The organism is Actinoplanes campanulatus, from assembly GCF_014647795.1.
Taxonomy (GTDB): domain Bacteria; phylum Actinomycetota; class Actinomycetes; order Mycobacteriales; family Micromonosporaceae; genus Actinoplanes; species Actinoplanes campanulatus.
The window spans coordinates 226,561-282,842 of the sequence record NZ_BMPW01000008.1 but is presented as its reverse complement, the minus strand read 5'-3'; the positions used below and the strand labels follow the sequence as shown (position 1 = coordinate 282,842).

The 56,282-nt window shown below is 71.6% G+C and carries 51 protein-coding genes and 1 pseudogene (3 of these 52 cut by a window edge); 28 read left to right on the top strand and 24 right to left on the bottom strand.

The genetic code is table 11. From position 1 onward, the window contains the following. Together IEZ13_RS17750 and IEZ13_RS17745 are read right to left on the bottom strand one after the other, a co-directional pair. Nucleotides 1–398 carry the 5' portion of an SDR family oxidoreductase gene (locus tag IEZ13_RS17750; RefSeq protein WP_183218782.1) on the bottom strand. Its footprint begins 346 nt before the window's first position, so the window shows 398 of its 744 coding nt (coding positions 1–398); its start codon is at nt 396–398; the stop codon falls past the left edge of the window. A 607-nt stretch (nt 399–1,005) separates the two neighbouring features. After that, entirely contained in the window at nt 1,006–2,040 is a 1,035-nt protein-coding gene (locus tag IEZ13_RS17745) for a hypothetical protein (RefSeq protein WP_183218781.1), read from the bottom strand. Nucleotides 2,041–2,098: 58 nt separating this feature from the next. On the opposite strand from IEZ13_RS17745, the gene IEZ13_RS17740 reads away from it, so the two are divergent. After that, nucleotides 2,099–5,173, top strand: a complete 3,075-nt coding sequence (locus IEZ13_RS17740; protein WP_183218780.1) for an NACHT domain-containing protein — start codon at nt 2,099–2,101, stop codon at nt 5,171–5,173. Here the strand turns inward: IEZ13_RS17740 and IEZ13_RS17735 are convergent. Continuing rightward, nucleotides 5,164–6,135: a helix-turn-helix transcriptional regulator gene (locus IEZ13_RS17735; protein ID WP_183218779.1), complete on the bottom strand. Its 972-nt coding sequence runs from the start codon at nt 6,133–6,135 to the stop codon at nt 5,164–5,166. The two genes, IEZ13_RS17740 and IEZ13_RS17735, sit on opposite strands and share 10 nt — an antisense overlap. Before the next feature lie 81 nt (nt 6,136–6,216). On the opposite strand from IEZ13_RS17735, the gene IEZ13_RS17730 reads away from it, so the two are divergent. Further along, entirely contained in the window at nt 6,217–6,579 is a 363-nt protein-coding gene (locus IEZ13_RS17730) for a VOC family protein (protein ID WP_183218778.1), read from the top strand. 43 nt (nt 6,580–6,622) lie between these two features. Here the strand turns inward: IEZ13_RS17730 and IEZ13_RS17725 are convergent, their stop codons facing one another. Beyond that, nucleotides 6,623–9,781 carry a penicillin acylase family protein gene (locus tag IEZ13_RS17725; protein WP_183218777.1) on the bottom strand — a complete coding sequence of 1,053 codons (3,159 nt, stop codon included), beginning with the start codon at nt 9,779–9,781 and terminating at the stop codon, nt 6,623–6,625. Between the two features lie 117 nt (nt 9,782–9,898). On the opposite strand from IEZ13_RS17725, the gene IEZ13_RS47745 reads away from it, so the two are divergent. Together IEZ13_RS47745 and IEZ13_RS17715 are read left to right on the top strand one after the other, a co-directional pair. After that, nucleotides 9,899–10,600, top strand: a complete 702-nt coding sequence (locus IEZ13_RS47745) for an arsenate reductase/protein-tyrosine-phosphatase family protein (RefSeq protein ID WP_183218776.1) — start codon at nt 9,899–9,901, stop codon at nt 10,598–10,600. Then, entirely contained in the window at nt 10,597–10,974 is a 378-nt protein-coding gene (locus tag IEZ13_RS17715) for a VOC family protein (protein ID WP_183218775.1), read from the top strand. The genes IEZ13_RS47745 and IEZ13_RS17715 overlap by 4 nt, the downstream gene beginning before the upstream one ends. Nucleotides 10,975–11,017: 43 nt before the next feature. Here the strand turns inward: IEZ13_RS17715 and IEZ13_RS17710 are convergent, their stop codons facing one another. The 3 genes from IEZ13_RS17710 to IEZ13_RS17700 form a co-directional block, all read right to left on the bottom strand. Then, the gene (locus IEZ13_RS17710) at nt 11,018–11,491 is read right to left on the bottom strand and encodes a carboxymuconolactone decarboxylase family protein (RefSeq protein ID WP_183218774.1); all 474 of its coding nucleotides are present in this window, start codon (nt 11,489–11,491) and stop codon (nt 11,018–11,020) included. 70 nt (nt 11,492–11,561) lie between these two features. Next, the gene (locus IEZ13_RS17705) at nt 11,562–12,308 is read right to left on the bottom strand and encodes a hypothetical protein (RefSeq protein ID WP_183218773.1); all 747 of its coding nucleotides are present in this window, start codon (nt 12,306–12,308) and stop codon (nt 11,562–11,564) included. Next, nucleotides 12,305–12,658, bottom strand: a complete 354-nt coding sequence (locus IEZ13_RS17700) for an RNA polymerase sigma factor (RefSeq protein WP_203833692.1) — start codon at nt 12,656–12,658, stop codon at nt 12,305–12,307. The genes IEZ13_RS17705 and IEZ13_RS17700 overlap by 4 nt, the downstream gene beginning before the upstream one ends. Before the next feature lie 145 nt (nt 12,659–12,803). On the opposite strand from IEZ13_RS17700, the gene IEZ13_RS17695 reads away from it, so the two are divergent. Next, on the top strand, nt 12,804–13,337 hold the full coding sequence (locus IEZ13_RS17695) for a DUF6817 domain-containing protein (protein WP_183218771.1): 534 nt from the start codon (nt 12,804–12,806) through the stop codon (nt 13,335–13,337). Between the two features lie 1,212 nt (nt 13,338–14,549). Here the strand turns inward: IEZ13_RS17695 and IEZ13_RS17690 are convergent. After that, nucleotides 14,550–15,797, bottom strand: a complete 1,248-nt coding sequence (locus IEZ13_RS17690) for a polyamine ABC transporter substrate-binding protein (RefSeq protein ID WP_183218770.1) — start codon at nt 15,795–15,797, stop codon at nt 14,550–14,552. Between the two features lie 193 nt (nt 15,798–15,990). Here IEZ13_RS17690 and IEZ13_RS17685 point away from each other — a divergent pair, with 193 nt between their 5' ends. From IEZ13_RS17685 to IEZ13_RS17670, 4 genes are all read left to right on the top strand, one after another. After that, complete coding sequence (locus IEZ13_RS17685) at nt 15,991–16,488, top strand: DUF6069 family protein (RefSeq protein ID WP_183218769.1); 498 nt, start codon at nt 15,991–15,993, stop codon at nt 16,486–16,488. Nucleotides 16,489–16,522: 34 nt separating this feature from the next. Then, nucleotides 16,523–19,222 (top strand): cation-translocating P-type ATPase, encoded by a 2,700-nt coding sequence (locus IEZ13_RS17680; protein ID WP_229794763.1) that lies wholly within the window; start codon nt 16,523–16,525, stop codon nt 19,220–19,222. 150 nt (nt 19,223–19,372) lie between these two features. Continuing rightward, complete coding sequence (locus IEZ13_RS17675) at nt 19,373–19,810, top strand: hypothetical protein (protein ID WP_183218768.1); 438 nt, start codon at nt 19,373–19,375, stop codon at nt 19,808–19,810. Next, nucleotides 19,807–20,241 (top strand): RDD family protein, encoded by a 435-nt coding sequence (locus IEZ13_RS17670; protein ID WP_183218767.1) that lies wholly within the window; start codon nt 19,807–19,809, stop codon nt 20,239–20,241. The genes IEZ13_RS17675 and IEZ13_RS17670 overlap by 4 nt, the downstream gene beginning before the upstream one ends. A 71-nt stretch (nt 20,242–20,312) precedes the next feature. On the opposite strand, the gene IEZ13_RS17665 is transcribed toward IEZ13_RS17670, so the two are convergent. Then, nucleotides 20,313–20,591, bottom strand: coding sequence for an SHOCT domain-containing protein (locus IEZ13_RS17665; RefSeq protein ID WP_183218766.1), 279 nt, complete (start codon nt 20,589–20,591; stop codon nt 20,313–20,315). Between the two features lie 5 nt (nt 20,592–20,596). Then, complete coding sequence (locus IEZ13_RS17660; protein WP_203833693.1) at nt 20,597–21,055, bottom strand: DUF6325 family protein; 459 nt, start codon at nt 21,053–21,055, stop codon at nt 20,597–20,599. 249 nt (nt 21,056–21,304) lie between these two features. Between IEZ13_RS17660 and IEZ13_RS17655 the strand changes: the two genes are divergently transcribed. Further along, nucleotides 21,305–22,753: a hypothetical protein gene (locus tag IEZ13_RS17655; protein ID WP_229794762.1), complete on the top strand. Its 1,449-nt coding sequence runs from the start codon at nt 21,305–21,307 to the stop codon at nt 22,751–22,753. A 32-nt stretch (nt 22,754–22,785) separates the two neighbouring features. On the opposite strand, the gene IEZ13_RS17650 is transcribed toward IEZ13_RS17655, so the two are convergent. From IEZ13_RS17650 to IEZ13_RS17630, 5 genes are read right to left on the bottom strand one after another with little or no spacing between them, the layout of a single operon-like run. Continuing rightward, nucleotides 22,786–24,189 (bottom strand): DUF2252 domain-containing protein, encoded by a 1,404-nt coding sequence (locus IEZ13_RS17650; protein ID WP_183218765.1) that lies wholly within the window; start codon nt 24,187–24,189, stop codon nt 22,786–22,788. Beyond that, nucleotides 24,173–24,667, bottom strand: coding sequence for a DUF1269 domain-containing protein (locus IEZ13_RS17645; protein ID WP_183218764.1), 495 nt, complete (start codon nt 24,665–24,667; stop codon nt 24,173–24,175). The genes IEZ13_RS17650 and IEZ13_RS17645 overlap by 17 nt, the downstream gene beginning before the upstream one ends. Before the next feature lie 20 nt (nt 24,668–24,687). Continuing rightward, complete coding sequence (locus IEZ13_RS17640) at nt 24,688–25,830, bottom strand: AI-2E family transporter (protein WP_183218763.1); 1,143 nt, start codon at nt 25,828–25,830, stop codon at nt 24,688–24,690. Between the two features lie 51 nt (nt 25,831–25,881). Further along, nucleotides 25,882–26,319, bottom strand: coding sequence for a DUF7144 family membrane protein (locus IEZ13_RS17635; protein WP_183218762.1), 438 nt, complete (start codon nt 26,317–26,319; stop codon nt 25,882–25,884). A gap of 43 nt (nt 26,320–26,362) precedes the next feature. Further along, entirely contained in the window at nt 26,363–26,608 is a 246-nt protein-coding gene (locus tag IEZ13_RS17630; RefSeq protein ID WP_229794761.1) for a hypothetical protein, read from the bottom strand. A 181-nt stretch (nt 26,609–26,789) separates the two neighbouring features. On the opposite strand from IEZ13_RS17630, the gene IEZ13_RS17625 reads away from it, so the two are divergent. The 5 genes from IEZ13_RS17625 to IEZ13_RS17605 all read left to right on the top strand — a co-directional run bounded on the left by IEZ13_RS17625 (nt 26,790) and on the right by IEZ13_RS17605 (nt 35,974). Further along, entirely contained in the window at nt 26,790–27,284 is a 495-nt protein-coding gene (locus IEZ13_RS17625) for a DUF1269 domain-containing protein (protein WP_183218761.1), read from the top strand. 76 nt (nt 27,285–27,360) lie between these two features. After that, nucleotides 27,361–29,049, top strand: coding sequence for a SulP family inorganic anion transporter (locus IEZ13_RS17620; protein WP_183218760.1), 1,689 nt, complete (start codon nt 27,361–27,363; stop codon nt 29,047–29,049). A gap of 30 nt (nt 29,050–29,079) precedes the next feature. After that, complete coding sequence (locus IEZ13_RS17615) at nt 29,080–31,752, top strand: MGH1-like glycoside hydrolase domain-containing protein (RefSeq protein WP_183218759.1); 2,673 nt, start codon at nt 29,080–29,082, stop codon at nt 31,750–31,752. Then, nucleotides 31,749–33,215, top strand: coding sequence for an alpha-amylase family glycosyl hydrolase (locus IEZ13_RS17610; RefSeq protein ID WP_183218758.1), 1,467 nt, complete (start codon nt 31,749–31,751; stop codon nt 33,213–33,215). The genes IEZ13_RS17615 and IEZ13_RS17610 overlap by 4 nt, the downstream gene beginning before the upstream one ends. A 110-nt stretch (nt 33,216–33,325) precedes the next feature. After that, the gene (locus tag IEZ13_RS17605; protein WP_229794760.1) at nt 33,326–35,974 is read left to right on the top strand and encodes a winged helix-turn-helix domain-containing protein; all 2,649 of its coding nucleotides are present in this window, start codon (nt 33,326–33,328) and stop codon (nt 35,972–35,974) included. Between the two features lie 6 nt (nt 35,975–35,980). Here the strand turns inward: IEZ13_RS17605 and IEZ13_RS17600 are convergent, their stop codons facing one another. Next, the gene (locus IEZ13_RS17600; protein ID WP_183218757.1) at nt 35,981–36,442 is read right to left on the bottom strand and encodes a DUF7144 family membrane protein; all 462 of its coding nucleotides are present in this window, start codon (nt 36,440–36,442) and stop codon (nt 35,981–35,983) included. Nucleotides 36,443–36,822: 380 nt separating this feature from the next. Here IEZ13_RS17600 and IEZ13_RS17595 point away from each other — a divergent pair, with 380 nt between their 5' ends. Beyond that, nucleotides 36,823–39,387, top strand: coding sequence for a winged helix-turn-helix domain-containing protein (locus IEZ13_RS17595; RefSeq protein ID WP_229794759.1), 2,565 nt, complete (start codon nt 36,823–36,825; stop codon nt 39,385–39,387). A 57-nt stretch (nt 39,388–39,444) separates the two neighbouring features. After that, nucleotides 39,445–40,014 (top strand): HdeD family acid-resistance protein, encoded by a 570-nt coding sequence (locus IEZ13_RS47910; RefSeq protein WP_183218756.1) that lies wholly within the window; start codon nt 39,445–39,447, stop codon nt 40,012–40,014. Nucleotides 40,015–40,095: 81 nt separating this feature from the next. On the opposite strand, the pseudogene IEZ13_RS17585 reads toward IEZ13_RS47910, so the two are convergent. Continuing rightward, nucleotides 40,096–40,929, bottom strand: a pseudogene (locus IEZ13_RS17585) (YhjD/YihY/BrkB family envelope integrity protein); the annotation flags it as partial. Nucleotides 40,930–40,977: 48 nt separating this feature from the next. Here IEZ13_RS17585 and IEZ13_RS17580 point away from each other — a divergent pair. From IEZ13_RS17580 to IEZ13_RS17565, 4 genes are all read left to right on the top strand, one after another. Further along, on the top strand, nt 40,978–42,921 hold the full coding sequence (locus IEZ13_RS17580; RefSeq protein ID WP_183218755.1) for a phage holin family protein: 1,944 nt from the start codon (nt 40,978–40,980) through the stop codon (nt 42,919–42,921). A 58-nt stretch (nt 42,922–42,979) separates the two neighbouring features. Then, nucleotides 42,980–43,816 carry a class II glutamine amidotransferase gene (locus IEZ13_RS17575; protein WP_183218754.1) on the top strand — a complete coding sequence of 279 codons (837 nt, stop codon included), beginning with the start codon at nt 42,980–42,982 and terminating at the stop codon, nt 43,814–43,816. A gap of 110 nt (nt 43,817–43,926) precedes the next feature. Further along, nucleotides 43,927–45,147 (top strand): arginine deiminase, encoded by a 1,221-nt coding sequence (locus IEZ13_RS17570; RefSeq protein ID WP_183218753.1) that lies wholly within the window; start codon nt 43,927–43,929, stop codon nt 45,145–45,147. A gap of 8 nt (nt 45,148–45,155) precedes the next feature. Further along, a complete protein-coding gene (locus tag IEZ13_RS17565; RefSeq protein WP_229794757.1) occupies nt 45,156–45,914 on the top strand; it encodes a metallophosphoesterase family protein in 759 nt (252 codons plus the stop codon). Here IEZ13_RS17565 and IEZ13_RS17560 read toward each other — a convergent pair. Next, on the bottom strand, nt 45,889–46,386 hold the full coding sequence (locus tag IEZ13_RS17560; RefSeq protein WP_183218751.1) for a hypothetical protein: 498 nt from the start codon (nt 46,384–46,386) through the stop codon (nt 45,889–45,891). The two genes, IEZ13_RS17565 and IEZ13_RS17560, sit on opposite strands and share 26 nt — an antisense overlap. A gap of 110 nt (nt 46,387–46,496) precedes the next feature. Between IEZ13_RS17560 and IEZ13_RS17555 the strand changes: the two genes are divergently transcribed. Continuing rightward, entirely contained in the window at nt 46,497–47,066 is a 570-nt protein-coding gene (locus IEZ13_RS17555; RefSeq protein WP_183218750.1) for an Rv1733c family protein, read from the top strand. 57 nt (nt 47,067–47,123) lie between these two features. Continuing rightward, entirely contained in the window at nt 47,124–48,527 is a 1,404-nt protein-coding gene (locus tag IEZ13_RS17550) for an MFS transporter (RefSeq protein WP_203833694.1), read from the top strand. Here the strand turns inward: IEZ13_RS17550 and IEZ13_RS17545 are convergent. The 3 genes from IEZ13_RS17545 to IEZ13_RS17535 are packed head-to-tail and all read right to left on the bottom strand — an operon-like array spanning nt 48,512 to nt 50,346. Continuing rightward, nucleotides 48,512–49,420, bottom strand: coding sequence for a YihY/virulence factor BrkB family protein (locus IEZ13_RS17545; protein ID WP_183218748.1), 909 nt, complete (start codon nt 49,418–49,420; stop codon nt 48,512–48,514). The two genes, IEZ13_RS17550 and IEZ13_RS17545, sit on opposite strands and share 16 nt — an antisense overlap. A gap of 1 nt (nt 49,421) precedes the next feature. Further along, nucleotides 49,422–49,847 (bottom strand): hypothetical protein, encoded by a 426-nt coding sequence (locus IEZ13_RS17540; RefSeq protein WP_183218747.1) that lies wholly within the window; start codon nt 49,845–49,847, stop codon nt 49,422–49,424. Nucleotide 49,848: 1 nt separating this feature from the next. Continuing rightward, on the bottom strand, nt 49,849–50,346 hold the full coding sequence (locus tag IEZ13_RS17535) for a DUF1269 domain-containing protein (protein ID WP_183218746.1): 498 nt from the start codon (nt 50,344–50,346) through the stop codon (nt 49,849–49,851). Between the two features lie 164 nt (nt 50,347–50,510). Here IEZ13_RS17535 and IEZ13_RS17530 point away from each other — a divergent pair, with 164 nt between their 5' ends. Next, the gene (locus tag IEZ13_RS17530; protein ID WP_183218745.1) at nt 50,511–51,056 is read left to right on the top strand and encodes a hypothetical protein; all 546 of its coding nucleotides are present in this window, start codon (nt 50,511–50,513) and stop codon (nt 51,054–51,056) included. 10 nt (nt 51,057–51,066) lie between these two features. Here the strand turns inward: IEZ13_RS17530 and IEZ13_RS17525 are convergent, their stop codons facing one another. Further along, nucleotides 51,067–52,359, bottom strand: coding sequence for a diacylglycerol/lipid kinase family protein (locus IEZ13_RS17525; protein WP_183218744.1), 1,293 nt, complete (start codon nt 52,357–52,359; stop codon nt 51,067–51,069). A 155-nt stretch (nt 52,360–52,514) separates the two neighbouring features. Here IEZ13_RS17525 and IEZ13_RS17520 point away from each other — a divergent pair, with 155 nt between their 5' ends. From IEZ13_RS17520 to IEZ13_RS17505, 4 genes are all read left to right on the top strand, one after another. Beyond that, nucleotides 52,515–53,378 carry a M48 family metallopeptidase gene (locus IEZ13_RS17520; protein ID WP_229794756.1) on the top strand — a complete coding sequence of 288 codons (864 nt, stop codon included), beginning with the start codon at nt 52,515–52,517 and terminating at the stop codon, nt 53,376–53,378. Nucleotides 53,379–53,539: 161 nt separating this feature from the next. Continuing rightward, a complete protein-coding gene (locus IEZ13_RS17515; protein WP_229794755.1) occupies nt 53,540–53,692 on the top strand; it encodes a hypothetical protein in 153 nt (50 codons plus the stop codon). After that, on the top strand, nt 53,689–54,363 hold the full coding sequence (locus IEZ13_RS17510; protein WP_183218741.1) for a potassium channel family protein: 675 nt from the start codon (nt 53,689–53,691) through the stop codon (nt 54,361–54,363). The genes IEZ13_RS17515 and IEZ13_RS17510 overlap by 4 nt, the downstream gene beginning before the upstream one ends. 11 nt (nt 54,364–54,374) lie before the next feature. Further along, on the top strand, nt 54,375–54,899 hold the full coding sequence (locus tag IEZ13_RS17505) for a DUF308 domain-containing protein (protein WP_183218740.1): 525 nt from the start codon (nt 54,375–54,377) through the stop codon (nt 54,897–54,899). Nucleotides 54,900–54,951: 52 nt separating this feature from the next. On the opposite strand, the gene IEZ13_RS17500 is transcribed toward IEZ13_RS17505, so the two are convergent. Beyond that, nucleotides 54,952–56,282, bottom strand: the 3' portion of a protein-coding gene (locus tag IEZ13_RS17500) for a dipeptidase (protein ID WP_229794754.1). It continues 1 nt past the right edge of the window; the window shows 1,331 of its 1,332 coding nt (coding positions 2–1,332); only part of the start codon is in view: it crosses the right edge, with 2 bases visible at nt 56,281–56,282; the stop codon is at nt 54,952–54,954. Then, nucleotides 56,280–56,282, bottom strand: partial view of a hypothetical protein gene (locus tag IEZ13_RS17495; RefSeq protein WP_183218739.1) — the final stretch only. 417 nt of this gene lie beyond the right edge of the window; 3 of the gene's 420 nt are visible here — the last part of the coding sequence; its start codon lies beyond the right edge, outside the window — the gene reads right to left on this strand; its stop codon occupies nt 56,280–56,282. The genes IEZ13_RS17500 and IEZ13_RS17495 overlap by 4 nt, the downstream gene beginning before the upstream one ends.

Sequence of the window (56,282 nt, the reverse complement as noted above, 5' to 3'; positions counted from 1 at the left end):
TCGTGGAACTGGGTGGCCCGCAGGATCGTCCCGCCGTACCCCTCGACCAGGCCCTCGGCGGCCAGCTTGACCCGGTAGTACGGGTAGGGGATCACATCGACGCCCACGATCGACACGAACACCACATGCGGCCGCCCGGCGCGCCCGGCCGCCGCCAGCAGGTTCCGCAGGCCCTGAAGATCGCCGCGCCCCAGCCGCCGGGTGTCACTGGCACAGTGCACCACCGTGTCGACACCGCTCAGCGCCGCGCCCAGCCCGGAACCATCGGCCAGATCCCCCTGAAAATCCTGCCCGGGCCGCCGGCTCAGCCCTCGAACCTCCGCGCCGAACGACCGCAGCATGCCGGCCACCTGCCGCCCCAGAGTGCCGGTGATCCCGGTGACGAGAATCCGTTTCATGCCATCACGACGACCCGCCCCGTCCCGATGTGACAGACACGCCACCCGGCACGTTCCCCAGCATGTCGAACCCGGTGCTGGACAAGGCTGGCCGTTCGGTCACGCTGGGCGGATGGTCGCGCTCGTGCCGGCCAGGCACTCGGGTTGCCCACTCTCAGTCGTAACGCCGGTCACCGGGGCGGGTGGGCGCGCACGATGGCGGTGTCGTGGTCGTCGGTATGGCATACAGCCGTGGTGGGCGCGCACGTGACGTCTCCCGTGTGTGGCTACCACGGCTTCGACCGCCCGAATGTGTGCGCCCGCCCACGGTGAAACCCGGCCGTGTGCGTCCGCCCGGCGGTTGCGCCCGCCCGGCCGTGTGCGTCCGCCTGGCCGTGTGCGTCCGCCCGGGAGGTTGGCCGGATGTGGGCGCCGGTCCTGGTGGACGGTGGATGACGACTGCCGTGACCGCTGCGGCAACCGGTCGCCGCCCGGTGGGCGCGGCACAGGCCGCGAAGTGGGCAGTAGGCGCGCGCCGACCGGACGGGACGGTCCAGAGGAGACGCCGCGAGGGCACGCGTACCGGAAAGGAGCCGGAAGCGAAACGCGGACCTCGGCCACAAGGTCGCTAGTTCCACCCCGTGGCGGTGGAGGCGACCTTGTGGCAGTCCTCGCAGAGGTAGAGGCTGCGGAAACCGTCGCCGTGTTCGCGGATGTAGGTCTCCACGGTGAGGGCGTGGAACATCAAGCGCTTGCAGGACGGGCAGGACGGGTTCGGGTACAGGCCGATGGGTGGGCCGCCCGCGGTGCCGACCACGCCGGGTGAGGAGTGGACGTTGCCGTTGCTGTAGATCAGGTCGGGGCCGTAGGGGCGCAGCACCACCCGGCCGACACCGAAGCCGGGGGCATCGTCCGCGTAGTCCTCGTCCGGGTCGTCGTCGCCGGACTCGAACCGCACCTCCTCGCCGAGGTAGCGGCCGTCGGCGCCGATGTCGGCGAACACCGTCCAGAGGCACGCCGACGCGGGCGCGACTAGGTGGGCCCGCTCGGCCGGGAAGGGTGGCAGCCCGGGGATCTGGCCGAGCCGGAACGACGCGTAGTGCCAGACCACCGGGGTGGTGGCCGGGTCGCGCACGATCCGCTCGACCGGCAGGCCGACCGGATTGTCGGCGCCGGGGAAGTCACCCGGCTCCAGCACCACGGCGCGGCGCTGAGACGTGAACCTGTACTCAGCGGGGCCGGTGGGTGGCACCCAGATCCCGGAATCCTCGAGATCCTGCCGGTCCCCGCCCGCGCGCACCAGGTCGGCGATCACGACCCGGGCCGCGTCGGTGCCGATCGCGGCGAGCGCCCACATGTCGTAGTGGGACCAGCGGTCACGCAGCCGCCCGGCGAGCGTCTCCACACAACGGTCGGAGGCGCCGGCGAGCAGCACGCACGCGTCGTTGTAGACCACCTCCCAGAACGGCAGATGGTTGCCGGCGATCACCGTCTCCTGGAACGGGCGGAACCAGTCCGGCCTCGTGCCGGCCAGGTAGGAGAAGTGGTCGCCGAGCCAGGCCGGCTCCCGATCCCGCCGCTCCAGATGCCCGACGAGAGTGGCCACGTCGTCAGGACTCTCCAGGGGCATCGGGTCCCCACCGTGCACGGGCTTGATCGGCATGTGCGGGACGTTATCAACGGGGTACGACGAAACCGGCCCGTGCATCGATACTCATCTGGTGAGACCGTCGCCGATCGCCGCCCTGCTGGCCGGGGTCGCGCTCGCGCTCGCCGGGAACATGGCCACCAACACGGTGAACCCGCCCGGCGACTGGTGGTGGTGGCCGTGGGCGGTGTGGTCGGCCGTCGCGGCGCTGGCCGCGGCCGTCGTGTGGATCGAGCGGGCCCGCCACCGCGCCGGACCCGGCCCGGACCTGGACCGGGTGGTCGCCGACCTGCTCGCCCCGATCGAGAACGCGTGGGCCGCCGAGGCGGTCCGCCGGGAGGTGACCCGACCGGCCCCGGTGCTGGTCCGCTGGTCGTCGACGGGCCGCCCGGCGGCGGGACGGCAGGCGGTCCTCGGCACGGCCGCGGCCGGTGACTGGCGTGAGTTTCCGCTGACCGGCCGCACCGACGAGCTGAACACCGAGATCGTCGCCGCGTTCCGGGCCCTGCCCCGCCGCCAGCTGGTGGTGCTCGGCGAGCCGGGCGCCGGCAAGAGCGTCTTCGCCCTGCTGCTCACCCTGGGCCTGCTCCGCACCCGCACCGACGGCGAGCCGATCCCGCTGCTGGTGCCGATCAGCGACTGGGATCCGGCCGGACCGCTCGACGGTCTCCTCGCCCGCCGGCTCGCCGAGGATCATCGACCGGTGCTGAGCCGGTACGGCGACCCGCTCACGGTGGCCTGCCGCCTGGTCGAGCAGAACCGGGTCCTGCCGCTGCTGGACGGCCTGGACGAGTTGCCCGGCCCGGCGATCGGCCCGGCTCTGCGGGCACTCGACGACCACGCGTCGGCGGGCCGCCCCCTGGTCCTGACCTCCCGCATCGGCGAGTACGAGCGGGCCGGCCACGTCCTGACCACCGCGGCGGTGGTCGAACTCGAAGCCGTCGATGTGGACGCCGCGGTGGCCTACCTCTCATACCCGGAGTCCGGCCGGTCCCGGTGGGAGCCGGTTCTCTCCCACCTGCGCACCGCCGGCAAGGGGAATCCGCTGGTGCGGACGCTGTCCACACCGCTGATGGTGTCGATGGCCCGAACCGCCTACCAGGAGCCGGGCGGTGACCCGGCCGAGCTGCTGACCCTCGGCAGCCGGCCGGAGATCGCCGGGCGACTGATGGACGCGTTCCTGGCCACCGCCTACCCGGGTGCACGGCAACGGCGCTGGCTGGGCTGCATGGCCTATCACCTGTACGCCGCGGGCACCCGGGACGTGCGCTGGCGGCAGCTTGATCCGGGGTTGCTCACGGTCCGGCCCGAGCGTGTGCGGACGGAGACGACGATCGCGGTGGCCGCGACCGTCGGGACGGTCGGCGGCGTGCTCGCCGCGGCCGCCGGATTCTCCGTTACGGCCGCCGTGGCCGGGGCGGTCCTGGCCTTCCTTTGTGGTGCGTTCGGATGGCTGCGGGTGATCTTTCCGGGCCGGCACGAGGGTGTGGCCCGGCTTCGTAAGCCGCTCGGGGTTTCGCTCGTCTACGGCCTCGGCGGTGGCTATCTCATCGGGCTCATCACGGCATACACCGCCGCCGCCCTGCTGGCCGGTCTCGTGGCCACGATGCTCGCATTCGTCTGGATCACCGTGCGGGGGCCGGCGACGCTGCGCGAGGACGGGCCGGCGGTGGCGGCGGTCGGGCATGCCCTGGCGACCGGCTCGGTGTTCGCCGCCGCGGCAGCGGTGACGGGCACACCGCCGGTGCCGGTCGGGGTGACGGCGGCGTTGCTCTACGGCTCGACCGCTGCGTTTGCCGCCGGTGGTTGGGCCTGGGCGCGCTGGCGGCTGGCCCACGTCCGCCTCGCGGTGCAGGGCTGGTTGCCGTGGCGCCTGGAGCGCTTCCTGACCGAGGCCTATCGGCACGGTGTCCTCCGGCGGTCCGGTTCGATCCACCAGTTCCGGCACGTCCTGGTTCAGGAGCACCTGTTCGGCCCGGTGCACCTGGGCGTCCTCCGGGCGCGGGCCGGCACCGGCGACGTGGCGGCGACCCGGACGCTGGCCGAATTGCTGGTCGACCGCGGCGATCTGGACGGGGCGATCGGCGTCCTGCACGGGATCGCCGACCGGGACGCCTCCGCTGCTGACCGCCTGGTCGACCTGCTGGTGCTGGGCGAGCGCGCCGGCGAACTGCGCGCCCGGGCGGAGGCGGGTGACGCGAACGCCGACCACTGGCTGCTCGTCGTGCTGCTCCGGCAGGGCGGTGTGGACGAGGTACGGGCGCGTGCCGATGCCGGGGACCGGGATGCCGCCGTGGCGCTCGCCCTGTTCCTGGTGGAGCAGGGCGATCTCGGCGCGTTGCGGGCCCGCTCGGACGGCGGCGACCCGATTGCCGGCCGGCACCTGGCCCATGCCCTGGCTCGTGCCGGCGAGGTGGACGAGGCCATCCGCATCCTGTGGGACCTCGCCCCGAACGACCGGCATTCCGCCAGGCTGGCGGCCACCCTGCTGACCGGCGCGGGTGCGGACGACGAGGCGCTGGAGTTGTTGCGGCCCCTGGTCGCCGGCGGCGACGATGTGCTCGCTTCCATGCAGTTGGCGCCCCTGCTCGCGAAGCGGCAGCACACCGACGAGTTACGGGCGCTGGTGGCGGCCGGTGATCTGTTCGCCGGGCCGTGGCTGGCCCAGGTGCTCTGCGAGCAGGGACGCCTGGGCGAATTGCGTGAGCGGGCCGACGCGGACGAGGTGGGAGCGGCCAGATGGCTGGCCGAACTGCTGGCCCGGCAGGGCAGGGAGGACGAGCTGCGGGCGCGGTCGGCGCTTGGCGATGTGCAGGCCACTCTCAGGCTCGCGGGTCTGCTGGCGAAGCGGGGCCGGGCCGGGGAGGCGATCGACCTGCTACGGCCCTGGGCATCCGGGCACGACGCGGAGCCCGCTGGACGGCTGGCCGACCTGCTGGCCGAGCAAGGCGACGTCGAGGAGGCGATCGGTCTGCTCCGCCCACGAGCGGACCGCGGCGATCGCAGCGTCTCCCGGCGGCTCGCCGGTCTGTTGGCCCGGCGCGGCGATGTGGATCAGGCGGTCCGATACCTGCGCCCGCTGGCGGACGTGGGTGACGAGGAGGCGGCCGCGAGCCTCGCCGAGTTGTGGCGGGGCGATCAGCCGTAGAGGTGGGTCATGGCGGTGGCGCTGGCACGCATCATGTCCCGCAGCTCCGTTGGTTCGAGGACCTCGACGTCGGCGCCCAGGCGAAGGAACTCGGCGTGGGCGTGCCGGACCGACTCGATGGGCAGGGTGATCGTGGTCCAGCCGTCCGGGTCGGGCGAGCCCACGCCCGAGGACACGTCGCGGGCCATGGCACGGGTCATCAGATACGGGATGCGCTCCAGGCCGGCGGGGGAGAAGCGGACCGTGGCGACGCCGCGGTGCAGGCGGCGCTCGAAGTCGATCGCCCACTCCGCCCACGTCGACGCGAGGTCGAAGCCCTCCGGCCGCTCGAACGTCTCATCCAGGACGGTCAGGTCGAGGATCGTCGCCACCCGGTACGTGCGCGCCGACCCGTCCACCCGGGCCACGAAATACCAGACCCCGGCCTTGAGCACGATGCCGAGCGGGTCGATCAGCCGGTCCACCTCGTGCGGGGCACGATGGCGGCGGTATCGCATCCGGGCCCGCCGCCGGTTCCACACCGCCCCGGCCAGCGCCGTCAGGTGCGGGTGGGTCTCGGTCTCCCGGAACCAGCCGGCCGCGTCGAGGTGGAACCGGTCGCGGATCTCGTCGACGTGCCGGGCGAGCCGGGCCGGCAGGGACGCCCGCAGTTTCAGTTCGGCGGTGGTGAGGACCGCGCCCAGGCCGAGCTCGGCGGCCGCCTCCGGCACCCCGGCCAGCAGGATGGCGCCGGCCTCCTGCGGGGTGAGCCCGGTGAGCCGGGTCCGGTAGCCGTCGACCAGCTGGTAGCCGCCGCCCGCGCCCAGCTCGGCGTAGACCGGCACCCCGGCCGCGCCGAGCGCCTCGATGTCGCGGTAGACGGTCCGCACCGACACGTCCAGCTCCGCGGCGAGTTGGTGTGCGGTGAGCCGCCCGCGGTCCTGGAGCAGCAGGACGAGGGACAGCAACCGGCTGGCGCGCATGCCGGAAAGCCTGCCACAGAAGACTGACACAGGATGTCAGTCATGGGTGGCAGGGTCGGAACCGACGAAAGGAGCACCATCATGGCCCTCGCCAAGTACGTCGGTTTCTCCCTGGACTGCGACGACCCGGCCGCCCTGGCCGGCTTCTACAGCACGTTGCTCGGCATGGAGGTCGCCTTCTCCTCCGACGAGTTCGTCTATCTGGGCGAGCCCGGCAACGGCCTCGGCTTCGTCAAGGTCGACAAGTACGTGCCACCGACCTGGCCGCACGGGGACGTGCCGAAGCAGTCCCACCTGGAGCTGGGTGTCGACGACCTGGAGTCCGGCGAGGCGGCGATCCTCGAACTGGGCGCCACCAAGCCGGACTTCCAGCCGCAGCCGGACCGCTGGCGGGTCCTGCTCGACCCGGCCGGCCACCCGTTCTGCATCTCGGCGTCAATGTGAAGCGTCAACGTAAGGCGTCAATGTGCAGCGTCAATATGTAGCGTCAATGTGAGTACACCTCCAGCTCGTAGATCGACAGGCCGTACTGGGTCGCCCGCGTGATCCCGGTAAGGCGGACGTAGCGGGCGGTGGCCGGGGTCAGCGCGACGTTGTCGACGCCGCCGTTGCCTCCGGCCACGGCACCGGTCTGGGTCCAGGCGCTGCCATCGTTCGATGTCTCCATGCGGTACGCGGACGCGTACGCCGACTCCCAGAAGATCTGCACGCGCCCCACCGGAAGCGACGCACCCAGATCGACCCGGATCCACTGGTTGTCGGACCAGGAACTGGCCCAGCGGGTCGACGGGTTTCCGTCGACCGCGTTGGCCGCCGCGTTGCCGGACTGGACGCTCGACGCGGTGACCGCCTTCCCGGCCGCCCGGTTGGTGATGACGTCACCGCGTTTGGCCGGGAACGAGACGACCTGCTGGTAGGTGGGCCGGTTCTGCCAGGCGATCAGGTTGTGCGTGATGCCGCCGAGCGGGGACTGCACGATCGCGTCCGCGCACCACTGGTTGCCGGCCGCGCAGTGCTCGTCGGCCGGGTAGGTGGTGGCGGCCGGTTCGGCGATCGCCGCGGAGAGGCTGGTCAGCAGGGCGGTGCGGCAGGCGCTGACGGTGCCGCCGCCGCAGTACCTCGTGGACCAGTTCGGCACGCTGTCGCCGAGGACCGCGCGCAGATCCTTGTCGACCCAGCCCCACCAGCCGTACTGGAAGGAACTGCCCTTGTGGCCCTGGGCCGCGTTGGCCGAATGCGGCAGGTCGGAGACCGGCCCGGTCTGCTTCCCGGACGGCGACTCGTTGATCTGGAGCGTGTCGACCAGCGCGTCGAACAGCCCGGTGCCCAGACCGCTGGAGAACTGCGCCTGGACCAGCTTCGGCCACCAGGCGTCGAAGATCCGGATGGCGTCCGCGTCGGTGTAGGCCTTGCTGCCCGAGGCGGTCTCCTTCCGCAGCGCGCCGTTCGTCAGCCAGCCGCGCAGTTTGGCGATCGCGGCCGCCTGGGTGCTGTCGGTGACGGCGGCGGAGTCGATCACCCGCAGCAGGTTCGGCAGCACTTCCTTTCCGCGCAGGTCGGTGAGGCCGGCCTGGTGGACCACCTTGAGCAGTGACGCCCGGTCGTACTTCGTCCCGGCCGCGACGCCGGCCTTGAGCGGCGCGTCGAGCAGGTCGCCGCGGTGCACCGCGCCGAAGCTGAAGTTGCCGTCGGCCGCCGAGTAGCCGGCCGCCTGCTTGTTGTTCCAGCTCACGAAGTAGTCCTGGTTGACCGCCTGGGCGTGGGCGCTCGCCGGCCGGAAACCGGTCCACTCGTTCGCGGCGTCACCCCAGGTGGGCAGGTTCGGGTCGGCCGTGGCGGGGCGGACCGGCTCGGTGCCGGAGGTGAACATCGCGGTGTCCGACGAGTTCACGTAGAACCAGTTGAACGCGAAGGCGATGGTCGACGCCGCGTTCGTGAACGCGGCCGGCGTACCCATCTGGGCCGGCTCGTTGAACATCTGGAAGCCGATCGCCGAGTCCGCCTCGTGCCCGTAGGTGGACCGCAGACTGGTGAACGCCACCGGTGTCCCGCCGACCGTGCCGCGCCAGGTGACCAGGCCGTACCTGGTGCGCAGCATGGTCAGCCGGTACGACCCGGCCGGGGTGGAGTCGGCGGTCGTCGGCGCCCACGAGTTCGTCCGGCTCAGCGTCTCCATGGCGGTGCAGGCGCCGTGGTAGAGGTAGTGCGACGACGCCGTCGTGGGCGCGCTGCCGTCCGGGTTGCACAGCCGGATCGCGTACGTGTCGGTGATGTCCTGCACCGACGAGGTGGCCGACCAGGCGTAGTCCGGGCCGCGGCCCAGCAGTGTGTAGAGGTTGAGGCCGCTGAACGCGACACCCCGGCTGCTGATCCCCGGCCCCTTCAGCTCCTGCAGCATGAGCAGCTGCGGGGCGAAGTAGCCGGTCTGCGGGCCGAAGACGGCGACCGGGTGCCCGGTGGCCGAGTGCGCGGCGCTGACCACGGCGGCGTTCGACATGCCCCGGTGGGCGCTGTCGACGGTGAGCGTGCCCAGTGATCCGGCGATCGCGCTCTCCCCGGTCACGCCGGTGGCGGCGGATCCGGTGCGGTCGTAGATCAGCGGCTCCGGGGTCGCGCCGGCGTCCGGCATGGCCACCCCGGCCGCGTTCGGGTTGCCCGGCGTGTACGGGAACGACTGCCCCGCGTGCAGGGTGAGCACCGCCTCCGGGTCGTTCTGCGACCGGAACTGCTGCCACACCTGGTCGCCGACGGTGTTGCCGTACTTCGCCCGGGCCGCTACCCGGACCAGCGCGGACTGCATCTCGGTGCCGCCGCCCCCGCCGAACAGCCCACCGATCACCCCGGCGACCGCGATCAGGTCGGTCATCACGAAGTCCTCGGGACCGCCGACGTTGGTGATCGCGTCGAGGTGGCCGGTGAGCACGTACTCGCCGGGGCAGTCCCGGGCCGCCATGCAGTCGTCGATGTACTTGTTGACGCCGGCCAGGTACTGCCCGACGTCGTCGTACAGCTGGGCTCCGCGCGTGCCGGAGTTGCGCAGCGCGGTGAGCTGCGCCTGGAGGTCGGCCTCGGTGTAGGGGGAGTTGCGCCAGACGCTCTGCTCCAGATCGCGGTTCCCGGCGGCGCCACCGGCGAATCCGGTCAGGCTGCCCCGGGCCACGTGGCGCATCAGGTCCATCAGGAACAGGCGGTCCTGTGCGCCCGCGTACCCGGCGCCGAACATGGTCCCGGCCCTGGTGGTGCCGGTGACGTGCGGGATGCCGAGGGCCTTGTCGCGGACGATCGTGACGTCCGTGCGCGGCGTGGTCGTGCTGGCCACCTGGGCGGCCGGGACGCCGTAGGAGGCGTCGTTGAAGAACGTGCCGATCTGCTGCGGGGTCAGGCCGGTGTAGCCGTAGGTGAGGTTGGCGTAGGGGGCGAGCTGGTTCGAGGCGTTCGCCGGCATGGTGCCGAAGGCCTGGTGGGCCAGGATCGTGGCGAGGTCGGCGTCCCCGTTCTGCCCGGGCGGCAGGATGTCGGAGCACTCACCGAGGCAGTAGTCGTCGGTGGCGAAAGCGGCCGCGGCCGGCTGTGGGCCGGTCACGACGGCCACCGCCGCGGAGGAGATCAGGAGAGCGGCGAGGACGGGGGAAAGGCGTCGGCGCATGGGGGTTCCCTTCGGGTACGCCGTGGACGCGAAACTTTCTCGGGATATTAAGACATAGACGAATGTGAACGCCATGTTTGATAGTTGGATCAAATTGTCTTGATGTAACGTGCGGTCATGGATGTACCCCCGTTCCCGCGCCTCGCCGGGCACCCGCTGCGCTGGCGGCTGCTCACCGAGCTGGCCGGCGGCGACCTGCGGGTCCGTGAGCTGGTCGCCCGGGTCGGCCAGCCGCAGAACCTGGTCTCCTACCACCTGCGGCTGCTGCGCGACGGCGGCCTGGTCGCCGCCACCCGCAGCGCCCACGACGCCCGGGACACCTACTACCACCTGGACCTGTCCCGCTGCGCCGCCGAGCTCACCGCCACGGCGTCCGCCCTGCACCCGGCGCTGACCACGGCCGGCCCTCCACCGGTCGCCGGGCCCGGCTCGGTGCTCTTCGTGTGCACCGGCAACAGCGCCCGGTCACCGATCGCCGAGGCCCTGCTGCGCCACCGCACGGCCGGCGCGGTGACCGTCCTGAGCGCCGGCGTCCGGCCGAAACCGCGGGTCCATCCGCACACCGCCCAGGTGCTGCGGGAGAGCTTCGGCATCGAGGACGCGCCGGCGGAGACCCGCCATCTCGCCACGCTCACCGGGCGCCGCTTCGACCACGTCATCACCCTCTGCGACCGGGCCCGGGAGAACTGCCCCGACTTCGGAGGCCGCACGCGGCACTGGAGCCTGCCCGATCCGGGAGACGACTACGCGGCCTTCACGCGGACGGCCGCGGAGATCGGCACCCGCGTCCACCACTTCCTGAAGGAGCCGCTCCGATGACCGCTTCCGATCAGTACGCCACGGTTCGCTACCTGGTCGACGACGTGCCCGCCGCGCTCGACTTCTACACCACCCACCTCGGATTCGAGGTGCTCACCGACCGCGCCCCGGCCTTCGCCGACGTCACCCGGGGCCCGCTGCGCCTGCTGCTCTCCGGCCCGGCCAGCTCCGGCGCCCGGGCCACCCCGGAGGACTCCGCCGACCCCGGCCGCAACCGCATCCACCTGGTCTTCGCGGACCTGGACGCGGAGATCGCCCGCCTCGGTGAGGCCGGCCTGAGCTTCGTGGGCGACCCGGTCTCCGGCCCCGGTGGCCGCCAGATCCTGCTGCGTGACCCGGCCGGCAACCTGGTCGAGCTCTTCCAGCCCGCGTGAGACCGCCGTCCGCCCAGCCGGGGCCGGGCGGACGGCGTGATCGTCACGAGTGCATGCCGACCTCGTACCAGCCGGCCGGCTGCTGCACGATGACGTTGAACCGGTTGAACGCGTTGATCGTCGCGATCGTCGCGATCAGCGCGACCAACTGGTCCTCGTCGTAGTGCTTGCGGGCGTTCTCCCACACCTCGTCGGACACCCCGCCGGCCGCGTCCGCGATCCGGGTGGCCTCCTCGGCCAGCTCCAGCGCGGCCCGCTCGGCGTCGGTGAACACCGTCGCCTCCCGCCAGACCGCCACCAGGTGCAGCCGCTGCGCGGTCTCCCCGGCGTGCGCGGCGTCCTTGCTGTGCATGTCGACGCAGAACGCGCAGCCGTTGATCTGGCTGACCCGCAGCAGCACCAGCTCCCGGGTCGCGGCCGGCAGGCCCGCGTCCTTGACCGCCAGGCCGGCCGCCGTGAAGTGCTTGATGATCTTGTTGGCCACCGGGTTGCTGAGCAGATCCAGACGAGCTTCCATGTCGACTCCTTCGTCGTTTGCCTTGGACGACCTCAAGACACCCGGACTTCCGGATCTGTGACAGCCGGGGTCAGCTCGGGCGCGTCGGCTGGGCGTCGGCGACGATCGTGCCGTTACGCAGGGTCAGGTCATAAGTGATCATCACTGTCGGGTCGCCATCGTCGTTCCTGGTGAAAGCGGGTCCGGGCCACCAGACGACATAGCGGCCGTCACTCACCGTGGCCTGGGCGGTCAGCTTTCCGGCGTGCACGGTGACACCGGTCACGTCCGGGCCGACCGCGCCGTCGGTGATCGACGCGCCCCGGAAATCGGCGATCGCCCCCTGGGTGAAGCCGCTCCCGGACACCACCTGCGCCGGGCCGCTGCCACCGCCCGTCCCCGCCATCACATCGTCCACGTCGTCGCTGCCGGGGACGTTACGCACCAGGCAGGAACCCGACATGTCCGGGTTCTCGGTGCGGTAGAGCAGTATCGCGAAGTCGCCGCGCCGCTCCGCCAGCGCCAGCCGCGCCTCATCCATGTCCCGCAGCGCCTCCCGGCACTCCGGGCCGATCACGGCGATCTCCGCTTCGGTCAGGGCCGTCGGGGCCGGAGTCCAGGAGGCGTACGCGCGATCGCCGTCCGGTAGCTGTGTCAGGCCGCCCGCCAGGACCGCGACCGCGGCGGCCACCAGGACGAGCCGCGTCCTGCTCCGGCGGGGACGGTCCGGCTCCGTGGCCAGGATCCGCTCCAGGGTGTCCGCGGCCCGGTGCTGCTGCTCGCCGGTGACTTCCTCGGCGGCGTCCATGGTGCGCAGTGTCTCGTCGATGCTGTTCACGGCCGGGTCTCCATCCGTGGGTCGAGTCCGAGGATGGTCAGCGACTCCTCGACGGCCCCGGCGGCCGGGCGCACCTCGGCCAGCCGCACCGCCAGGGCGTCCTGACGGCCCAGCCCGCGCCGGGCGTTCAGTAGACAGTTGCGGGCGATCCCGAACAGCCACGCCCGCGCGTCGCCGTGCTCGCGGGGCGCCACGTCCAGCCGGCGCCAGGCGGCCAGGAAGGTGTCGGCCACGACGTCCTCGGCGTGGCTGGGATGCACGCGGCGCTGGGCGAACCGCAGCACATCGGCATAGGTGTCGGCGTAGAGCGCCCGAAAGCGTGACTCCCGGTCCGGCTTCAATGTCCTCACACCCGGTACCTGTCCGTCACCCGGCCCGCTGTTTCCCGGCAATTCTGGGGCGCGGCCAACCGCGTCCAAGGCCCCCATAGTGTGATTATCGGCTTACTTCGTGCTCATGGCGCATTGAGGATCATCCTTACTAGGGTGCTTCTCCATGCAGACCGAAGCAGAGGTACGGGCATGGCTGCGCTCACACGGGACGGAGACGGTGCGGCATCCGGGCGGGACACTGTACGCCCACCTGTGCCGGGTCCAGGAACGGCTGGGCGCGCTCGGGCACACGCCGGTCACGCAGTTCGCCGGCCTGACCCACGCGGTGTACGGCACCGACGGCTTCGACCTGGCCCTGCTCTTCTGGGGCGAACGCGAGGCGCTACGCGATCTGATCGGCCCCGCCGCCGAGGAGCTCGTCTATCTGTACGGGTCGTGCGATCGCGACCGGACGTGGCCTGACCTGGCTGTCAACCGGACGGTGGCGGACCGTTTCACCGGCGAGGTCACCCGCCTCAACGAGGACCAGGTCACCCCGTTCGTCGACCTCACGATCGTCAACGAGCTCGACGTCATGGAACAGGACCCGTCGCTGCTCACCGCCAACCGCGCCTACTTCACCGACCTCTTCACCGCCTGGGAGCCGGTCACCTCACCCGCCGTCGCCACCCAGGCCCACCGCCTCCTCACCGCCTGAAGATCTTTTCCGGTACGAGTGTCCTCGTCCCCGTCTCAACAGGGCCGTCCCGTCCGGTCGGCGCGATCCCGCTGCCCGCACCGGCCTGTGCCGCGCCCGCCGGGCGCAGATCGGTGCCCGGGCAGGCCGGGCCGACCGCCACTTCCTGATCTGCCGCCGGTCACGGCCGGATCGCCGCCCTGCTTCCGGTCGCGCTGGGCGGGTGGGCGCGGTGTCGCCGGCCGGGCTCCCGGGTTCCCCCGGCCGTAGCGCCGCTCGCCCGCAGTGGGGTGGTCACGGTTTGCCCAGGCACGGGTGTTGCGTGCTTGCGGCCGTTGCGCCGGTCGCTCGCTGTGGGCGGGCGCGCTTTCGTGAGGGTGGGTGGGCGCGCACGGTGGCAGTGTCGTGGTCGCCCATGTGGTCTATCGCCGCGATGGCCGCGCACGTGGCGCCTTTCGTGTGCTTTCACCGCTGAAAGTCCGGTCGACCGGAACTCCGCGTGAGTGAGGAACCCCGTTCACCGGCCCTTGTGGAAGATAGAGGTAACCAGAGAGCCTGTTTCTCGGTTGTGGGTGGCCGCGATGTCGAGTCGCGCATTCGGATGGCTGCGGCGTCACCCCGATTTGCCGGCGATCTTGGGTGATGGCGGCTTTCGGGCCGATCTTGGTTCCTGGTTGTTGTCGGGCGGTCAATCGTCGCCCACGATCCATTTCCGCTGGAAGACCTTGGGTTATCGGATACATCCGGATGACCGCGATGGCGCAAGATCGCGCCCTGGCGACGATTACCCAAGATCTACCTCGATGCTTGCGGATGACTCGCGCGGCCGACGGTGACCGGCCGAATCTCGCGGCAAAGGGGGGTTGCGGTGAGTGACTTTCGACGGCTTCTCCGTGGCGCGACCGGTATCAAGCGCAACCACGCACCCGGCGCGACTGACGGGGCGGCCGGGAGCAGTGCCCGGTTGGCTGGGAGGCATGACCGTAACCATCCGCCCGGAGCGACCGGCGTGACGGCCGGGAGCGACGCCCCGGTCGCCTGGCAAGCACAAAGCGCAACCACCCACCCGGAGCGAGCGGTAGCAAATGCCGGGGTGTCCAACCGATCTACGCCCGGCGGGCGCGGCAGAGGCCGGAGTTGGCAGTGAGCGCGCGCCGACCGGACGGAACAGTCCTGATGAGACGGGCGCGAGGACTCGCGTACCGGAAAGGGTCGGAAACGGACCTCGTGGGGTCAGCTCAGGACGATGGGGTCGAAGATCTTGGCGAAGGTCTGCTGTTCCTCGGCCGTGTTGAAGCTGGCGTAGTGGTGCAGGCGGGCGTAATCGGCGTCGCTCGGGAAGACCAGGGAGCTGTTCGCGACCGCCTCCAGGGTGGTGCGGTCGTCGCCGGACCGGGTGGCGGCGTCCTTGCGCATCTGCTCCTGGGCGGCCGGGACCGGGCAGACGTAGTTGATGTACCCGGCCAGAGACGCCGCGTTCTCCACCTCGTAGAAGAAGTCGATCAGCGTGATGGCGTCGACCGGGTTGGCGGCGGTCACCGGGATCGCGAGGTTGTCGGTCCAGAGGGTTCCGCCCTCGTCCGGGATGACGAACTTCAAGTTCGTACCGTCGGAGATGTTCTTCTGGAAGATGTCCCCGGACCAGGCCTGCGAGATCCAGATCTCGCCCTTGCCGAGGGCGTCGAGGTAGTCCTGCTCGTAGTAGTTGCGGACGATGCCGGCGTCCTTCTGCCGGCGGAGCTGGGCGGCGGCCTTGCTCCAGTCGGCCTCGGTGGACCGCCCGGGGGTGATGCCGGCCGCCAGCATGCCGAAGTTGGCCAGCTCGGTGGTGTCGGACATCATGCCGACCTTGCCCCTGTACCGGGGGTTCCACAGGTCGGCGAGGCTGGTGATCGGGCCGTCGACCTTGTCCGGGTCGTAGGCGATGCCGGTGATCCCGGAGGCCCACGGCACGCTGAACACGTTGGCCGGGTCGAACGACTCCTCGGTGTACTTCGCGGCGGCGTTCGCGGTGAAGTTCGGCAGGCGGGTGTGGTCGAGCGGGGCCAGGAAGCCGGCTGAGCGGAAACGGCCGAACTGGATGCCGTTGGTGATTACCATCAGGTCGTAGCCGATCGGTTTCCCGGCCGAGAGCTGTGGCTGTACCTTGGCGAACCAGGGGCCCATCTCCTGGATGACCTCTTCGTAATTCACCGTGATGCCGGTCCGCCCGGTGAACTTCGCGAGCTCCGGCTTCGACGGGTCCATGTAGAGGGGCCAGTTGGCGAAGTCGACCGTGCCGTTCTGCTTGCGACCCTCCCAGAAGGTGGCGAGCCCGGAGCTGGAGGCCGCCTCCGGCCGGGTCTGGCCGGGGACACCGCACGCGGCCAGCGCCGCGCCGAGCGCGGACAGGCCACCGATCCGGAGCGCGTCGCGGCGGCCGAGGCGTTGCTGGGTGATGCCACGGCGCAAAGACGGGTCGGCGGTGGTGCGGTGGAACATCGGACTCCTCGTGCCGGCGGCGGCCCGGTTCGGGCCTGACCAGCAACGTTACGTCGACTACCGGCCGGTAACCATGTGATGAATTCGGCCGATCAGTTGATCTTGGTCAGACGTTCATCCATGCCGGATGAGGTGCCGGGAAGTCACCGTGGCGACGCTCGGGACGGTAGCCCGCGTCCTTGAGGAGGACTACATGACCGGCTATAACGCGCCGACCGACCCCCGGCCGAGTCCCACCGTGAACGCTGGAAAACTGTGGGCCGGCGGCGCGGCCACCGCGGCCGTGGCGGCCCTCATCGCGATCGCCGGCGTCCTGCTCGGCCGCGGCCTGTTCAACGTCGACGTGCTCGCCCCGAAAGGCCAGGGTGTCTGGGGCGACGCCTCCACCGGCTGGTACGCCCTGGGCGCCGCGCTGGCCGCGCTCGCCGCGACCGGCCTGGTCCATGTGCTGATCATCACCACGCCCCGGCCGATGCGGTTCTTCGGCTGGGTCATGGCCCTGGCCACCGTGGTGGCGATGCTCGCGCCGTTCGTCACCGACGAGTCGCTCGGCTCCCGGGTCTTCACGGCCGGGCTCAACTTCGTTCTCGGTGTCGCGATCGGCTCACTGGTCGCCGGAACCGCCAAGACCGCGATCGTGCCGGTGCCGGCCCATCCGGCGCCCCGACCCTACCCCCGTCCGTACCGCTGAGGATCTTCACCCCGGAGGGATGACTATGGCGACCATGACGTCTCCACCGGACGCGGGTGAGGAGCCCGCGTTCCACGTGCTGTCGGTTCCGGAGGCCCTCGCGGCCGAGAAGGTCGACGGGCAGCGCGGCCTGAGCGCCGAGGAGGTGACAATCCGGCGCGAGAGGTACGGCCCGAACCGTTTCGCCGAGGCGAAGAAGGAGCCGTGGTGGCGCGCCTTCCTCCGGCAGTACGCGGACCCGATGCAACTGGTGCTGCTCGCCGCCGGCATCGGTAGCCTCTACCCGCTCAAGCAGTGGGGCACCGGCATCATGCTGATCGCCCTGACGCTGCTGAACGCGGCGCTCGGCCTGCAGCAGGAGGGCAAGGCGGCGGCCGCCATCGACGCCCTGCAGAAGATGATGATCATCAAGGCCAAGGTACGCCGGGACGGCGCGCTGGCCGAGGTGCCCGCCGAGGAGCTGGTCCCGGGCGACGTGGTGGTGATGGAGGCCGGCGACGTGGTGCCGGCCGACGGGCGGCTGCTGCGCGCGGCCACGCTGGAGATCGACGAGTCGGCGCTGACCGGTGAGAGCCTGCCGGTGGCCAAGGACGTGGACCCGGTCAAGTCGGCCGACACCGCGCTGGGCGACCGGTCCGACATGGCCTACATGAACACCAACGTCACCCGCGGCACGGGCGAGCTGCTGGTCACCGCGACCGGCATGACCACCGAGGTGGGCCGGATCTCCGGCATGCTGCAGACCGAGAAGGACGCGGAGACGCCGCTCACCCGGCAGCTCAGCAAGCTCACCAACCAGATCCTGGTGATCGCCGGTTTCGCCCTGGTGGCCTCGGTGATCATCAACCTGGCCCGGGGCAACGAGTTCACACTGGTGTTCACCGCCGCGGTGGCGTTCGCCGTGTCGGCCATCCCGACCGGTCTGCCCGCCGTGGTCACCACGATCCTCTCGCTCGGCACGCAGTTGCTGGCCAAGTCCAACGCGATCGTGAAGCGGCTGCGCTCGACCGAGACGCTCGGCTCCACCTCGGCGATCAACTCCGACAAGACCGGCACGCTGACGCTCAACCAGATGACCGCGATCGAGATGGCCATCCCGGGGCACCGCTACACCATCTCCGGCGGCGGCTACTCGATCGACGGCGTGATCAAGCGGGTGGCCGGCGAGGGGGACGTCGATCTCGAGGAGTACCTGCTGCCGATGGTGCTGGCCTCGGACGCGGTGGTCACCGACGGCAACCTGATCGGCGACCCGACCGAGGGCGCGCTGGTGGTGCTCGCCGAGAAGGGCGGCATCGACTCGGTGACCACCCGGGAACGGTACCCGCGGGTGGCCGAGCTGCCGTTCGACGCGGCGTACAAGATGATGGCGACGTTCCACCGGATGACCGGCCCGGACGGCGCCGAGGTGATCCGCTGCTTCGTCAAGGGCGCGCCGGACCAGGTGCTGGCCCGCTCGGCCGTGGCCGACGAGATGGGCGTGAAATATCTGGCCGAGAACACCCGCCTGGCCCGGCAGGGGCTGCGGGTGCTGGCCACCGCCCGCCGCGACTTCGACCCGGCGACCTTCGACCCGGCCGCCGACCTGCTCGCTCTGCTCGACGATCTGACCCCGCTGTCGCTGATCGGCATCGTCGACCCGCCCCGCCCGCAGGCGCAGGCCGCGATCACCCAGGCGCACACGGCCGGCATCGAGGTCCGCATGATCACCGGCGACCACGCGGTCACCGCCGCGGCCATCGCCGGCAAGCTGGGCATCCGCGGCCGGGCGATCACCGGCGCCGAGTTCGGCGCGATGAGCGACGAGGAGGTGGATCGGGAGATCGACGGGATCGGCGTGATCGCCCGGGTCACCCCGGAGCACAAGGTACGGCTCGTCGAGGTGCTCAAGCGCAAGGGCCACATCGTCGCGATGACCGGCGACGGCGTGAACGACGCGCCGGCGCTGAAGAAGGCGGACATCGGCATCGCGATGGGGATCACCGGCACCGAGGTCAGCAAAGAGGCCGCCGCCATGATCCTCACCGACGACGACTTCGCCACCATCGTGAAGGCCGTCGAGCTGGGCCGGGCCCTCTACGCCAACCTGAAGAAGTACATCTTCTTCCAGATCGGCGTGCTGATCGGCATGGTCGTCACGTTCCTGGCGGCCAGCATCGGCAACATCGCCGCGGGTGTGCCGTTCGTGCCGTTGCAGAGCCTCTGGCTGAACTTCACCACGCAGGTGTTCCAGGCGGTGGGGCTCGGCTACGGCAAGGCCGAGGCCGACATCATGCAGCGCAAGCCGCGCAAGTCCGACGAGCCGCTGCTGAGCCGCAGCTCGCTGGGCTGGCTCAGCTTCATCGGCCTGGTGATGGGCGTGGTCACCCTCGCGGTGATCGGGTGGGCCGACAACAGGTACGGCCTGGACACGGGCCGCACCATGGGCCTGACCGCCTTCTCGATCGCCAACCTGACGTTCTCGCTCACCGCGCGCAGCGAGCTCCGGTCGGTGTTCAGCCTGGAGACCTTCGACGACCGGCGGTTCCTGATCACCACCGGGATGTCGGTGACCGCCATCCTGCTCGGCACCGAGCTGGGCCTGTTCCAGAAGATCCTGCAAACCACCAGCCTGGACCTGGGCCAGTGGCTGATCTGCCTGGTGGCCGGCTCGATCGTGATCCTGCCCACCGAGATCCGCAAGGCGGTCTTCCGCCGGCGCGCCGCGAGACAGACCGCCGTGGTGGCGTCATGAGCGAGCTTGCGAGCGAATCATCGGGCTCAGTCTTCAACTCATGGCGACGCCGGAGCGAAGCGGAGGTGGCGCGATGAGCGAGCTTGCGAGCGAATCATTCAGCTCAGTCTTCAACTCATGGCGACGCCGGAGCGAAGCGGAGGTGGCGCGATGAGTACGCCGGGGCTGTTGCAACTGGGCGACGTGGCGATCGGCGCGGCCATCCGCGCCGGGGAGCGGGCCGGCGAGACACTGACCCGGCTCCGGGACGAGGCCCGGGCGCGGATCAAGGAGGTCCGGCTCGACGATCTCACCGGGCTCGCCGAGCTCGGCGCCTCCGAACGCAACCGGGTGATCGAGAACGCCATCACCGCGCTGGCCACCTCGCGGATCGTCGACCGGGTCGTGGAGATCCAGCTCGCCCGGGTGCTGGAACTGCTGGAACGGGAGCCGGACCGGATCCGGGCCCTGGTGCGGGGGCAGCGCGACAGCATGGTCGGCGACGTGGTGGGCCGGGTCCGGTCGGGCGCGGCGGCCGGTGACGCCGCCGTGGACCGGATCACCCTCCGGATGACCGGTCGCGGTCAACTCATCGATCCGACGACATGAGCGAGTACGCCGGGCTGGTGAGCCGGTTCCTGGCGTACACGGTGGACGCGGTCGTGGTGGCCGTGTTCACGGGCGGGGCGACGCTGGTCTTCGGGGTGGTCGCCGCCATCGTCGGCTCCGGGGCGTGGGAGCTGGCCCGGCTGGTCGTGTCGTCCTATCTGGTGCTGTTGCCCGCGGTGCTGGCGCTCTACTGCGCCGTCTTCTGGATGCTGGCCGGCCGGACGCCGGGGATGGCGTTCCTCGGCCTGCGCGTGGTGCGTGCCGACGGGCGTACGCCGGGCTGGTTCGCCTCGTTCCTCCGGGGCCTGATGCTGGCGTACTTCCCGATCGGGGCGTTGTGGCTGCTGATCGACCGGCGGCGGCAGGCCCTGCACGACAAGGTCGCCCGCACCTCGGTGGTGCGGGCGGCCCCGGCATCGACGACCCCATGAACATGGGACGCGCCGGCCACCGTGGCTCGAAGCCGCACGGTGACCGGCGCGGGCCTGTCCCGAGTCGCTGGTCAGCGACCCAGGATGCGGGCCTTCTGCTCCTGGAACTCCTGCTCGGTGAGCACCCCCTGCGCCTTCAGTTCGCCCAGCCGCTGGAGCTGTTCGAGCTGCGCCGAGGTGTCGTCCACCGGCGGAGGCGGAGGCGCCGACTCGTAGTACTGCTGCTGCTGGGGCGGAGGCGCCTGCTGGGCCCACCGGCCCGCCTGCCTCCGGGAGACCCGGTTGGACACCGCGGTCGCCGTGCCGGCGACCACCGCGGTCCGTGCCATGCCACGCAACAGTCCGGGCATCGCGATCACCTTCCCTGGAGGGAGGCCTCGGCGGCCTCCTCGGTCTCGTCGAGGGCCGCCATCAGCGCCTGCACCGGGATTCGCCCGCCCGCCACCAGATGTGCCCCGTTGTGGCGCAGGGTGGTGGCCAGCGGCGCCGCCCACAGGTTCTCGTATACCAGGATCACCGCGGCCGATCCCTCCTCCAGGACGCCGGCGATGTCGCGGAAGTCGTCGCCGCCGAGCATGCCGGACGCGGCGCCCTGGAAGACGCCGAAGCCGCTCACGTCGATCTCCTTGTGCTCGAAGGCGGTCACGCCGCCGCCGTGCTCCTTGCGGACGAAGAGGATGTCCAGCACCCGGATGATCTGCCGGTCCACCAGGTCCATCAGCAGCGGCAGCGCCGTCCCGTTCAGGCTCCCCTCGGGGAACTCGACGCACAGGTAGTCGACCGGGCCCATCTCGCCCAGTTCCGTTCCGCTCATGTCAGCCTCCCGCTCATCGCTTCCCCCAGCTCGTTGGCGCCCGATGTCATCGTGTCCAGCGTGCTGGGCCGCGGACCGGGCCACGTCATCCGCCGAGGGTGAACTCCGGAGGCCGCCGGAACCGCCGGTACGCCGTGGGGCGGGGTTCATCCACGCCGGATGAGGTGCCTTCAGGGGCGCGCGAGGAACCGTCGGCAGGGGGCCGGTAGAACGCCGGCCGTCGATTTTCCGGCCGGCGAGGAGCAGACCATGACCATTCCGCCGAGCGAATCACCACCGACCGGCTCCCCGGACGGTACCGGCCCGGAGGACGAGCGTGTGGAGGAGACGGCGCCGGTGGGCGTACCCGGCTCCGAGGAGATCGAGCGGCTCCGGGCGGAGGTGGCCGCTCTGCGTGCCCAGCTCGAAGGGGAGCGGCGCCGAAGGCCGTCGCGGGGTGGCGCGATCCGCCGGGGCGTGGCCGCCGTGCTCGCCGTCGTCGCCGCCTTCGCGCTGGTGACCAGCGTCGTCGGGCTGTGGGCGGCGACGACCACGCTGAACACCGACCGGTGGGTGGCCACCGTCGCGCCGCTGCCGCAGGACCCGAAGGTGAACGCGGCCGTCGCCGAGTACTCCACCACCGAGGTCTTCCGCGTGCTCGACGTGGAACAGCGGCTGCGCACCGTGCTGCCCGAGCAGGCCGCGTTCGTGGCCGGGCCGCTCACCGCGCAGATCCGCGAGCAGGTCCGCAAGACGGTGCAGAACGTGCTGGGCAGCGACCGTTTCCAGGTGATCTGGGTGGAGCTGAACCGGCAGTTGCACCAGAAGGTGGTCGACGTCGTCGAGGGGGAGAGCAATGTCGTCACGGCCCGGGAGGACAGTGTCCAGATCGACCTGCTGCCCCTGATCAACCAGGTGTTGCGGCAGCTCAGCGACCAGCTGCCGACCCTCTTCGGCAAAGAGATCACGCTGCCCGACCTGAGCAGCGGCGCCATCCCGGAGAACCTGCGGCTGCGGGTCGAGGAGGCGCTCGGAGTGACGTTGCCGGCCGACTTCGCCACGTTCACCGTCTACGACTCCGGGCAGCTGTGGGAGGTCCAGCAGGCCGTCGCCTCGGCGAAACGGTATCTGGCGCTGTTCGTGGCCGGGACGATCCTGCTGCTGCTGGCCGCGTTCGTGGTGTCGCCGCAGCGCCGCCGGACAGCGGTGCAGTTCGGGCTCTGGCTGGTGGTGGCGGCCGTGACGGTCACCGTGGTGCTGCGCGCGGTGCGCCGGGAGATCCTCGAGGCCATGCCGGCCGGGGTCTACCACGACGGTGTGGACGCGGCCATGACCACGGTGTTCAGGCTGCTGCGGGAGCGGGACGTGCAGCTCATCGTGATCGGTTCGGCGATCGCGCTGCTGGCGTACCTGGCCGGGCCGGGCCGGTTCCCGGTGTGGCTGCGCCACTCGGCGGCGCGGTGGACGGCGGCCGGCTGGCGGCGGGTCCGGGCCGGTTCGGTGGTGGTCGCGGCCCGGGGACCCGGCTTCATCGCCCGGAATCTCGATCCGGTACGGGTGGGCGGGCTCGTCGTGGCGATCCTGCTGGCCCTGGTGCTGTCCTCGTGGACGTCGCTGCTGGTGATCGTGGTGCTGCTGGTGGCGTACGAGGTGGCGGTCACGCTGATCGCGCACCGGCACACCGAGGCGGAACGGACGCCGCCGCCCGCCCTCGGCTGAGGACGGGCGGCGCTTGCCCCGGGAAGTTCGGCTCAGACGTCCGTGACAGCCTCCAGCCGGCCGTCACGGACCGCCGCCGTGAAGGCCGCGTGGTCGGCCTCTACCTGGTCGGCGTACGACTCGGCGTACGTCACCAGGGCCTTGTCGAACCGGTCGCGGGAACCCAGGTACGCCGCGATCGCGATCCGGTCCCCGCCGCACGCGTGTGCCCGGGCCAGGGTCCAGGCGCACAGGCCCCCGTACGCCTTCAGTGTCCGGGTGTCCATCTCCTGGACCGTGGCGCCGCCCTTCCAGTCGCGCAACTGGCGTACGTAGAAGTCGCGGGTCCGTCCGTCGAACCCCTCGACCCGGTGCCAGCCCAGGAAGATGTCGCTGGCCGCCTGCATGATCCGCTGACCGGCCACCACCCGGCGACCCTCGTTGCCGAAGTCCGTCCCGCCGGGCCGCGGCACCAGGCCGCGCAGCACCGACGGCCCGGCCTCCTTGACCTGCAGGAGCAGCGGGTCGTCCGGGTCGCGGCCGGTCAGCAGCACGATCCAGCAGCGGGTGCCGACACTGCCGACACCGACCACCTTGCGGGCCATGTCGACGAACTGGAACGCGTCGAACAGCCGCCGCCGGTCGTCGGCGAGGCTGTCGCGGTACCCGGCCATCAGGTCGATGATCTGCGCCTCGAGCTGCTTGCGGGTCACGTCCGGCACCAGGTCCACGACCGGCACCAGCAGTGGCGGGTCGGCGACGATCCGCCGGCGCCCGTCCACCTCGACGGTCAGTTTCCGGTACGCCTGGAGGCTGGTCCGGGTGCGTGCCTTCGCCCCGGCCCGGGCCAACCGTTCCTGGCGGGTGCGGGTGAGCTGGTCGCCGAGCTGCTCGCGCAACTCGTCGAGGTCGGCGCGGGCGTACCAGAGGTCCAGCGTTCGCATGGCCGCGAAGCGGGTCATCGCCTCCCGGTAGGAGCGCACCGACGCTTCCACGACCGCGGCGCGGTCCCGGCGTTTGAACCCGTTCTCCCTGCCGGCCAGCGCCAGGCTGGTGGCCAGGCGCTTGACGTCCCATTCGAACGGACCCGGGTGCGTCTCGTCGAAGTCGTTGAGGTCGAAGACGAGACGCCGTTCCGGGGAGGCGTAGAGGCCGAAGTTGAAGAGGTGCGCGTCCCCGCAGAGCTGGGTGTCCAGCTCGGTCGAGGGCGCGGCGGCCAGGTCCCGGGCCATCAGCTCCGCGGTGCCGCGGTAGAAGGCCAGCGGGGACGCCATCATCCGCCCGTGCCGGATCGGCAGCAGTTCCGCGAGCCGGTCGCCCTCCTGGCCGGTGAGCACGCCGACCGGGTCCGGCCGGCCGGCGGCCGGTTCGTATGCGGCGTGCGCGGCGGGCGGGACGCGCTTGCGCGCCTCCCGCCCGGTCTCCGCGCGCGACGCCGGGTCAGGGCGTCGCGCCACCGAACGCCTCCAGGAGGATGTCCCGCTCGCCCTCCGTCAGGTTGGTGGCGATCAGCTGCTTGTGCAGGCCGTGGAACCGTTCGCCGAGCCGGTCCAGGTTGCCCTGGTCGGTCACCAGGAAGAGCGCCGAGGTGCCCTCGGTGATCTCGGCCCGGATGGTCTCCAGTTGCTGGCGGTCGATGCCGGTGCCCTCGGTGGCCTTGACCAGGGCGCCGATGCCCGCGCCGACCGCCGCGCCGGCGACCGGGACGAGGAAGAGGCCGCCGATCACGATGCCCCAGAAGGCCCCCCAGCCGGTGTACCGGTGGCCGCTCTCGTGCTCGTGGTGGGTCTCCGGGGCGGCCTTGCCCTGCGGCCAGCTGACCACCGCGTAGTCGATGATCTTGACGAGGCCCTCGTCGCGGGCGTGCCGGAGGATGCCGGCGGCCTGTTCCGCGCGCTGCGGGTCGTCGAACTTCCATACCGTGAACGTGGTCATGGGGTTCTCCTCCTCGGGGGTCAGGGACGGGGCCGTCCCGATTGGGTCCGTTTCTCGCCGGGGGGTCCGCCGGCGAGCAGGTCGTTGATCCAGCGGGTCGACGGGTCGATGTCCACCAGCAGGCCCTTGGCGAGCAGGGTCAGCGGGATGGCCAGCAGTGCGCCGAGCGCGCCCAGCACCCAGGCCCAGAAGATCAGCGACAGGAACGAGACGGTGGCGGAGAGACCGACCGCGTCGCCCACGATCTTGGGCTGGATGATCGACTGGATGACGAAGTTGACCACGCAGTACAGCGCGATCACGGCCAGCATCAGGTGGGGGCCGCCCTGGAGCAGGCCGAGCAGGGCCGGTGGCACCACCCCGATGATGAAACCGATGTTGGGGATGTAGTTGGTGATGAACGACAGCAGGCCCCACAGCAGCGGCAGCGGGATGCCGAGCCACCACAGCAGCGCCACGTCGAACACCGCCACGATCAGCCCGAACACCGTGCACACCAGCAGGTAGCGCCGGGTGCCCTGGGCGAACGAGCGCAGTGCCCCGACCACCTGCGGGCGTTCCGAGACGGTGCCCCGCAGCCGGGCCGGGAAGTTCACCGCGTCGATGCACATGAACAGCAGCACGGCCAGCAGGAAGATCGAGTCGGACAGGACCGAGGCCAGGCCGCCGAAGAGGGAGCCGACCAGGTCCAGCACGGTGCCGGCGTCGGCGCCGGCGATCGCGGTCCGCACCTGCTCGGCGTCGATGCCGAACGAGCCGAGACCCTGGACCAGGTCCTCGCGGATGCCCGTGAACTGGGCCTGGTACTGCGGAAGCAGGTCGATCAGCTGAGACACCGAGACCAGCAGCGCCCCGCCGAGTGCGAACAGTCCCAGGTAGACGGTCAGCACGGTGACGGTCATGGCCACCCAGGACGGTGCGCGGTGGCGGCGCATCCACTCGGTGAGCGGGCTGACCGTCACCGCGAGCATGAGTGCCAGGAAGACCGGTCCGACGAGGTCCGACACCCCGCGCAGGCCGGCCACCACCACCACGAGGCAGGCGGTGCCGAGCAGAACGATCACCCCGCGCGGTAGGCCCGCCTGGCCGCCTCGGCCGTTGGAGTGGTCACGCGCGGCGAGCCGCGGCAAGAGCCGCGGCTGCCGGGCGACCAGGCGGGTCATGGTCCGCTCCGGCCGGGACCGCCTCCTCGATCGGTCCCGGCCGGGCGAACGTCAGTACTTGATCTCACGACCGTGCGCGGTCAGGGCGTAGATCACCAGAACGTCGATGGCGATCACGATGCTGGACCACACCGGGTAGGCCGGGAGGAACGCCAGGTTGGCCAGCGCGCTGAGCCCGGCGATGATGACGCCGACCACGCGAGCCCACATCTGGCCCGCGAGGAGGCCGAGCCCGGTGCCCACCGCGATCAGGCCGATCACGATGTGCGTCCAGCCGTAGGCGGTGAAGTTCACCGGCACGACAAGGCCGTTCGAGGTGGTCAGAAAGAAGTCTTCACGGAACAGGGCGACCACGCCTTCGATCGCCTGAAATGCGCCGAGCATCAACAGCATGACGCCGGCGAAGACCACCATCCCCACCCAGCCGGTAGGCTGGCGCCGCCCGGCGGCCGCGTAGTTCTCCGCCTGACGCGGCTCTGTGTTGGTCATGGTTATTCTCCCTCGTCAACGGGGTTCTCCGGTGATGGTCCGATCATGTGGCGGGACCGGTGGCCGCCACGCCATCCGTGGCGGATGAAACCCCGGTCAGACGGCGGAGGCAGACGACCTCCACGCCGGACCGGTCCAGACGGGTGAGCAGCTTCTCCAGGTCGGCGTCCGAGAGCCGGCCGCGGATCGTGCTCTGCCGGGGGAGGGTGCGCCAGCGCAGGTCGCCCAGCGCCATGCGCAGCAGGGGGCCGAGGAAACCCCGGACCCGGATCTCGTATCGCTCCTGCATGACCTGCCCCCTCCGCCGGTGACTGTCGGTAGCAGTCACCTTTCACGAAGTGACCCCGCCTGACTTCATCCGCTCGGAATGAGGAATGCCGACGGGCTCCGTGGCTGACTGATCGGGACGCCGCAGTGCCCCGTTGCGGCGGCACGACAGGGACACCACATGGGTACGGAAGGAGAGAGCCATGGCGATTCTGATAGCCATCGGTTATTCCGACGAGACCACGGCGACGGCGGCGTCGCTGGAGGCGAATCGGCTGGCCAAGGATCTGATCATCCAGCCGGACGCGATCGCGACGATCATCCGCGACAAGGAGGGCAAGTTCCACGTCACCACGAACCACCACGCCGTGGCGGGCGGGACCACGTGGGGCATGTTCTGGGGCCTGCTCTTCGGGATGCTGTTCTTCATCCCGGTGCTCGGCATGGCGGTCGGCGCCGGCCTCGGCGCCCTCACCGGCAAGCTGACCAAGGGCGCCATCAACAAGGAGTTCCAGGAGCGCATCCGCGAGGAGTTGCAGCCGGGCACGTCGGCGCTGTTCCTGGTGGTCGAGGCGGTCACGCCGGACAAGGCGGTGGAGGCGCTCAGCAGGTTCGGTGGCACGGTGCTCAAGTCCTCGCTGTCGAAGGAGACCGAGGCCGAGCTGCAGGACGCCCTGCACGGTGGCGAGCGGCAGTAAGGTTTCCCGACCCGGACGCCGCCCGAGATCGGGTGGCGTTCGTCGTATAGGAGGACGAGAGCGGAGAGGACCGGAGATGGCGATCGGCGACTGGGCGCCGGGACTGAAAGCCGCCGCCGGGTACGAGCCGGCCTGGCTACCGAAGGACCTGGTGGCCGGGATCGTGCTGACCACCCTGCTCGTGCCGCAGGGCATGGCGTACGCCGAGCTGGCCGGCCTGCCGCCGATCACCGGGTTGTACACCTCGATCCTGTGCCTGCTGGCGTACGCGGTCTTCGGGCCGTCGAAGATCCTGGTCCTCGGCCCGGACTCGTCTCTCGGCCCGATGATCGCCGCGGTGGTCCTGCCGCTGGTCGTCGCGGACGGCGACCCGGCCAAGGCGGTGGCCCTGGCCTCGGTGCTCGCCCTGCTGGTCGGGGTGATGATGACGGTGGCCGCGGTCGCGAAACTCGGATTCGTGGCCGACCTGCTGTCGCATCCCACCCAGATCGGATACGTCAACGGCCTGGCCCTGACCATCCTGATCGGGCAGTTGCCGAAGCTGTTCGGCTTCTCGGTCGACGCCGACGGCCTGATCGGTGAGGCGGTGGGCTTCGTGCGCGGTGTCGCCGCCGGGGAGACGCTGCCGGTGGCGCTGGTCATCGGCGCCGGCGGCCTGGCCGTCATGCTGCTGCTGCAACGTTTCCTGCCGAAGGTCCCCGGCATCCTGGTCGCGGTCCTCGGCGCCACCGTGGCGACGTCGGTGTTCGGGCTGGCCGACCAGGGCGTCGACGTGGTCGGGCCGCTGCCGCAAGGCTTCCCGCCGCTGACCATCCCGCACATCGACTGGTCGGACCTGGGCATCCTGGCGGCCGGCGCGCTCGGCATCACCCTGGTGTCGGTCACCGACACCATCTCCACGGCGTCCGCCTTCGCCGCCCGTACCGGGCAGGAGGTGCGCGGCAACCAGGAGATGGCCGGCATCGGGGTGGCCAACCTGGCGGCCGGGCTGTTCCAGGGCTTCCCGGTCAGCACCAGCGGCTCGCGGACCGCGGTGGCCTTCCAGTCCGGCGCCCGTAGCCAGTTGACCGGGGTGGTCGGCGCGGCGGCCATCACGCTGCTGCTGGTCCTCGCGCCGGGGCTGCTGCGGAACCTGCCGCAGCCGATGCTGGCGGCCGTGGTGATCGCCGCCTCGCTGTCGCTGGCCGACCTGGCCGGGATGCGGCGGCTGTGGCGGCAGCGGCGGGTGGAGTTCAGCCTGGCGCTGGCCGCGTTCCTGGGTGTGGCGCTGCTGGGTGTGCTGCCCGGCATCGCGGTCGCGGTCGCGCTGTCGGTGCTCAACGTCTTCCGGCGGCTGTGGTGGCCGTACTCGACCGAGCTGGGCCGCCCGGACGGGGTGGCCGGCTACCACGACGTGCGCTCCTACCCGGACGGCGTGCGGTTCCCGGGGCTGGTGCTGTTCCGCTTCGACGCGCCGCTGATCTTCGCGAACGCCCGCGCGTTCCGCGAGGAGATCCGGCACCTGTCGCACGCCGAGCCGGCGCCGCAGTGGATCGTGGTGGCCGCCGAGCCGATCACCGACATCGACACCACCGCGGCCGACATGCTGGAGGACCTCGACGAGGAGCTCAACGCCCGCGGGATCTCGCTGGTGTTCGCCGAGATGAAGGATCCGGTGCGGGTCAAGATCGACCGGTACAAGCTGACCCGCACCATCGACCCGGAGCACTTCTACCCGACGATCGAGGACGCGGTGGCCGCTTTTCACTCCCGGCGGGGGAAGTGACCGAGGCCCCCGGGGGCCGAGTCTGGCGGTATGGCCATCAACGAGACGGGCGCCGAGCAGCGGCGCCTCCACGACGCCGACACCAACGCCGTGCCGTGGCGGAAGTGGGGACCGTACCTCAGCGAGCGGCAATGGGGCACGGTCCGCGAGGACTACAGCCCGGGCGGTGACGCCTGGGACTATCTCAGTCACGATGACGCGCGGTCCCGGGCCTACCGGTGGGGTGAGGACGGCATCGCCGGGTTCTGCGACGAGGAGCAGTCGCTCTGCCTGGCCGTCGCGCTGTGGAACGGCCGGGACCCGATCCTCAAGGAGCGGTTCTTCGGCCTGACCAACTCCGAGGGCAACCACGGCGAGGACGTCAAGGAGTACTGGTTCTACGTCGACGCCACCCCCACCCACTCCTACCAGCGGATGGTCTACAAATACCCGCAGGAGCCGTTCCCGTACGAGGATCTGGTCGTCACCAACCGCCACCGCGGCCGGCACGACCTGGAGTACGAGCTGCTGGACACCGGGATCTTCGCCGAGGACCGGTACTTCGACGTCGTCGTGGAGTACGCCAAGGACGGCCCGGAGGACGTCCTCGGCCGGATCACCGTGCACAACCGGGGCCCGGAGCCCGCGCCGCTGCGCCTGCTGCCCACCCTGTGGTTCCGCAACACCTGGTCGTGGGACCGGCCGGAGCCGAAACCGGTGCTGCGGGCCGTCGACGGCGGCGTCGAGGCGGTCCACCACAAACTCGGCACCCGCCGGTTCGAGGTGCTCGGCGACCACCCGCTGCTGTTCACCGAGAACGAGACCACCGGCACCGGCCGCTACGGCAAGGACGCCTTCCACCGGTACGTGGTGGACGGCGACACCGGCGCGGTGAACCCGGACGGCGCCGGCACGAAGGTGGCCGCCGACGTGTCCGCCGAGGTGCCGGCCGGCGGTTCGGTCACCGTCCGGTTCCGGCTGTCCGACCGGCCGTCCGCCAGCGACGCGACGGCCTTCGACGAGCTGGTGGACCGGCGCCGGGCCGAGGCCGACGAGTTCTACGACGTGCTGCTCGACCCGCGGCTCGGCGAGGACGAGCGGCAGGTGGCCCGGCAGGCGCTGGCCGGCATGCTGTGGAGCAAGCAGTACTTCGGCTACGACGTGGAGCGCTGGCTCGCCGAGCACGGCCGGGACCCGTTGGACGCCAAGGGGACCCGCAACGGCGACTGGTTCCACATGATCTGCCACGACGTCATCTCGATGCCGGACAAGTGGGAGTACCCCTGGTTCGCGGCGTGGGACCTGGCGTTCCAGTCGATCGCGCTGGCGGTGGTCGACCGGTCCTTCGCCAAGGGCCAGCTCGATCTGCTGCTCAGCCGCCGCTACCTGCATCCCAACGGCCAGATCCCGGCGTACGAGTGGAACTTCAGCGACGTGAACCCGCCGGTGCACGCCTGGGCCACCTACCTGGTCTACGAGCTGGACAAGGCCCGCAACGGCCGGGGCGACCACGACTGGCTGGAGGCGATCTTCCACAAGCTGGCGAGGAACTTCACCTGGTGGGTGAACCAGAAGGACCACGACGGCAACAACGTCTTCCAGGGCGGCTTCCTCGGGCTGGACAACATCGGCGTGTTCGACCGCAGCGCCCCGCTGCCCACCGGCGGCTACCTGGACCAGGCCGACGGCACGGCGTGGATGGCCCTCTACTGCCAGAGCATGCTGTCGATCGCGCTGGAGCTGTCCCAGCGGGACCCGGTCTACCTGGAGCAGGCGCAGCAGTACTTCGAGCACTTCGCCTGGATCGCGGTGGCGGTCAACCGCGAGCACGGCAGCGCGGCCATGTGGGACGAGGAGGACGGCTTCTTCTACGACCTGCTGCGGCTGCCCGACGGGGGCGCCCAGCGGCTGCGGGTGCGCTCGCTGGTCGGCCTGCTCCCGCTGGCCGCCGCGACCGTGTACGCCAGCAGCACCACCGCCCGCTATCCGCAGCTCATCGAGGGCGTCCAGGACTTCCTGGACCGGCACCCCAGTGTCACCTCGGTGCTGAGCCGGGGCCGGATGCAGGGCCGGCACGGCGAGCACCTGCTGGCGCTCTTCGACGAGCAGCGGCTGCGGCGGATCCTGACCCGGCTGCTCGACGAGGACGAGTTCCTCAGCCCGTACGGGATCCGGTCGCTGTCGAAGCACCACGCCGAGCACCCGTTCGAGTTCCGGGTCGGTGACCAGACGTTCGGGGTGTCGTACCAGCCGGCGGAGTCGGACAGCGGCATGTTCGGCGGCAACTCCAACTGGCGCGGGCCGATCTGGGTCCCGGCCAACATTCTGATGGTCCGGGCCCTGATGAACCTGTACGTCGGCTACGGCGACGAGTTCACCGTCGAGTGCCCGACCGGCTCCGGGGTGAAGATGACGCTGTTCGAGGTGGCGCGGGAGATCTCCGGTCGGCTGACCAGGATTTTCCTGCCCGGCCCGGACGGCCGCCGGCCCTGCTACGGTGGCCAGGAGGTCTTCACCACGGAGCACTGGAAGACCCTGATCACCTTCGCTGAGTACTTCCACGGCGACAACGGGGCCGGCCTGGGCGCCACCCATCAGACCGGCTGGACCGGTCTGGTGGCCGTGTTCCCGAATGTCTTCGCCGGCCTGTCCGGCCCGGACCTGCTCCTCGAGGGCATGACCGGGGTGCTGCGGCGGGCCCAGGTGGAGGAGGAGGACCGTTGAGCAGGTGGCCGGACACTCCGGTAATCTACGAGATCGGCACCTGGCCGTGGCTGACCGGGTTGAGCCGGCGCTACGGCCGCCCGGTCACGCTCGCCGACGTGCCCGGCGAGGTGTGGGACGAGATCGCGGCGCCCGGCATCGACGCGGTGTGGCTGATGGGCGTCTGGGAGCGCAGTCCCGCCGGGCTGGTCCTGGCCCAGCACAACGAGGACCTGCAACGGTCGTTCCGCGAGGCGCTGCCCGACCTGGCGCCGGAGGACGTGGTCGGCTCGCCGTACTGCGTGCGCCGCTACCGGGTCGACGAGCGGTTGGGCGGGCCGGCCGGGCTCGCGGCGGCCCGGGCGGCGCTGCGCGGGCGGGGCGTCCGGCTGATCCTCGACTACGTGCCCAATCACGTGGCGCCCGACCACCCGGCGGTCACGCTGAATCCGGAGTGGTTCGTCCAGGGCTCGGAGGAGGACCTGGCCGCCGACCCGAGGGGCTGGTTCAGCGCGGGCGAGCGGGTGCTGGCGCACGGCCGGGACCCGTTCTTCCCACCGTGGCCGGACGTGGCCCAGCTCAACGCGTTCGACCCGGGGCTGCGGGATGCCACGGCGATGGTGCTGGGCGACATCGGCGACCAGTGCGACGGGATCCGCTGCGACATGGCGATGCTGTTCACCAACGAGGTGTTCGCCCGTACCTGGGGGCGGTGGGTGGGGCCGGCGCCGGAGGAGGAGTTCTGGCCGCAGGTCTTCGCCCGGGTCCGCGCCCGGCATCCGGGCCTCGTGCTGATCGCCGAGGCGTACTGGGACATGGAGTGGACTCTGCAACAGCAGGGTTTCGACTTCTGTTACGACAAGCGGCTCTACGACCGGCTGGCCCACGAGGACGCCGGGTCGCTGCGCAAGCATCTGGCGGCGGGCCGCGACTTCCAGGACGGCCTGGTGCGGTTCCTGGAGAACCACGACGAGCCGCGGGCCGCCGCGACGCTGCCGGGCGGGCGGGGCCGGGCCGCGGCCGTGGCGATCGCCACCCTGCCGGGCGCCACGCTCTGGCACGACGGCCAGTTCGACGGGCGGCGCACCCGGCTGCCGGTCTTCCTGGCCCGGTTTCCGGACGAGCCGGACGACCCGGAGTCGCGCGACTTCCACCGGCGGTTGCTGTCGGCCGCCGCCACGGTCCGCGGGGGCGACTGGCACATCGTGGAGACGGGGGGCTGGCCGGACAACCCGTCCCACCACGACCTGCTGGCCTGGTCGTGGCGCGACGGGGAGCGGCGGCACCTCGTCGTGATCAACTTCGGGGGCCGGCCGGCCCAGGGGCGGGTGGAGGCGCCATGGCCGGACCTCGCCGGACGATCCTGGGAGCTGGCCGATCTCCTGGACGGCCGGGTGTTCACGAGGGACGGTGACGAACTGGCCGAGTCCGGGCTGTATGTGGATCTTCCTCCGTGGGATTTTCATCTGCTTACGTTCCGTTAATGCATGCGACACCGAGGGTCACGGGATTATCCGATCCGAACGATGTGCTGAGCGGGTGAGCGAGAAAGTCTGAACGAGAGATCAAACGGGGTGGCTCTTGGAGGTAGCACGTGTCGATAGAACTGATCGTGGATCCACCCAGGACATATGGATCGGACCAGGCCAGCGCGTTGCTCGCCTCCAAGTTCGTGGTCCCGGCCGCGCCACCGTTCATGGTGTCCCGGCCGGGGCTCCTCGACCGGGTCACCGAGGGGGTCGCGGGCCCGGTCACCCTGGTCACCGGCGTGGCCGGCAGTGGAAAGACCCAGCTGCTGGCCGCCTGGGCACGCGCCCGGGCCGGTGACCGGCCGGTCGCCTGGATCACTCTCGAAGAGGGTGACGAGCAGGTGTCGACCTTCTGGACGTACGTCGCCGAGGGGCTGCGCCGGGCCGGGGTGCAGGTGCCCTCGATCGCCGACGGCGCCGTCACCCGCGCCGTCCTGGGCCGCCTGGCCGCGGCCGTCGCGGACCACCCCACCGACATCGTCCTGATCCTGGACGGCGCCTCCCAGCTGCCCGGGCCGGAGTGGGCGTCCGGGCTGGAGTTCCTGCTGAGCCATGTGGACAACCTGCGGGTCGTCCTCACCGGGCGGTGGGACCCGCCACTGCCGCTCTACCGGTACCGCCTCGCCGGTGAGCTGCACGAGCTGCGTACCGCCGATCTCGCCTTCACCCCGGCCGAGGCCACCACCCTGCTCCGGCTGCACGGCGTCGACCTGGGCGCGGACGACACGGCGGCACTGCTCGAGCACACCGAGGGCTGGGCCGCCGGGATCCGGCTCTGCGCCTGCGCCATGCAGGGCAGCGCCGACCCGGGCCGGCTCGTGCAGACCATCTCGGGGGACGAGTCCACGATCGCCGAGTACTTCATCGGCGAGGTGCTGCGGATCCAGCCTCCGCAGGTGCGGCGTTTCCTGCTGGAGACCAGCGTGCTGGACGCCTTCACCCCGGACCTGGCCGGCGCGGTCACCGAGCGGCCCGACGCCGCCCGGCTGCTGGCCACGCTCACCCGGGAGAACGCCTTCATCCAGCCGGTCGGCGCGGGCGCCGAGGTGTACCGCTACCACCGCCTCTTCGCCGAGCTGCTGCGTGCCCAGCTGGCCTGGACCGAGCCGGAGGAGGTGGCGGTGCTGCACCGGCGGGCCGCCGCCTGGCTGGTCGCGCACGGGCAGCTGGCCGAGGCGGTCGGGCACGCCGTCCAGGCCGGGGACTGGGCGGGCGCGGCCACCATGGTGATCGAGGACTTCGCCCTCGGCGCGCTGGTCATCGAGGGCGGTGGCGGCCGGCTGGGCGCGCTGTTCGCGGGCATGCCCGCACACCTCGAAGAACCCGAGACGCTGATGATCCGGGCCGCCATGGCGCACGGCGACGGCGACCACGCGCGGGCCGCCGAGCAGTTCACCCACGCGAGCAAGCTGCTCAGCGTGCGGGGCGCCGACGACGGCGACGGCCTGACCGCCTCCTGCTTCCTGATGCGCCTGCTGCTGCTCGCCGACGGCGCCGACCCGGAGCAGGTCGCCCATCTGGCGCCGGTCGCCCGCACCTTCCTGTCGGTGGCGCCCGCCGAGCGGCTGGCCCGGCACCCCGAGTTGCGGATGCTGCTGCTCGCCGCCGAGGGCCTGGCCCGCAGCGGCAGCGGCGACGTCGACGAGGCGGCCACGGTGCTGGCCGAGGCGGCCGCCGTCACCGCGGCCGGCGCCGAGCCGGTGCGGATCTCCTCCCTGGAGAACCTGGCGCTGATCGAGGCGCACCGCGGCCGGCTGGCCCGGGCCGAGGCGAGCGCCCGCCAGGCGATCGAGCTGGCCACCCGGCGTGGGCTCGGCAAGGACCGCTGGCCGGCCGCCGCCGAGGTGGCGCTGGCCTGGGTGGCGCTGGAGCGCTACGACATCGAGACCGCCGACCGTCGGCTGCGGGCCGCGCAGCACCTCTGCGCCAACGGCACGACCGGGCCCGGCCCGGCCGCGTACGCCCTGGTCCGGGCCCGCCGGCTACAGACCCGTGGGGAGCTCCGGCAGGCGTCCAACGTGCTGGCCGCGGCCCGCGAGGGTGTCTCCGGGACGCCGCGCTGGCTGAGCCGGGAGATCGCCGTGAACCTGTCCCGCCTGCTGATCGCGGGCGGCCGGGTGAACGAGGCGAGTGGCCTGCTCGACGGCTGGACCGACTCGCCCGCCGCGGACGTGGCGGTGGCCCGGGCCGCGCTGCTGCTGGCCCAGGGGCAGGCGGGGGCGGCGCACGAGGTGGCCCGGACGGTCGCCGACGCGGCCGGGGTCCCCGCGCCGGTCGCGCTGGACGCGTGGCTGCTGCTGGCCATGCTGGCGGACGGCCAGGACGACACCGTGGGAGCGCGCGAGGCGCTGCGGCGGGCGCTGCGGGTGGCCGGGCCGGAGTCGTACCGGCGGCCGGTGCACCAGGTGTGGAGCGAACTGCGGCGGCTGCTGCGCGACGACGACCGGCTGATCGTGCAGTACCGGGCGCTGAGCCCGGGCGCGGCCACCGCCGACGGCCCGGTCACCGACCCGGTCGTGGTGGAGCAGCTCAGCAAGCGGGAACTGGACGTGCTGCGCGGCATGGCCGAGATGCTGCCGACCGAGGAGATCGCCGCCTCGATGTACGTCTCGGTCAACACGGTGAAGACCCACGTTCGCAGCATCCTGCGGAAACTCTCCGCGTCCCGGCGTAACGAGGCGGTACGCCGGGCGCGCGCCCTGCGGTTGATCTGAGCGGGTCTACTCGTGGCGGCCGCGGCGGACCTCGCCGCCGTGCGCGCAGAGGGCATAGATGACCAGTACCTGCATGCAGATCAGGATGCCGGACCAGAACGGCGCGGTGGCCAGGAAGAGGAAGTGGACCATCGCGCCGAAGGCGGTGAAGACCACGCCGACGACGCGCGCCCACATCTGCCCGAGAAGGACGCCGACCCCGGCCGCCCCACTGACCAGACCGAAGAACAGATGCGTCCAGCCCCACATCACCGGGTTCGGCTCGATCAGCATGCCCTCGGCGCTCACCAGGTACGCCTCGCCGTGCAGCAGCGCCGTGAAGCCCTCCATGATCTGGAAGACACCCAGCGAGAGCAGCATGACCCCGCCGAACACCACCAGCCCGATCCAGGTGTCGGCTTCCGGCGCGGGCGATTCCCTGGTCGGCGCCTCCCTGCGTACCGGATCGCCGCGGTGATCAAGTGTCATCGTCGAGTCCCTCCTGTGAATCCGGACGGTGTTCCGGAAGCTCAGAGTGCTTGCCGGGGACGGTCTCGCGCCTCGCACGCGGCGGATGAGATCCGCGGCGCACGTGCAACTTGCACGCTGCGGAAACGGCTTTCTTCCACTCCTGGCGCGAATACGCATGGTTGCCCCATGTGTACGCCGTGTGTTTCGGTAGGCCCCGGACAGCTGGGACCCACCTGATTCGTTCCGGCCGCTGAGCGCGTGTGGGGGCCCGCGCCCGACCGGCTGGAATCCGATGGCCGTGTCAGTACGGGGACGACCGCCTCGCGAGCGGTCCGGTTCACCGTGCGTTCCGAGCGACTGGGGGCGATATGCGAGATCAGGCCACTACCCGTTCGACCGTGCCGATAGCGGTGGACCACAACCTTCCGCCCCGCCTGCCCACCGGCCTGGTCTGGCGGGGGCGTCTCGTCGAGGCCCTGGACGTGGGGGTCCGCCGGGCCGTCACCCTGATCTGCGCCGGGCCCGGCTGGGGCAAGACCGTGCTCACCGCCACCTGGGCGACCGCCCGTTCCCTCTCCGGGCCGGTCGCGTGGCTCACCCTCGACGAGCGGCACGACGACCCGTACGCCTTCTGGGCCGATCTCCACCGGTCGCTGAGCGCCGCCGGGGTGACCGTCACCGGCGACGGCTCCGGGGCCGACCCGCGCCGGGCCTTCGCCGAGGCGGTGACCGCGACCGAGGCGCCGGTCGTCGTGGTGCTCGACGACCTGCACGAGATCGCCGACCCCCGGGTGCTCACCAGCCTGACCGGACTACTCGGCGCCATCCCCAAGCGGTTGCGCTTCGTGTTGCTCAGCCGTCGCGAGCCGGACCTGAGCCTGCACCGGCTGCGGATGAGCGGCGACCTCACCGAGATCCGCGCCGCCGACCTCGGCTTCGGTCCGGAGGAGGCCACCGAGCTGCTCGCCCTGCTCGGCCGGGCGCTGCCGCCGGAGCGACTCGCGGAGCTGGTGCGCCGCGCCGAGGGCTGGGGCGCCGGCCTGCGGCTGGCCGCCGGCGCCGCGAACGGCGGCGAGGACGCGGTGGGGGAGTACCTGACCCGGGAGGTGCTGGCCGCCCAGCCCGCCGAGGTCCGGACCTTCCTGCTGCGGACCAGCCTGCCGGACCGGATCTGCGGCGAGCTGGCGGACGCCCTGACCGGGGGCACCGGCGGCCATCGCACGCTGGAGCGGCTGGTCCGGGAGAAGCTGTTCCTGGAACCGGCCGGCGGCCGGTGGTTCCGGTACCACCCGATGGTCCGCGCCGCGCTGCGCCACCGGCTCGGCGACCTGTGGCCGGACGCGCCCGCCCGGCTGCACCGCGCCGCGGCCCGCTGGCACGCCGGCCAGGGCGACGCGCTGACCTCGCTCACCCACGCGGCGGCCGCCGAGGACTGGAACCTGCTGGCCGCCCTGGTCGTCGAGCGTGGCGTGCCGCTCTACACCTCGGCGGACCGTCCCCAGTTCCTCGAACTGCTCGGCCGCATCCCGCCGGCCCTGCTGCCGACCAGCCCGGAGATGGCGGTCTGCGCGGTCATCCTGTCGTTCGCCCGGGGCGAGCTGGCGGCCGTGCCCCGCCGGATGGCCCACGCCCGCGCGCTGCTCGCCCAGCGGCCGGCGTCGCCGCTGCGGGCGGAGACCGAGACGGCGCTCGCCGTGCTGGAGACCGGCGCCGTCATCCGATGGCACGGCGACATGCCGCACCTGGCCAGCGCCTCCACCGCCCTGCTCGCCCAGCTGTCCCGGCTGACCTGGGGCGAGGCGCCGTCGCTGTTGCAGTACCGGGCCGCGGCGCTGAACAACAAGGGCGCCGCCTGGCTGTGGACCGGCCGGCTCGACCACGCCGACCGGTACCTGTGGGCGGCGGCCACCGCGTCCCGGACCGCCGGCACGCCGTACATCGAGGTCAACTCCTTCGCCATGCTGGCCTGCCTGGCGTTCCTGCAGGGCTCGCCGGGTGAGGCCGAGGAGCACGCGGAAACGGCGATCGCGCTGGCCCGCCGGATCGACGCGGAGCACCGGGCCACGGCCGCGCCGGCCTACCTGGCGCGGGCGCTGATCGAGGCGGAGCGGGGCCGGGAGCCGGAGGCCGAGGAGGCGCTGCGGCAGGGGCTGCACGCCCTCGGTGAGGTCCCGGAGGCCGCCATGTCGGTGCTGGCCGGCCTGGTCCGGGTCCGCCTCACGCTGGACCGGGGCGAGGCGGCCGGCGCCCGTACCCTGCTCGCGCAGATCCGCGCCGAGGCCGGGCCGCCGATGGTGGCGCCCTTCGCGGACCGGCTGATCGCCCTGGCCGGGGCGGAGATCCGGCTCGCGCTCGGCGACGCCGCCGGCGTCCTGATCCGGTACGCCGCACAGTCCGACCTGATCGCCGCCGAACAGGTCTGCCTGGCCCGCGCCTACCTCGCCACCGGCAACCTGACCGCCGCCGAACCGCTGCTCGCCCGGGTCCGGGGCGGGGCCGACCGGATCGCCGCGGTCGGCGCCTGGCTGCTGTCCGCCCTCGCCGCCGACACCCAGAGCCGCAGTGCCGTGGCCAGCGAGGCGCTGGCCCGCGCGCTGGCCGCTGCCGAACCGGAGCGGATCCGGCGGCCGTTCCGCCGCTACGACGCGCACCGGGTGCTGGTGCTGGCCGAGCGCCAGCAGTGGCTGACCGAGCTGCGCGGCCCGGCCGGCGACGGCGTCCTCGGCGAGATCACCGGCGAGATCCCGATGCTCGGCGCGGGACAGGCGGCCGGGCCGCTCAGCGAGCGTGAGCTCGACGTCCTGCAATACCTGCCGACCGTGCTCACGGCCGGGGAGATCGCCGTCAACCTGAGCATCTCGGTCAACACGGTCAAGGCGCACATGCGGTCGATCTACCGCAAGCTGGGCGCCGGTCGTCGCCGTGAGGCGGTGGTGCTGGCCCGGCAGGCCGGACTGCTCTGAGAACCCTCATCCGTCTTGGGTGATGCCGTGGCGGCGGCCGTCTCCCACGCTCACCCCATGACCGACGTGGAACAAACCTGGCCCGACCCCATCGTCGAGGTACGCCGACAGCCGTTCCCCTGGTGGACGCTGCTGATCACCGGCCTGCTCGCGATCGCGCTCGGCCTCACCGTACTCATCTGGCCGGACATCTCCCTGCGGATCATGGTCGCGCTCACCGGCATCTGGCTCTTCTTCGGTGGGCTGGCCCAGATCATCGGAGCCTTCCTGCCGACCGGCGCCGGTGTCGCCCGGAGCCTGCTGTCCGGGATCGTCGGCGTCATCGTGCTGATCGGCGGTCTAGTCTGCCTGCGGAACCTGGTGACCGGCCTGGCCGTCCTCGCGGTCATCTTCGCGACCACCTGGATCCTCAGCGGCCTGGCCCTGCTGATCGGCGCGGCCACCGCGCACGGTCCGATGCGGGCCGCCCTGATCATCGTCGGGGCGCTGTCCATGATCATCGGAATCGTCTTCGTGCTCACGCCGTCGCTGTCGCTCGGCACCCTGGTCCTGCTGACCGGCGCCGGCAGTCTGCTGACCGGTCTGGCCGAGGTCGGACTGGCCCTTTACCTGCGTAGATCGTCCTGACCAGCGGGTGGCCCGGCCGGTCGTCCGGGTGAAGCGCTCCGCCCCGAGGTCGGCGAGGATGCCGCCGGCCACCGCGGACAGCAGTAGGCAGAACGACAGCACGTACAGCCAGCCGATGTAGGTGAACGCCAGGCCGATCGTGCCGTACCGCTGGGAACTGGACTCCAGCGCGCGGGGCAGGTAGAGGTGCCCGGCGGGCCGGACGGCGAGCATGATCGCGCCGAAGACGACGCCGGTCAGCAGCAGCCGCAGCCGGCCCACCGCCGGGCCGAGCAGGATGCGCGGCAACAGGGCGGCCAGCGCCACGTCGGCGAGCAGGGCCAGCAGCGTGCCCGCGATCACCGGGGTCAGGATCCGCCCGGCCAGGGTGCCGAGCAGGCGTACCGCGACCAGGAAGCCGACCAGGATCAGCACGCTGCCGATCTGCCAGGCGGTGGCCCGCGCGCCGACCCGGCGGCCGGGCACCGCCCAGATCGCCCGGTACGCGCGAACCAGCGCCCGGGCCAGCCCGGTCGCCGACAGGATCACGATGAGGCTGCCGAACACCCCGAACGCGTTGCTGCGGCTGCCGGCGAGCGCCTCGTCGAGCAGGCGGGTGCTGGATGCCGGCAGCCGTACCAGGCTGTCGAGGTGATCCCGGGCCCGCCCGCCGGACAACGCGCCTATCATGATCAGCACCGGGAAGATCGACGTGAAGGCCTGCGCGGCCAGCGTCATCGACCGGTCGAAGATCTGTACCCGGACCAGTTCGCCGGCGGTGCGCAGCAGCACGAGGGCGGTCTGATGGCCGAGCAGCAGCGCCGCGCGGGGCCGCAGCCGGTCCGGCACGGCGGCGAGGATCCGTCCGGGAGTGAAGGCGCGGTCGGGCTCTGTCACCCGCTCATGGTCGGGGCGCGGGCGGCCGGTCAGCCTCATCCGGTACGGATGGGGCCGCCCCCATGAGCCACGCCGACACTGACACCCATGGTGCGCGTGTTGGTGACCGTGCTGCTCGGCACGGCGGTGGTCGGTGTCGTGGCCGGGATCCTGCCGGGGATCTCGGCCGACAACGGCTGGGCCGTCCTGACCGCCGCGATCCTGGTCGGGCTGCTCGGCGCGGCCGTGCGCCCGGCGCTGGTCCGTGTGCTGTCCGCGATCGGGTGGCCGGGCGTGGTGCTCGGCTGGCTCGTGGCCCAGTCGCTGCTGGTCTACGTGGCCCTGTGGCTCACCCCGGGCGTGCACGTGGACGGGTTCTGGCCCGCCTTCTGGGCCTCCTGGATCGGCGCGGTCCTGATGAGCATCGGGCTCTGGGTGATCACCGCGGGCCAGCCGGGGGTGGCCACCCGGCATCTGCTGCGGGTGAACCGGCACTTCCGGCGCAGCGTGCCGCCGACCGACACCCCGGGCGTCCTGTTCATCCAGATCGACGGGCTGTCCGCCCCGCTGGCCCGGTGGGCGATCCACGCCGGCAACCTGCCCACGCTGGGCCGGTGGCTGAGCACCGGCAGCCACACGCTGACCGAATGGCACGCCCAACTGCCGGCGACCACGCCGGCCAGCCAGGCGGGACTGCTGCACGGCGCGAGCGATCAGGTTCCGGCTTTCCGCTGGTACGAGAAGACCACCGGCCGCCTCGTGGTGACCAACCAGCCGGCCGACAGCGCGCTGGTCGAGTCCCGCTGCTCGGACGGCCGCGGGCTGCTGGCCGAGGGCGGGGTCAGCGTCAGCAACGTCTTCTCCGGCGACGCCCCGACCTCGCTGCTCACCATGAGCACGGTCGCCAAGCAGAGCGGCCCGGCCCGTTACCTGAGCGCGTACCTGCTCGACCCGTTCGGCCTGACCCGGTCGCTGGTGCTGACCGTCGGTGAGATCGTCAAGGAACTGCACCAGGCCCGGCGGCAACGGGTGCGCCAGGTGATCCCGCGGATGCGCCGGGACTGGCGGTACGTGCTGCTGCGCGGCGCCACCAACGTGCTGCTGCGGCACCTGAACCTGGCCGTCCTCGCCGAGCAGATGATGCGCGGCGCCCCGGTGGTGTTCTGCGACTTCGTCGACTACGACGAGATCGCCCACCACGCCGGCCCGGCCCGGCCGGAGTCGCTGGCCGCGCTGGAGGGCATCGACGGGGTGCTCGCCACCCTGGAGGAGGTGGCGCTGGCCGCGCCCCGGCCGTACCACCTGGTGGTGCTCTCCGATCACGGGCAGAGCCAGGGCGCCACCTTCGAGCAGCGCTACGGCGTCCGCCTGGACGAGCTGATCAGACGGCTGACCGCGGCGGGCGGGGTGGCCGTCCCGGAGGAGAACGAGCAGAAGGGCCGGGCCAAGGTGCTGCGGGCCGGGCTGAGCCGCGACACCCCGCGGTACGACGAGGTTCCCGGCCGGCCGGCCGCCGAGGAGATCGTGGTCGCGGCCGGCGGCAACCTGGCGCTGGTCTACTTCGCCCGGGTGCCCGGCCGGGTGCCGCTCGAGGAGATCGAGGAACGCTATCCCGCGTTGCTGGCCGGACTGACCGGCCATCCCGGGATCGGCTGGGTGATGGTCCGCTCCCGCGCCGACGGGCCGATCGTGCTGGGCCGGGCCGGCCGGCGACGGCTCGCCGACGACCACGTCGAGGGGCTGGACCCGCTGCTCGGGTTCGGCCCGCGGGCCGCCGACGACCTGCGCCGCCACGACGGCCTGGCGAACACCGGCGACCTGCTGATCAACAGTCTGTTCGACCCGGTGTCGCAGGAGGTCGCCGCGTTCGAGGAGCTGATCGGCTGTCACGGCGGGATGGGCGGGGCGCAGAGCCGGCCGATGCTCATCCACCCGCGGACCCTGACCGTCCCGGCCGAACTGACCGGCGCCGACGCCGTGCACCGGGTGCTGGTCGGCTGGCTGGAGCAGGTCGGCTGCCGGAAGTCGGCGGACCTCATCCGCGAGGGGTGAGCCCGGCACCCGGCCGGTACGGCCAGGATGGCCGTCACCGACCCTGGAGGATCCTGTCATGTGCCGTTGGCTGGCCTACTCCGGTACGCCCATCCGACTCGAAGACCTGCTCTACCGGCCCCGCTACTCGCTGATCGACCAGAGTCAGCACTCGCGCGAGGGGGTGGAGACCACCAACGGCGACGGTGTGGGCGTCGGCTGGTACCCGGTCGACGCCGCCGGCGAGCCGGCGCTGTTCCGCGCGGTCGGCCCCGCGTGGAGCGACGTCAACCTGCGGGAACTCGCCCACGCCACCAGTTCGCCGCTGTTCCTGGCGCACATCCGGGCCAGCACCGGCACCCCGGTGCAGCAGAGCAACTGCCACCCGTTCCGGTTCCAGAACTGGCTGTGGGTGCACAACGGGTCGATCCGGGAGTTCGCCCGGCTCAAACGGGACCTGGTGCTCGCCGTCGACCCCGAGCTGTACCCGTCGATGGCCGGCTCCACCGACTCCGAGGTGATGTTCCACCTGGCCATCACGTACGGGCTGCGGGACCGCCCGGTCGCCGCCGTGGAGCGGATGGCCGGCCTGATCGAGTCGGTGGCCCACCGGCACGGGGTGCCGGACCCGCTCCAGATGACCGTCGGCACCACCGACGGCGACCGGATCTGGACCTTCCGGTACTCCAGCGAGGGCCGCAGTCGCTCGCTCTACTTCAGCACCGACATGACCGCGCTGCGGGCGCTGCACCCGGAACTGGACACCCTGCGCCGGCTGTCCGAGGAGACCCGGCTGATCGTCTCCGAGCCGCTCGGCGAGATGGAGGGAGCCTGGCAGCCGGTGCCCGAGTCCAGCTACGGCATCATCCAGCAGGGGGACGACGAACTGGGACGTTTCGCGCCCGCCGGACCGTGACCCGCGAGGCGTACATTCGATGTTCATCCGGCCGGAGTGATGCCCCGACCAGCCGGTTTGCCAGAGGCTTCCGGCACGGCTGTCCGAACCGTAGTTCCCGGGGGTAGCGCATGTCCTTCCACGTCGGCTCCGAGATCGGCCGATTGAGGCAGGTGATCCTCCATCGCCCGGGTGTGGAACTCGGCCGGCTGCGCCCGGGCGACACCGACCTGCTGCGCGGGGACATCCGGTGGGCCCGGCGGGCGCGCGAGGAGCACGACGCCTTCGCCGCGACACTGCGCGGCCACGGCGTGAAGGTGCACTATCTCGGCAGTCTGCTCACCGACGTGCTGGCCATTCCCCGGGCACGCTCCTGGATCCTCGACCGGGTCATCACCGGCGACACCGCCGGGCCGACGCTGGCCGGCCCGCTGCGGCGGCTGGCCGAGCAGGCCGACAGCGACCGGCTGGCCGACTACCTGATCGGCGGGGTGCTCAAGAGCGAGCTGGCCGGGTTCACCGTGAACAGCCTCCGCTGGGAGCTGATGAACGCCGACGACTTCGTGCTCGACCCGCTGCCCGGCCACCTGTTCCAGCGGGACAACTCGGCCTGGATCCACGACGGGGTCAGCATCAATCCGATGGCCTCGCCGGCCCGGCTGCGCGAGACGGTGCACTGCGCCGCCGTCTACCGCTTCCACCCGATGTTCGCCCTCGCCGACGTCACCGTCTGGTACGGCGGCGACGACCGCCCGTACCAGCCGGCCACCCTGGAGGGCGGCGACATCCACGTGCTCGGCGGCGGCGCGGTGATGGCCGGGGTGGGCGAGCGGTCCACCGCGATGGGCGTGGAGAACCTGGCCCGCGGCCTGTTCACCGGCGGCACGGCGACCCGGGTGATCGCCGTCGAGCTGCCGCGCTCGTCCGGCGTCGAGCACCTCGACACGCTCATGACGATGGTCAACCGGGACACCTTCGTGATGTACCCCTACCTGGACGGGCCGCTGCGGTCGTGGACGGTGGAGCCCGGCGAGGGACCGGACGGGCTGCGGGTGGACCGCAACGCCGACCTGTTCACCACCCTCGCCGAGACCCTCGGCATCGACAAGCCGTACGTGCTGGAGACCGGCGGGGAGCTGCGGGCCGCGCAGCGTGAGCAGTGGGACGACGGCAGCGACTTCCTGGTCCTCGAACCCGGGGTGATCGTCGGCTACGAGCGCAACGTCACCACCAACACCTATCTGCGCCGCCAGGGGATCGAAGTGATCACCGTGGCCGGCGGCGAGCTCGGCCGGGGCCGGTCCGGGCCCCGCTGCCTGGCCTGCCCGATCGAACGGGACGCTGTCCGATGAGGCCGCCGGTGATCATCGCGCACCTGTCCGACCTGCATCTCGGGGCGCACGACCCGGTCGCGGTGGCGAGTATCGCGGCCGACGTGGAGGCGGTGCGGCCGTCCCTCACGGTGGTCACCGGGGACCTCACCATGCGGGCCCGGGAGCGGGAGTTCCGGAAGGTACGCGAGCTGCTCGACCGGCTGCCCGGACCGGTGCTGGCGGTCACCGGCAACCACGACGTGCCGCTGGTCGACTGGCGGCGCGCGCTCACGCCGTACGATCGCTGGAAGAGCTGGATCGACGGGGACCTGGAACCGGTCCGGAAGGTCCCCGGAATCACCGCCCTGGGTCTGCAGTCGATGCCGCGGTGGCGGTGGAAGAACGGGCGGGTCACCTCCCGCCAGGCCGGCGAGGTGGTCCGCGTCCTGGGCGCGGCGCCCCCGGGCGACGTGCGGGTGCTCGCGCTGCACCACCCGCCGCTGGCCACCGGGACCGCCGCGCTGCTCGGCCGGCGCCATCTGCTGGCCGCGGTCCGCGCGGCCCGTGTCGACCTGGTGCTCGCCGGCCACACCCACGTCCCGGACGTCCGGGTGCTCGGCCACCAGGTGTTCGTGGTGGCCGGGACCACGACCAGCCACCGGGTCCGTGGCTCCTCCTGTTCGTGGAGCGTGATCAGCGTGGACCGCGGCGAGATCGAGGTCCGGGAGCGCAATCTCGGCCCGGACGGCTGGCACGTCGGCCGGGTCGTGCACGTGCGGGTCAGTGCAGGAGCGTCTTCAGGATGATGAGCGTGGCGCCGAACCCGCCGGCGACCAGCATGGACGCCAGCCGCTCGCCGGGTTGCAGCCGGCCGTTGGAGCCGATCAGCCAGCCGGACAGGCAGAGCAGCACGGTGGAGCACATCAGTGCGGCGAGCACCGCGGTATCGATCGTCGCCCCGCCCAGGAAATAGGACCCGATCAGTGCGAGCAGCGGCAGGCCGCTCGCGGTCACCATCTCCCAGCCGGTGGTGAGCTGGCGGCGTACCGTGTGCCAGGTGGGCCGCTGTCCCGCGTGGATGCGCTCGGCCACGATCCGTGCATAGCGTTCGGCCAGCCAGTAGATGGTGAGGGTGGCCAGTACGGCGAACACCGCCCGCGCGACGGTGGGAGCGTGCGAGGCGACCAGGACCGCGGCGCCGACGATCAAGCCGTAGATCCCGGAGGCGGTGGCCTCTTCGCTCTCGTGTTTCAAGCGTACCCACATTGAACGGGTCATGTCCGAAAGCGTCGCCGAACCGGGGCGTGCTCATCCTCATCCGGTGCGGGTGAACCGTCCCGGCTCGGTGGCAACGGATGATCGGCCGGAGTGGCAGGGAGGGTGAGGCGATGTTCGTCCGGAAGAACAACCCCTTGTGGCGGGCCTCGGACCGGGTCGAGGCCGGCATGCTGCTGGGCCTTTTCGTGCTGTTCCTGTTGGGCGGACCGGTGCTGGCCTGGTGGGCGGCCGGTGGCGCCTACGAGTCCGCGACCGCCGAGGCGATGCGCGACCGGCGCAACGCCTTCCAGGTGCCGGCCGAGCTGGTCACCGTGCCGCCGTCGCTGAGCGGGGACGCGGCCGGAACGGCGGCGCCCACCCCCGGCACGGCCCAGGCCCGGTGGACCGCGCCGGACGGCACCCGCCACGCCGGCGAGATCGGGGTGGCGCCCACGCAGCGGACCGGTGAGGAGGTGACGATCTGGGTGACCCGTAGTGGCCAGCAGCGCGAGGCGCCGTCCGACCACAATCCGGTCGCCAAGGCCGGCCTGGTCGCGGTGGTGATGATCGTCCTGGCCGCGGCGGCGCTGAACGGGATGCGCAAGATCGGCCTGATCCTGCTGGACCGGCACCGGGCCCGGGCCTGGCAGCAGGAGTGGCTCGAGGTCGGCCCACGCTGGAGCCGCGACCTGCGTTCCTAGTTTCCTCATGCGTTCGGGAGGATGCCTGTTCGGCCGCGGCCGAGCAGGCTCGGTCCCATGACCCAAGAGAAGTCCAGGGCCGCGCGGTTCCCGGCCGGGTTGCGAAAGGCGCTGATCGCCTTCGCGCTGGCGCAGTTCATCTGCTCCTTCGCCGGCTCCAACATGAACGTGATGATCAGCGACATCAGCCGTGACCTGGACACCGACGTCCACGGCGTGCAGTTGGCCATCACCCTGTTCCTGCTGGTGATGGCCGCACTGATGATCCCCGGCGGCAAGCTCACCGACGTCTTCGGCCGCAAATGGTGTCTCATCCTGGGGCTGCTGCTGTTCGGCGCCGGAGCGCTGATCAGCTCGCTCGCGCCCAGCCTGCCGGTGCTGATCATCGGATACTCGGTGTTCGAGGGCGTCGGCACGGCGCTGCTGATCCCACCGGTCTACATCCTCACCACCCTGCTCTTCCAGGGCGTCAGCGCCCGGGCCCGCGCCTTCGGCGCGATCAGCGCGATGGGTGGTGTCGGCGCCGTCGCCGGCCCGCTCATCGGCGGTTTCATCGCGTACGCCGTGAGCTGGCGCGCCGCGTTCGTGGCCCAGGCCGCGGTCGTCCTGGTGATCGTCCTGCTCAGCCGCCGGGCCGTCGAGGACCCGCTGCCCGCCGACCGGTCCCGGCCCTTCGACGTGGGCGGCGCGGTGCTCTCCGCGGCCGGCCTGATCCTGATCGTGCTCGGCATCCTCGCCACCGACGACGACATCCGCCTGTGCATCGCCCTGCTGGCCGCCGGCGCGCTGGTGCTGACCTGGTTCTTCGTCGCCGTCCGGCGGCGCGAGCGGTCCGGCCGTGAACCGCTGCTGAGCCTGCGGCTGTTCCGCAACCGGGCCTCCAACCTCGGCCTGATCACCCAGAACACGCAGTGGCTCATGGTGATGGGCACGTCGTTCGTGGTGTCGACCTACCTCCAGGTGGTCCGCGGCTTCAACGCGATCGAGACCGGCGGGGTGTTCACCGCCACCACGGCCGGTGTGCTGATCTCCTCGCTGGGGGCCGAGCCGATGGCCAAGCGCCGCCCGCAGCGCACCCTGATCATGGCGGGTTTCGTGGTCACCATCGCCGGCATCGCCCTGCTGCTCACGCTGGGCCGCTCGTCCGGCTCGGTGTGGACGATGGTGCCCGGTCTGTTCGTGATCGGTCTCGGCCTGGGCGGGATGCTCACCCCGTCGGTCAACGTGGTCCAGTCGAGCTTCGGCGAGGACCTCCAGGGTGAGATCTCCGGGCTGTCCCGCAGCGTCTCCAACCTGGGCTCGTCGCTGGGCGCTGCGCTGACCGGCACCATCCTGGTGGCCGGGGTGGACGGCGCGGCGCCGGGGCGGGCGTACCTGTGGGCGATGACGGCGGTCGCCGGCGCCGGGCTGATCGGCCTGGTGGCGGCGTTCTTCCTGCCCAGGACTCAGCCGAGCTCGTAGTCGATCCGGGCGGCCGGCAGCCGCTCCTGCTCGCGGGCCAGCAGGGTCATGGCCCGGGCGTCCGCCTCGGTCGGCCGGGCCGGATCCAGGGCCCGCGGCCAGAGGCGGGCGTGCCGGACCGCGGCCACCTCGGCGGCGATCACCAGCGCGTTGCTGAGCAGGTAGAGCACGGTGAAGACGCCGGCCGCGCCGGCGAACGCGCCGTAGACCCGGCCGGCCCGCTGGACCAGACCGGGCAGCACCGCGGCCGCGACGGCCAGCGCGGTGGTCACCGCCACCGCGCCGATCGCCGCGGCCGGCCACACCGAACGCAGCGGCGCCCGGCGCATCAGCAGCAGCCGGGTCAGCGCGATCAGGGTGAGGAAGACGACGGCGACCTCGCCGGCGAGCTCGGGCACGGCGCCGGCCGAGGCGGCGTTCAGGGCGCCGGCGGCCACCGCGCCGATCAGGATGACGATCAGGCCGGCCACCGCGCGCAGGTAGCGGGAGACGACGCCGGCGCGCCGCCGGATCGGGACGGCCGCCAGGTGGTTCAGCGTCTCGTACGCGGAGAGCACCACCCCGAGCCCGGAGAACACCAGCCCGGCCGCGCCGGCGATTAGGGCGGTACGCGACGTGGACAGGTCCGCCATCGACGCCTCGATGCCCGGCTGGAGCCCCGGCGGCACGATCGCCGCCACCAGCTCCTGGCGCAGCTCGGGCCGGGAGGCCAGCACCCGCGACACCACGGCCACCCCCAGCAGCAGGATGGGAAAGAGGCTGAGGAAGCCGTAGTACGTGATGAGCGCGGCCTCCCGGAGACCGAAGTCGTCCAGGTACTTGCAGATCACCGCGTGGCAGAAGCCCAGGACGGGCCGGCGCCGCTGGAGGTCGTCGAGGCGGCGCAGGAGCACGTCAGCAGGTGTTCTTCAGCGAGTCGGCGAGCGCCTGGGCGGTGGCCCGGACCCCGTCGACCGCCTGGCGTACGGCGCCGAGGTTCGCCAGGTCGGGGTTGTCCCGGGCCTTGTCCACGCTGGCGGACAGCACGTCGACGGACGCCCGCAGCTGGTCGGCCTGCTGGCTGAACTGCGCCTTCGCGTCGGCGGCGAGCTGGGTGAGCTGTTGGATGAGCTCGGAGACGTACGGCCGCAGCGCGGTCAGCCCGTTCTCCGAGACGTTGGCCTGTTTGATGTGGGTCACGGTGTTCTGGGCGGCCGCGAAGCTCTCGCAGACCGCCGGTTCGGCCGAGGCGTCCGCGGCCTCGCCGCCGGCGCAACCAGCGCCGGCGGCGAGGACACAGAGGGCCGTCGCGAACGTGACGAGCCCCGAGGTTCTGTGCATGTCAGGCGGACTGCTCGGAGCCGTGCAGGGCGTCCTGGAGCTCGGCCTCGGCCTCCTTGGACAGCGACGACTTGAGCACGGTGCCGCCGAGCTGGGACAGCGCCTGGATCGCCTTGTCCGGGGTGACCTTCTCGACGACCAGGAACAGCGCCGAGGTGCCCGGCTGGAGGAGGTCCCGGACCTGCTGCTGGAACTCCTTGTTGATCGCGTTCTTGCCGAGCTTGCCGGTCAGCGCGCCCAGGCCGGCGCCGACCGCCATGCCCAGCACCGGGATGAAGAACAGCAGCCCGAAGAAGAAGCCCCAGAACATGCCCCAGGTGGTCCCGGCCGCCACCTCGTGATGGCTGGTCGTGACGTGGAACTTGCCCTCCTTGTCGCGGATGATCGCGGCGATCGCGTCAGGCTGGATGATCAGGTCCTTGGCCAGGCGGTGTGCCTCCAGCGACGCTGCGGTCGCGGTGGTTTCGTCGTCGTAGCCGATGGCGACGAGGGTTGCCATGTCGTTGTTCCCTTCCTCGATGCTCGGGTCTAACCCCAGTGGACTCGGTGCGGGCCGGTCGCGTCCTCACCCGTACCGGATGAGGCGGCCCCGGACCGGCCGGCCGGAGTATCGAAATCGGGCGTGACCACGTCTGAACGGTCGAGTGGAGGAGCGGAAGAACGATGTCCATCGGACCTGTCCAGCTGATCGTGCTGGGCTTCAAACACCCGAACTTCCACGGCGAGATCATCGCCGAGCTGGAACGACTCCGGCAGAGCGACACCGTCCGCGTGATCGACGCGCTCGCGGTCCACAAGGACGCCGACGGCGAGGTGGAGGTGAAGCACCTGAGCAACCTCACCCAGGAGGAGGCGATCGAGCTGGGCAGCAAGGTCGGCGCCCTGATCGGTCTCGGCCTCGACGGTGAGCAGGGCCTGATCGTCGGCGCCGAGCGGGGCGCCGAGGCGGCCGTCGACGGCGTGGCGGTCCTCGGCGACCAGCGGGCCTGGGACGTGCTCGGTGACATCCCGAACGACAGCGCCGCGGCGCTGCTGCTGATCGAGCACCACTGGGCGGTGCCGCTGCGCGACGCCATCGCCCGGGCCGGCGGCTTCCGGCTGTCCGACGGGTTCATCAGCCCGCTGGATCTGGTCGGGATCGGCCTGATGGCCGCCGAGGAGGCCAAGGCCCTGCACGACCTCGAGACGGCCGCGGCCGCGAACTACTGACGCGCGGGGTCTAGCGGCGGCTGGTCCAGGCCAGCCGCCGCAGTCGTGTCCAGTCCATCTCGGGCAGCATCGGCGGGACCCCGGGCCGGCGGCGGGGCACCCGGACGCGCAGCGCGGTCGGCCGGATCTCGCAGACCACCGGCGTGGGCATCAGGATCGACTCGCCGTCGACGCCGACCGGCACCTCGGGCGCGGCCGCCTCCACCACCGCCGTGGTGCTCGTCCGGATCAGCACCGACCGGGACCGGCCGCGGCCGCCGACCAGGCGGGCCGCGTCGGCCGTGCCGCGTACGGTGACCGCCAGGACCCCGAGGGCGCCCTGGTCGAGCCGGGGGCGGTGGCCCAGACCGGCGATGTCGGCGGTGGCGTAGGGGTTGTTGCTGACCAGCACCGCCTGCGGCCCGGTGACGGTCACCCCGTCGACGCGCAGCTCCAGTTGCGGGCCGTTCTGCCCGGCCAGCGTCTCCGGCAGCAGGTCCAGGGTGGTGCCGACCTTGTCGTCGCGGTAGGCGGGACTCTGCACCACGGTGGCGTAGGCCCCGAACGAGGCGTTGTTGACGAACGTCCGGTCGCCGATGCGGCCCAGGTCGATGTGCACCTCCACCCCGTCGGTGAGCGCGTCCAGGCAGGTCGACGGGTCCTCCCGGTCCAGGCCCAGATCCAGCGCGAAGTGGTTGCGGGTGCCCGCCGAGATCACCAGGAACGGCACGCCGTGCTCGGCCGCGATCCCGGCGACCAGCGCCTGGGTGCCGTCGCCGCCGGCGACGCCGAGCAGGTCCGCGCCGTCGCGCAGCGCCTGCCGGGCCAGTTCCGCGACGTCCGCGTTCGGTTCATCGATGACATGCACGCGCGCGCCGAGTTCGCGGGCCCGTTCGGCCAGGCGGAAACGCCCCACCTTCCCGCCACCCGAGCGAGGATTCATGATCAGGTACGGGTGACGCGGCGCCGGTGTCTCGAACTCCTCCGGACCGTCACCCGGCTCGGCCAGCGCCCGCCGCCCGGCCGCGACCGCCGCCGCCCACAGCGCACCGAACAGGATCACCACCCAGAGCAGCCGCTGCTGGGCGTAGAAGACGGTGACGGTGAGCGGGGCCAGCACCACCACCACGCCGGCCAGCCACCGCTGCACGCCGCGATGGGTGAGGAACCACCAGGCCGCGGACAGGCCGACGGCGCTGCCGAGGACGGCGGCCAGGATCAGGTTGAGGCTGGCGCGCAGGCCGGCGACGGCGAGCAGCAGGACCACGGCCGCCGTGGCGGCGCAGAAGGCGAGCCGAGCGAGATTGCGCCGGGTCGATGACATGGCGGAACTCCCTTCGCGTACGGGTCTGTTCCGAAGCGTCGCCGTGGCGCGGTCGCCGGTCCTCATTCCGGCGGGATGAGGCGGGGCGTGCCAGCGCGGTGGATCGTCACCGGTCAATCGGGATGAACAGCAGGACACAGGACAGGAGGACCTCAGTGTCGACGTCATCACGGCAGGGCGCCGTACCCCCCAGGCTTCGGCATCCCGCCGAACTGCCGTTCTACGTCTTCATGGTGGTGCTGAACATCATCATCATCTGGGCCATCGTGCAGGCGGCGATCACGCTGCCGCTTCTACCCGAACGACTCCAGGACAGCGGCTGGGCGGTGACCGTCCGATCCGCCTTCATCGGACTGTTGCTCTTCGTCCCGGCGCTCATCGTGATCCGTGAGACGCAGCGGGCGTCGATCCGCGGCACCGCGGTCCAGCTCTCGCCCAAACAATACGGCAGCCTCTACGAGACGATGGACGATTTCGCCCGAAAGCTCGGATTGCGCCGCCGGCCGCAGCTGTTCCTGGCCAACGGCAACGGCACCCTGAACGCCTTCGCCGCCCAGGCCACCGGCCACGACTACGTGGTGCTCGCCAACGAGCTGTTCGTGAACCTGTACGAGAACAACCGGGACGGGCTGCGGTTCATCCTCGGCCACGAGCTGGGCCACATCCGGCTGCACCACGTCGGCCTCTGGTACCAGCTGTCGGTCGCCTACTCGGAACGCATCCCGGTGCTCGGGCCGACGCTGTCGCGGCTGCGGGAGTACTCGTGCGACCGGCACGGCGCCCACCTGTGCCCGTCCGGCGCGTCCGGCCTGGTGCTGCTCGCCTCCGGCCGGCACACCGAGCACACCACCGACCTGGACGAGCTGGTCCGTCAGGGTCAGTCGCTGCGCGGTTTCTGGGTCGAGCTGGCCCAGCTGCCGATGTCGCACCCGTTCACGGTGCGGCGCCTGGAGCGGTTGTTCAAGCTCGGACTCTTCCACGCCCGGGTCCGCGGATCGGAGTCGGAGACCGCCGCCTGACCGTGACCGTCATCCGTGAGGAATGACGCGCCCGGCCGGGCGGACCGACAGGCTGGTCCGGAGGGGTTGGAGAAGGAGGGACGATGCCTGAGCCGACATATCAGGTCAGGGTTTCCGGGGTGATTCCCGATGAACTTCTTACAGAGCTGCAGGATCTGACGGTGAGCGTGGAACCGCCCGAGACGGTGCTGCACGGCTCGCTGCCGGATCAATCCGCCGTGGTGGGGCTGATCTCCCGGATCCACGGACTCGGGCTGCGCCTCATCGAGGTGCGGCGGCTGCCGGCGTCCGAGGAGCCGGAACGGCCACTATGATCTGGTTCCGGCCACGGACCGGCTACGGACTGGTGCTGCTTCTGATCATCAGCACCTACGTGCTGGCGCTGCTCGTCCGGGACCGCTGGCAGTTGGCCGCGCTGCTGCTCGTGCAGACCATCACCGTCTGGCAGGCGCTGCGGGTCTCCTGGGCCCGCAGCGGCATGCGATACGCGGCGGCCGGGGTGTTCCTGCTGGCCCTGGCCGCGGCGCTGCTCAATCTGGTGGTGTCCCACGACTCACCGTTGTTCGGCTGGACGTTCCTGGCGGCCAGCGCCCTCTATCTGCTGGCCCCGTTCGCGATCGTGCGGCATCTCGGCTCCCAGCGCGGTGTCGACAAGCAGACCCTGCTGGGGGCGCTGGCCGCCTATCTGCTGATCGGGATGGCGTTCGGGTTCGCGTACCAGTGCCTGGCCGTCATCCAGCCGGGGCCGCTGTTCGGCGACGACGGCGAACCGGGCATGTCCGACTCGTTGTTCTTCAGCTTCGTGACCATGACCACCACCGGATACGGCGACCTGGTCCCGGCCACCGATCCGGCCCGCACGATCGCCGTCGTGGAGGCGCTGACCGGTTCGTTGTTCCTGGTCACCGCGGTAGCCAAGGTGGTCGAGAACTGGCGGCCCCGCAACTGGGACAACGGCGACGGCAGCCGTGCCCGAGACGAGTGAGGAGGATCGTGATGAGCTACTGGCTACGGCTGATCGTAGGCATCGTGGTGGCGGTGATCGGCGTTGTCGCGTTCGCCTGGCCGGAGGCCACCCTGCGGGTGGTCGCCTTCCTGTTCGGGCTGAACCTGCTGGTGATGGGGGTGTCCCGGACGGTCCTGGCGATCATCGCCCGGGAGGCCCCGGCGCTGCAACGGGTCCTGGCCGGCGCCTTCGGCGTGCTGGTCACCCTGGTCGGTGTGCTCTGCGTGCGGAACCCCACCGGCTCGCTGAGCCTGCTGCTGCTGATCATCGCGATCGGCTGGATCCTGGACGGCCTCGGCGAGATCGTGGTGACGTTCGGCCGGCACGAGCCGGGCGGCGGCTGGCGGATCGCGCTCGGCGTGTTCGTGCTGCTCGCCGCGATCGCCATCCTGGTCTGGCCCGGCCTGAGTCTGGCCACCTTCCTGCTGATCGGCGCGACCACCCTGGTCTTCGCCGGCATCTGCCTGGTCGTCGGCGCGATCGCGGGGCTGCGCTCCTCCCGGGCCGCGGCCTGAGAACGCACAGCGGGCCGGGTGCGCATCGCACCCGGCCCGACTGCTTGCTCGTCTACTTGCGATAACCGCTCAGGAACAGCGCCTCGGCGTGGGCCAGCCGGGCGATCTCACCCGGGTCGACGCTCTCGTTCGGGGCGTGGATCAGGGCGAGCGGCTCCTCCACCCCCATCAGGACGACCTCGGCCTCCGGGTAGGTCTCGGCGAACACGTTGCACAGCGGGATCGACCCGCCCTGCCCCAGGTACGCCATCTCCCGGCCGTACGCCTCCCGCATCGCCGCGGCCAGCGCCCGGTAGGCCGGACCGCCGGACCGGGCCTCGAACGGCTGCCCCAGCGCCTCCCGCTCGACCGTCACCCGAACCCCCCACGGCGCGGCCGCCTGCAGGTGCGCGACCAGCGCGTCCTGCGCCTTGACGGCGTCCGTGCCGGGTGGCACCCGCAGGTTGAGCCGGGCCCGGGCGTGCGGCTGGATGGCCGCCGCCGAGCCCACCACGGGCGGGCAGTCGATACCGAGCACGGTGACCGCCGGCCGGGCCCAGACCATGTCCGAGACCGTGCCGTCGCCGAGCAGCGACGCGCCCTCGACCAGGCGCGCGTCCGAGCGGAACTGCTCCGCCGGGTACGGCGCCCCGCTCCACGTCTGGCCGTTGTCCAGCCCGGTGACCGTGGTGTTGCCGTCGGCGTCGCGCAACGTGGCCAGGATGTGGACGAGCGCCGCGAGCGCGTCCGGGGCGGGGCCGCCGAACATGCCCGAGTGCAGCTCCCCGGCCAGCGCCTCCACGCTCACCACCACGTTCGCCAGGCCGCGCAGCGTCACCGTGGCGGCCGGCACCCCGACCGCCGCGTTGCCGGTGTCGCAGACCAGGATGGCGTCGGCGCGCAGCAGCTCCGGATTGCGGACCACGAAGTCCTCCAGGCCGCCGGTGCCCTGCTCCTCGGAACCCTCGACGATCAGTTTCAGGTTGACCCCGATGTCGTCGCCGAGCGCCCGCAGCGCGGTCAGATGCATGACGATGTTGCCCTTGCAGTCGGCGGCGCCCCGGCCGTACCAGCGGCCGCCGGACTCGGTCAGCTCGAACGGCGGGGTGTGCCAGGCCGCCTCGTCCAGCGGGGGCTGCACGTCGTAGTGGGCGTACAGCAGGACCGTCGGCGCGTTCGGGTCGGCGGCCGGGCGTACCCCGAAGACCGCTCTGCTGCCGTCGCTGGTCTCGTGCAGGCCGAGGCCGGTGAAGCCGGCCTCGGCGAAGCGGTCGACCACCCAGTTCGCCGCGCGCAGGCACTCCTCCGGCGGGTACTGGCGTGGGTCGGCCACCGACGGGATGGCGACCAGCTCCCCGAGGTCGATGCGGGCCCGCCCCATCAGGGAATCGATCCTCTCCCTCA

Bases quoted from the DNA above. Each gene is read 5' to 3' on its own strand.
- IEZ13_RS47745 (WP_183218776.1), top strand. From the start codon at position 9,899: ATGGATGTACCCCCGTTCCCGCGCCTCGCCGGGCACCCGCTGCGCTGG.
- IEZ13_RS17715 (WP_183218775.1), top strand. From the start codon at position 10,597: ATGACCGCTTCCGATCAGTACGCCACGGTTCGCTACCTGGTCGACGAC.
- IEZ13_RS17540 (WP_183218747.1), bottom strand. From the start codon at position 49,847: ATGCACAGAACCTCGGGGCTCGTCACGTTCGCGACGGCCCTCTGTGTC.
- IEZ13_RS17710 (WP_183218774.1), bottom strand. From the start codon at position 11,491: ATGGAAGCTCGTCTGGATCTGCTCAGCAACCCGGTGGCCAACAAGATC.
- IEZ13_RS17510 (WP_183218741.1), top strand. From the start codon at position 53,689: ATGATCTGGTTCCGGCCACGGACCGGCTACGGACTGGTGCTGCTTCTG.
- IEZ13_RS17620 (WP_183218760.1), top strand. From the start codon at position 27,361: ATGGCGATCGGCGACTGGGCGCCGGGACTGAAAGCCGCCGCCGGGTAC.
- IEZ13_RS17735 (WP_183218779.1), bottom strand. From the start codon at position 6,135: ATGCGCGCCAGCCGGTTGCTGTCCCTCGTCCTGCTGCTCCAGGACCGC.
- IEZ13_RS17530 (WP_183218745.1), top strand. From the start codon at position 50,511: ATGTCCATCGGACCTGTCCAGCTGATCGTGCTGGGCTTCAAACACCCG.
- IEZ13_RS17555 (WP_183218750.1), top strand. From the start codon at position 46,497: ATGTTCGTCCGGAAGAACAACCCCTTGTGGCGGGCCTCGGACCGGGTC.
- IEZ13_RS17655 (WP_229794762.1), top strand. From the start codon at position 21,305: ATGACCATTCCGCCGAGCGAATCACCACCGACCGGCTCCCCGGACGGT.
- IEZ13_RS17560 (WP_183218751.1), bottom strand. From the start codon at position 46,386: ATGACCCGTTCAATGTGGGTACGCTTGAAACACGAGAGCGAAGAGGCC.
- IEZ13_RS17625 (WP_183218761.1), top strand. From the start codon at position 26,790: ATGGCGATTCTGATAGCCATCGGTTATTCCGACGAGACCACGGCGACG.
- IEZ13_RS17670 (WP_183218767.1), top strand. From the start codon at position 19,807: ATGAGCGAGTACGCCGGGCTGGTGAGCCGGTTCCTGGCGTACACGGTG.
- IEZ13_RS17640 (WP_183218763.1), bottom strand. From the start codon at position 25,830: ATGACCCGCCTGGTCGCCCGGCAGCCGCGGCTCTTGCCGCGGCTCGCC.
- IEZ13_RS17690 (WP_183218770.1), bottom strand. From the start codon at position 15,797: ATGTTCCACCGCACCACCGCCGACCCGTCTTTGCGCCGTGGCATCACC.
- IEZ13_RS17535 (WP_183218746.1), bottom strand. From the start codon at position 50,346: ATGGCAACCCTCGTCGCCATCGGCTACGACGACGAAACCACCGCGACC.
- IEZ13_RS17680 (WP_229794763.1), top strand. From the start codon at position 16,523: ATGACGTCTCCACCGGACGCGGGTGAGGAGCCCGCGTTCCACGTGCTG.
- IEZ13_RS17575 (WP_183218754.1), top strand. From the start codon at position 42,980: ATGTGCCGTTGGCTGGCCTACTCCGGTACGCCCATCCGACTCGAAGAC.
- IEZ13_RS17570 (WP_183218753.1), top strand. From the start codon at position 43,927: ATGTCCTTCCACGTCGGCTCCGAGATCGGCCGATTGAGGCAGGTGATC.
- IEZ13_RS17615 (WP_183218759.1), top strand. From the start codon at position 29,080: ATGGCCATCAACGAGACGGGCGCCGAGCAGCGGCGCCTCCACGACGCC.
- IEZ13_RS17550 (WP_203833694.1), top strand. From the start codon at position 47,124: ATGACCCAAGAGAAGTCCAGGGCCGCGCGGTTCCCGGCCGGGTTGCGA.
- IEZ13_RS17695 (WP_183218771.1), top strand. From the start codon at position 12,804: ATGCAGACCGAAGCAGAGGTACGGGCATGGCTGCGCTCACACGGGACG.
- IEZ13_RS17660 (WP_203833693.1), bottom strand. From the start codon at position 21,055: ATGAGCGGAACGGAACTGGGCGAGATGGGCCCGGTCGACTACCTGTGC.
- IEZ13_RS17725 (WP_183218777.1), bottom strand. From the start codon at position 9,781: ATGCGCCGACGCCTTTCCCCCGTCCTCGCCGCTCTCCTGATCTCCTCC.
- IEZ13_RS47910 (WP_183218756.1), top strand. From the start codon at position 39,445: ATGACCGACGTGGAACAAACCTGGCCCGACCCCATCGTCGAGGTACGC.
- IEZ13_RS17630 (WP_229794761.1), bottom strand. From the start codon at position 26,608: ATGCAGGAGCGATACGAGATCCGGGTCCGGGGTTTCCTCGGCCCCCTG.
- IEZ13_RS17645 (WP_183218764.1), bottom strand. From the start codon at position 24,667: ATGACCACGTTCACGGTATGGAAGTTCGACGACCCGCAGCGCGCGGAA.
- IEZ13_RS17505 (WP_183218740.1), top strand. From the start codon at position 54,375: ATGAGCTACTGGCTACGGCTGATCGTAGGCATCGTGGTGGCGGTGATC.
- IEZ13_RS17580 (WP_183218755.1), top strand. From the start codon at position 40,978: ATGGTGCGCGTGTTGGTGACCGTGCTGCTCGGCACGGCGGTGGTCGGT.
- IEZ13_RS17665 (WP_183218766.1), bottom strand. From the start codon at position 20,591: ATGCCCGGACTGTTGCGTGGCATGGCACGGACCGCGGTGGTCGCCGGC.
- IEZ13_RS17635 (WP_183218762.1), bottom strand. From the start codon at position 26,319: ATGACCAACACAGAGCCGCGTCAGGCGGAGAACTACGCGGCCGCCGGG.
- IEZ13_RS17600 (WP_183218757.1), bottom strand. From the start codon at position 36,442: ATGACACTTGATCACCGCGGCGATCCGGTACGCAGGGAGGCGCCGACC.
- IEZ13_RS17675 (WP_183218768.1), top strand. From the start codon at position 19,373: ATGAGTACGCCGGGGCTGTTGCAACTGGGCGACGTGGCGATCGGCGCG.
- IEZ13_RS17525 (WP_183218744.1), bottom strand. From the start codon at position 52,359: ATGTCATCGACCCGGCGCAATCTCGCTCGGCTCGCCTTCTGCGCCGCC.
- IEZ13_RS17730 (WP_183218778.1), top strand. From the start codon at position 6,217: ATGGCCCTCGCCAAGTACGTCGGTTTCTCCCTGGACTGCGACGACCCG.
- IEZ13_RS17745 (WP_183218781.1), bottom strand. From the start codon at position 2,040: ATGCCGATCAAGCCCGTGCACGGTGGGGACCCGATGCCCCTGGAGAGT.
- IEZ13_RS17685 (WP_183218769.1), top strand. From the start codon at position 15,991: ATGACCGGCTATAACGCGCCGACCGACCCCCGGCCGAGTCCCACCGTG.